Source organism: Curtobacterium luteum (assembly GCF_001475545.1).
GTDB classification, from domain to species: domain Bacteria; phylum Actinomycetota; class Actinomycetes; order Actinomycetales; family Microbacteriaceae; genus Curtobacterium; species Curtobacterium luteum_A.
Genome location: NZ_LDQC01000082.1, coordinates 1 through 57,307, shown reverse-complemented (window position 1 = coordinate 57,307; position 57,307 = coordinate 1). Strand labels below are relative to the sequence as shown.

The window sequence follows — 57,307 nt, the reverse complement described above, 5'->3', positions numbered from 1 at the left end:
GGCAGCGCCTTGGCCTTCTTGTCCTTGTACGCCTTGCCGATCGTGGACCGGAGGGCGTCGCCCTCGACGTCGAACAGGTCGGCGTACTCGCTCTTCGTGTCCTTCGCGAGGATGTCCGCGTACGCCGTGGCGACCTGGTCCGGCTCGATCGTCAGGAGCTTCGTGTTCGGCGCGAGCAGTGCTGCACCCACCGAGGTCGGAGCGAGCGTGGGGATCTGCGCGTCGGCCTCGAGCGAGACGTCGTACGCGACCTTGTAGGGGTCGCGGGCGGTCTCCTGCGTCAGGGTGAGCGCCTGAGGTGCTGCCGTCTTCGCCGAGCAGTCCGCCGCGGTGATCGCGAAGACCGTGCGCGGCCAGGTGTCCGTCTGCTGCGGGAGTGCGACGCAGACCTCGTCCGCGGAGATCTTCGGCGGGGCGTCCACGTCGGAGTCCTTCGCGCGGATCGTGTAGTTGGCCTCGCGGAGTTCCAGCGCGGCGCCGGTGAAGCGCTCGGCCGCGAGCTTCGCGTCGCGAGCGGTGTCGGCCTTCCGTGCGGTCGTGGCCACACGCTCGACGATGCGCTTGATCTGCTGCTTCGTCGCGGCGACCGGCTCGGACTGGTCGGCCGTGCCGGTGGCGGTGGGCGTCGGGGTGGGGGTCGCGCCCCCGCCCTGGGGCCAGTACTCGGCGGAGCACCCGGCGAGCGTCAGGGCACCCACGAGCACGAGCGGTACCGCGACGAACGCCCGACGACCACGACGGCCGCGGGTCGGCACCTGTGCGCCCGCGGCGGCGGCTCGGCGGGAGGCACGGACGCGCGGAGGACGTGTGCCACCGCTGCGACGACGCGGACCACGGCCGCGGCGCTGGTGCATGATCGCCCAGACCAGGAGGACGATCCCGCCGAGCAGGAAGACCCCGCCGACGACGAGCAGCGGTCCGACCGAGGGCGTGGCGGTGTCCCGCGGCCAGGTGACGGAGACGTCGCCCGGGGCGGCGTCCTTCCCGTCGCCGACGATGACGACCGAGACGTCCTCCGGGAGTCGGACGGTGAACTGCCCCGCGCCGTCGTACTCCTGGTACCAGAGGTCGCTGCCCGCCGGGTCCGGCACGCTCGTGCCGGAGCCCGTCGTCCGCCCCCTCAGCGTGCCGTCCTCGGCGTCGAAGCGCAGCGTGGTGTGCGCGGCGTCACCGACCCACGCGAGCACGTCGGAGGTCTTGCCGTAGGCGGCGAACACGTCGCCGGAGCCCTTGACGTTGATCTCCTGGTAGCCCGGGTTCGCGTTGAGCGTCGTCCCCGGGATGACGGTCACCGGGGCGGACGACTTCGCGGTGGACTCCGCGACGAGCGAGGACGGGGGTGCGAAGACGGTGCGCTGACCGACCGCGAGGCCGACCAGCAGCAGGCCGACCACGAAACTGACGATCGCCAGGACGAAGCGCACGGAACTCTCTCCCTACCGCGCCGGGGTGGGGAATCGGCGCCGGATCAGCGGTCCACGATACCGAGCATCCCTGTGGAGTGCATCCCGCGGGCTCCTCCCCGCCTCAGACTCCCAGGTCACGGCCACGCTACGATCGACCCGCGGGCCGCAGGGGTCCGCCGGCGAGCACCAGGAGCGACACACGTGGCGAACGACGAGGCAGAGTTCGGTTCGGAACTGCGGGGGTACCGCCGCGACGAGGTGGACCGTGCGCTCGGCGACCTCCGGCGCGAGCTCATCAAGTCGAACAAGGACCGCGCCGACGCCGCCAAGGAGATCCGTCTCCTGCAGTCCCGCGTCTCGGAGCTCCAGGGCGAACTCGACGAAGCGGGCACGCCCACGTACAGCGGACTCGGTACCCGACTCGAGTCGACCCTCCGCGTCGCCGAGGAGCAGTCGACGCGCCTCATCAGCCAGGCCGACATCGACGCCCAGCGCCTGCGTGCGTCGAGCCGGGCCGAGGCCGACCGCCTGCTGCGCGAGGCCCAGGACGAAGCACGCGACACCCTCGAGGACGCCCGCACGCGCGCCACCAACGAGCTCACTCGCGCCCGTGCCGAGGCCGCGGACACCGTCGAGCGTGCCCGCGCCGAGGCCGGGCTGCTCCTGCAGGACGCCCGGAACGAGGGTGCCGCGGTCCGCGGGGCCGCCGTCACCGAGGCCGCCGAGGTCCGTTCCGTCGCCATCCGCGAGACCAACGCGCTGCGGGCCCGGGTCGAGCACGAGGTCGCCGAGCTCCGCGAGACCGCGCACCGCGAGTCCGCCGACGCCCGCGCCGCGGCGGCCGACCTCGACCGCGAGACCGCGCACCGCCGCGCCGAGTTCGAGGCGGACCACGCCCGCCGCACGGAGGACCTCGACCGGACCGAGACCGAGCGACGTGCCGCGCTCGAGCGCGAGGTCACCGAGGGTCGGGCCGCCTGGCACCACGAGCGGGACGAGCAGCAGCGGGCCCACACGCTCGAGCTCGAGACCGGTCGCGCGGACCTCGCCGCGGAGGTCGACCGCCGCCGCGCCGAACTGGACGCCGAGCTGGCGGACCGCCGTCGCGAGACCGCCGAGGAACTCGCCGCCGCCCGCGCCGAGTGGGACCGCGAGCTCGCCTCCGCCCGTACCGCCCTCGCGCAGGAGATCGAAGCCGCCCGCGCGCAGCTCCGCGTCGACGAGGAGCAGACCCGCGCCGAGAACGAGCGCCGCACGCAGGAGACCGCGGACCGCATCGCTCGGGAGCTCGAGGAGCACCGGACGAGGATCGACCGCGAGCGCGCCGAGGCGGACGCCGCCAACGAGCGGGCGGTCCGCGACCACGAGGCCGAGCTCGCCGCCCGACGCGACCGCGAGCACGGCGAACTCGACACGGAGATCGCCGACCGCCGCGCAGCTGACATCGGCGCGTTGGAAGCAGAGCGCACCGCACTCCGCCAGGAGATCGACACGGCCCGAGCCGCGCTCGCGCGAGAGCGCGACGAGGCCGCGGCCGACATCGCCCGGATGCGCGACGACGCCCGGACCGCACTCGAGTCGGAGCTCGCGGCCCGCCGGGACGACGCCGAGCAGGAGTACCTGCAGAAGCACCACGAGACCGTGACGGAGACGCAGAAGTACCTCGACGAGGCGAACCTGCAGCTCGCCGAGGCGACGCGTCGTGCGAGCGAGGCGCGGGAGCGCGCCGAGCGGCTCCAGCAGGAGGCCGACGACCTCGAGCGGACGAGCACCGCCGAGGCGCAGGAGCACGCACGCACCATCGTCGCGGACGCGCAGGAGCGGGTGCACCGCATGGTCGAGGACGCCGAGAGCCGCTCCGCCGCCATCGTCGCGGACGCCGAGGACCGGCTCGCCGCGATCCGCACCGAGCGGGACGCCGTCGCCGGCTACCTGGAGAACCTGCGGGGCGTGCTGACGCACGCGACGGGCCTCTTGGGGACCCAGGACGGCGCTCCGGACCAGGGCGCGGCAGACGACGACGCGAGCGCGACCCACGGTGTCGACGCGACCGAGGACGCGACCGCACGCTGACACCGGACGGGAGGCCCGTGGCGACTCCGCCACGGGCCTCCCGTCCGTCCCGCGCGGTCGTGACGGTGCGGTCAGGCGGGCCAGTGCGTCGGCAGCGGTGCACTGCCCGGCACGACGAGGTCGGCGATCCGGTCGAGGACGATCCGCACGTACCGCTCCCCCACCCAGAGGTGCTTCGCGCCCTCGACCGGCTCGACGCGGATGCCAGGTGCGACGGCGAAGCGCGCGCGGGCGGCGTCAGGCTGGAGGAAGTCGTCGTGCTCCGGGACCAGAGCGACGACCGGCACGCCGGCGTCGGCCCAGGCGGCGAGTTCCTCGTCGGTCGTGCGGTGGAGCGGCGGCGACAGCAGGACCACACCCGCGACCCGGCCCGCTCGCACGTGTTCGAGACCGTGCTTGAGGATCACCTCGGTGCCGAACGACCACCCGACGAGCCAGGGCGTCGGGAGACCGCGCTCCGTGACGTCGGTGACCGCGGCGCGGAGGTCGAAGCCCTCGGAGACGCCGTCCCCGAACACCCCCTCGGACGTGCCGCGCGGCGAGGACACCGAGCGGAAGTTGAAGCGCTGCACCGCGATGTCGGCGAGGGCGGGCAAGCGGGCGGCGGCCTTCTTGAGGACGTGCGAGTCCATGAACCCCTGCGCGGTGGGGAGCGGGTGCAGGGTCACGATCGTGCCGCGGGCGGGGCCCTCCGGGGGTTCGGCGAGTTCCCCGACGAGGGTCAGGTGGTCGTCCGTGACGAGCTCGATGTCGGTCCGGCGCGCGGGCAGCTCGGTGGCCGACCGGATCTCGACGGGCTCGGCCTGCTCGGTCATGCGATGCTCCAGCAGTGGTTGTGCCAGTGACGGCGTGACGCGAGGTCGGCTTCGTCGCCGAGTACCCCGTCCGCCCGCCACACGACGACGTGTGCGGTGCCGGGCAGCACCGTTCCGCCGCAACCCGGGCAGACGTACTCCTTCTGCGCCGAGGCCGCGGAAACCGGCTGGACCGTGTACTCACGGCCGCGACGGACCTCGGTCCGCTTCCACCCGCTCATGAGGCGGTCGAGGCCGGTCTCGTCCTCGACTTCGGGGCCGCGGCCTCGAGGCCGCCGCGGCCGGTTGCTCCGCGGCACCCCGGCTGCCGATCAGTACCAGTTGTTGGCGACGCTGTGGCCCCAGGCACCGCAGGGGGTGCCGTAGACGCCGGCGATGTAGTTCAGGCCCCAGGTGATCTGGGTCGCCGGGTTCGTCTGCCAATCGGCGCCCGCGGTCGCCATCTTGCTGCCGGGGAGCGCCTGCGGGATGCCGTAGGCGCCGCTCGGGTTGTAGGCGTTGACCCGCCAGCCGGACTCCTTGTTCCAGAGCGAGACGAGGCAGCTGTACTCACCGGAACCCCACCCGCGGGCTGCCACCATCTGCTGGGCGATGGCCTGCGCGCTGCCCGGATCGGGCGTCGCGGCCGGCGCGGCGAGCGTGTTCGTGGCGGAGACCTGCGTCGTCGAGCTGTCGTCCGTGTCGTTCGCGTCGGCGGTGGACTCGGCCGTCGGAGCCTTGGTGACCTTGGGCTTCGGCACACTGACGTCGTAGCCGTCGCGGTCGGCGTCGAACGCGGCGTAGGTGCCGTGCGGCGAGTACTGCTGCGGCGCCGCGGCCGGAGCCTTCGTGAGGACCGCGGTCTGCACGGCCGCCTGCGCGACGTCAGGCTGCATCGGGTTGAAGAGCGAACCGCCCACGAACCCGAAGACGGCGAAGAACGACAGCGCGGGGATGGTCGCACGCTTGCGCATGAACGAGTTGACGCCACGCATCGGCCGCTCGTGCACGGTCTTCGACTGCAGCGCCGCGTTCGTCACACGCGCGCGGCGCTGCTTGACGATGCGGGGGTCGGCGGGGGTGCTCGGCACCGTGTGCGCGACCGCTGCGTCGGAGACCCGGTTGGCCGCGACCGACTTCGGTGCGACGAGCACCGGCGCGGTGACCTCGGGGACCGTCTGGGGAGCGGTCGCCCGCGAGGACGGGTCCGCGGTGAGGACCGAGGTGCCCGTGGTGCGGGTTCGGTTCAGTGCCGCGCGGCGCTCACCCGAGACCGTGCGGTCGAGGTGCTCGCGGGGATCGCGGTCGGAGCTGGAGTCTGCCGTGTGCCTGCCCATGAGTCCGACCAGGATAACGGAAGCATCACGGAAAGCGAAGCACTTCCGGCCCGCGCGTCGTCAGCGGACCGCGAGCATGACCTCGACGACCGCATCGAGGACCGCGTCGACCTGGGCTTCGCGGTAGCCGCCGTGCTTCGGTCGGAACACGACCGAACGGACCTCGGTGAGGCTGAGGGGCTTGCCGTCCTGGAAGTACCCGGCGAGCCGCGCAGCGAAGGCGTCGACGTCCTTCGGGTGGTACCCGGTGCCGAGGACGCTGACACGCGAGAACCGCTGACCGTCCGGCCGTTCCAGCCGGGCAACGACGTCGGAGGCCTTCGCTCGGGCTTCGGCGTACCAGGCCTTCTTGCCGCCGACGGCCATCTCGCGCTCCCGCTCGCGTGCCGCGAAGGCGTCCTCGAGCCGTTCGAGCGCTGCGTCGACGTGCGCGGTCGAGTACCCGCCCTTGCGCATCGAGAAGGCCGTCGCGCGGATCTTCGCCGCCTCGAGTCCGGGCTCGGTGTCGTTCGCCGTGTAGGCACGACGAGCGTCCTCGAGGAAGCGCTCGACCTCGTCGACGTCGTACCCGAGGGTCTTGCGTGCTGCGTTCGGGAAGGTGGTGGCCACGGCGACATTCTGCCAGCACCGTTCCCTGGTGCGACCTGGACGCGCGGGGACACCGCTCAGGGAGCCGGGACCGCTCGACTCAGTGGGTGACGATGAGGAACACGACGTAGGCGACGGCGGCCGACGGCAGGATGCTGTCGATCCGGTCGAGCAGTCCCCCGTGCCCGGGCAGGAACGACGAGATGTCCTTGATCCCGAGGTCGCGCTTGATCATCGACTCGGTGAGGTCGCCGAGGGTCGCCGAACCGGAGATGAGCACCCCGAGGACGACACCCGTCCACCAGGGCAGCCCGAGGAGCAGCATGCTCACGATGATGCCGACGACGATGCTCGCCGCCACCGATCCCGCGAAGCCCTCCCACGTCTTCTTCGGGCTGATCCGCGGCGCCATCGGGTGCTTGCCGAGGTTCAGCCCGGTCGCGTAGGCACCGGTGTCGACCGCGACGACGACGAGGATGAACGCGATGACCCAGAGCTGACCCCGGTCCTCACGGGAGAGCAGCACGACGCACGCCCCGAGCAGGCTGATGTACGCCTGGACGAACAGCCCGTTCGTGAGGTCCCGGACGACGTTGCCCGCCGGGGGCTTCGTCCGTGCCGCCGCGACCTCGACCAGACGCCAGACGCTGATGAGCACGATGCCGCCGAGCAGCGTGAACAGCGCCGGGACCTGTCCACCGACGAAGGCCGCCGGGACGATCGCGATCGCCACCGCCACGCTCGGGATCCGCGGGACGTCCCGCCCCGCGAACCGCATCGCGCTCGTCAGCTCGTAGACACCGACCCCGAGCAGGAACGCCGCGACCACCATGAAGGCCGGCTTCCAGATGAGGAGCGCCGCGAGCATGACGACCGCGAACGCGAGCGCGATGCCGATCGCTGCCGGCAGGTTGCGCCCGGTCCGGGCCGTCAGTGCTTCGTTGCGGGCGTCGAAGTCCGCCCGGCGCCGCTGGATCGAGGCTTCGAAGTCCGCACGCGCCGCACGGGCCCGGGCGTCGAAGTCCTGTCTGAGTCCCCGCCTGGCGGGGTCCTGGGTCGTGGGGCGGTCACCGCCCTGGTCGTGACGACGCATCAGACCTCGAGGAGTTCGGCTTCCTTCTTCTTCAGCGCGTCGTCGATCTGGTCGACGTGCTTCTTCGTGATGACGTCGAGCTCCTTGTCGCCGCGGGCGATCTCGTCGTCCGAGATCTCGCCCTTGAGTGCGTCGAGGTCGTCCTTCGCCTTGCGGCGGATGTTGCGGACGACGACCTTGTGGTCCTCGCCCTTGCCGCGGACGAGCTTGACGAACTCCTTGCGGCGGTCCTGCGTGAGCTCCGGGATCGTCACGCGGACGACCTCGCCGTCGTTCGACGGGCTGGCGCCGAGGTTGGGGAACGTCGCGATGGCACGCTCGATCTCCTTGAGCGCCGACTTGTCGTACGGCGTCACGACGAGCGTGCGCGCCTCCGGGGTCTGCAGGCCGGCGAGCTGCGCGAGCGGCGTCGGCGTCCCGTAGTAGTCGACCGGGATCTTCTGGAAGAGGGCGGCGTTGATGCGTCCGGTACGGACGGTCGCGAAGTCGTCCTTGGCGACGTCGACGGCCTTCGCCATCTTCTCGGTGGCTTCGGTCAGGACATCACTGATCACGGTGGTTCTCCTTCGGTACTGCGTCGAGTCTAGTCAGCGGTCGGGGTCAGTTGCTGACGACCGTGCCGATCCGCTCACCTCGGATGGCCGCCGCGACGTTGCCTTCGCCTTCCATGCCGAACACGTGCATCGGCATGCCGTTGTCCATGCAGAGCGAGAACGCGGTGGCGTCGACGACCTTGAGTCCCTTGAGGAGCGCGTCCTGGTACGTCACGTGGTGGAGCTTCTCGGCGGTGGCGTCCTTCTTCGGGTCCGCCGTGTAGACGCCGTCGACGCCGTTCTTGGCGACGAGGACCTCGTGTGCGTCGATCTCGAGCGCCCGCTGCGCCGCGACCGTGTCGGTGGAGAAGTACGGCAGGCCGGCGCCCGCACCGAAGATGACGATCCGGCCCTTCTCGAGGTGCCGCTCGGCGCGCCGCGGGATGTACGGCTCGGCGACCTGGGTCATGCTGATCGCGGACTGCACCCGCGTGGCGGCCCCTGCCTGCTCGAGGAAGTCCTGCAGCGCGAGGGCGTTCATCACCGTGCCGAGCATGCCCATGTAGTCCGCTCGGCCGCGGTCCATGCCACGCTGCGAGAGCTCGGCGCCACGGAAGAAGTTGCCGCCGCCGACGACGATCGCCACCTCGACCTCCTGCGCCGCCGCCGCGATCTCCTTCGCGATGGTGCTGATGACGTCGGGGTTCACCCCGAGGGACCCGGCACCGAACGCCTCCCCCGACAGCTTCAGCAGGACGCGGCGTCGCCCGGTCTTCTCGTTCGTCATGTGGTCGGACCCTTCGTCGAATGTCTCGTGGGAATCTACTCGCGCACCCTACGGCGCGCGAAAAACGGGGCCCGGAACCAGATGCTGGTTCCGAGCCCCGTCACGGGTTCGTTACGCGCCGACCTTGACGCGGGCGAAGCCCTGGATCGTGATGCCGGCGTTCTCGGCAGCCTTCGCGACGAAGATCTTGTTGTCCTTCGCGTAGTCCTGCTCGAGGAGCGCGACCTGCTTGCGGTACGCGTTCAGGCGACCCTCGACGATCTTCGGGAGGGCAGCTTCCGGCTTGCCCTCCTCGCGCGTGATCGCCTCGACGGTCGCGCGCTCCTTCTCGATGTCCTCGGCCGGGATCTCGTCGCGGGTGAGGTACGTCGGGTTCGCGAAGGCGATGTGCTGCGCGATCGAGCGGGCCTCGGCGGCGTTGTCACCCTCGTAGGCGACGACGACGGCGATCTGCGGCGGGAGGTCCTGCGAGGTCTTGTGCAGGTAGATCTCGAAGGCCGAACCCTCGACACGGCGGACCGTGCGGATCTCGATCTTCTCGCCGAGCTGCGCGGCGGCCTCGTTCACGACGTCGAGGACGGTCTTGCCGTCGGCCTCGGCGGCGTTCGCGGACGCGACGTCGGTCGCACCGGCGGCGGCGACGGCCGCGAGGACCTTGTCGCCGAGGGCGACGAAGCGCTCGTTCTTCGCGACGAAGTCGGTCTCGCTGGCGAGCTCGACGACGGTCGCGGCACCGTTCTCGGCCGAGGCCACGACGATGCCCTCGGAGGTGGCGCGGTCGTCGCGCTTGGCGACGGCCTTCGCACCCTTGATGCGGAGGAGCTCGACGGCCTTGTCGTAGTCGCCGTCGGCCTCGACCAGGGCGTTCTTGGCGTCCATCATGCCGGCGCCGAGGTCGTCACGGAGCTTCTTCACGTCAGCAGCGGTGAAGTTTGCCATTGACTGGAGTCCTTTCTGGACTTGCGTGTGTGGGACGTGGAGCGGGGCGTCGGACCATCACGGTCCGACGCCCCACGAGGTCACTCGGCGGAGGTGGCGTCCGCGTTCTTGGAGGCCTCGGCGATCGGCTCGCCGATCTCCTTCTCGGCGACCTGCGCGTCGGCGTCGTTCTCCTCGACCGGCGCCTCTGCGGCGGGCGCCTCGGCGGCGGGCGCCTCAGCAGCAGCCGGAGCGGCCTGCTCGCCACCGAGGAGCTCCTGCTCCCACTCGGCCAGCGGCTCGGCCTCTTCCTCGTCGCCACCGTTGTGGCGGGTCTTGAGGCCCTCGGCGGCGGCGTCGGCGACGATGCGCGTCAGGAGACCGACGGAGCGGATCGCGTCGTCGTTGCCCGGGATCGGGTAGGTGATCTCGTCCGGGTCGCAGTTGGTGTCGAGGATGCCGATGATCGGGATGCCGAGCTTCTGCGCCTCGTCGACCGCGAGGTGCTCCTTCTTGGTGTCGACGATCCAGAGCGCGCTCGGGGTCCGCGTGAGGTTGCGGATACCACCGAGGGTCTTGTGGAGCTTGTCCAGCTCGCGCTTCTTGATGAGGAGCTCCTTCTTGGTGAAGCCCTTCGTCGTGTCGTCGAAGTCGATCTCCTCGAGCTCCTTCATGCGCGCGAGGCGCTTGGAGACCGTCTGGAAGTTCGTGAGCAGACCGCCGAGCCAACGCTGGTTGACGTACGGCTGGCCGACGCGGGTCGCCTGCTCGGCGATGGAGCCCTGCGCCTGCTTCTTGGTGCCCACGAAGAGGATCGTGCCGCCGTGCGCGACCGTCTCCTTGACGAAGTCGTACGCACGGTCGATGAAGGCCAGCGACTGCTGCAGGTCGATGATGTGGATGCCCGAGCGCTCGGCGAGGATGAATCGCTTCACCTTCGGGTTCCACCGACGGGTCTGGTGTCCGAAGTGGACGCCGCTGTCGAGCAGCTGGCGGATGGTGACGACGGCCATGCCGTCCCTCCTAGTTCTCGGCGCGCGGCTGTTCGAGCCGCGTGCACGGTTGCGGTTGTGTCGGTCACGACCGGTGGTCGTGGCCCCTGGTGCCCCACCCCGGACGGCCGCCCGCTCGCGAGAGCGGGACCGGTGGCCGTGGGATGCGTGTGGACACGCGAAGTCAGCGCGCTCAGCGCGCTGCTGGATAGATGCTAACAGACGTCAGGCGCGGTGCGGGACGGACCCGCACCGCGCCTCCAGGACGTGGATCGTGACGATCTCAGGACTTGGCGTCCACCGTCTCGCCCTCGGCCGTGATGCCCATCTCCTCGAGCGAGCGACCCTTCGTCTCCGGGATCTTCTTGATGACGAAGAACAGGGACAGGAGCGCGAAGAGCGCGTAGATGCCGTAGGTCACGGTGAGGTTGAAGCCGGAGAGCACCGGGAACGAGATCGTGACCACGAAGTTCGCGATCCAGTTCGCCGCGGATCCCACGCCGAGCGCCGTCGCGCGGATCCGGTTCGGGAACATCTCACCGAGCAGCACCCACATGAGGGGCCCCCACGTGGCGCCGAACGACACCACGAAGAGGTTGGCGAAGATGAGCGCGATGAGGCCCCAGGCACCGGGCAGCTGCGGTGCGCCGTCGACGATCGTGGCCTGCGAGAACGCGATGGCGACCATCGCGAGCGACACGAACATGCCCGTCGAACCGGCCACGAGGAGCGGCTTCCGTCCGAGCTTGTCGACCGTGAAGATCGCGATGAAGGTGACCGCGACGTTCACCACCGAGGTGATGGTCGAGATGAGGAACGACTGGTCCTCCTTGAACCCGACGGCCTGCCAGAGCGTCGTCGAGTAGTAGAAGATCACGTTGATGCCGACGAACTGCTGCAGGACGGCGAGGATGATGCCGACCCAGACGATCGGCTGGAGGCCGAAGCGGTTGCCCCGGATGGAGCCCTTCTTCTCGTTGGCCTCCTTCTCGATGCCGTCCTGGATCTCCTCCAGGCTGGTGTTCACGGTGTCGCGGGGGACGATCTTCTCCATGACCCCGCGCGCGTCGTCCTTCCGGCCCTTCGCGAGGAGGAAGCGCGGCGACTCCGGCAGCGTGATCGCGAGCACGCCGTAGACCACCGACGGCACCACGCCGACGAGGAACATCCAGCGCCAGGCGGCCAGACCGAGCACCTGCTCCGAGGCGCCGCCGGCGGTCACCGCGAAGATCTGGTCGGAGAGGAGCGCGGCGAAGATACCGAGCGTGATCGCGAGCTGCTGGAACGAGGCCAGGCGTCCGCGGATGGCCTTCGGCGAGACCTCGGAGATGTACGCCGGCGCGATGACCGACGCGGTACCGATGCCGAGGCCGCCGATGAGGCGCCAGATCACGAGGTCCCAGGTCGCGAACGCGAACGCGCTCCCGATCGAGCTCACGAAGAAGAGCACCGCTGCCCAGAACATCACGCGCGTGCGGCCCCAGCGGTCGGCGAGCCGGCCGGCGAAGTAGGCGCCGAAGGCGCAGCCGATCAGGGCGGAGGCGACGGCGAAGCCGCTGGCGGCCTCGGACAGGCCGAACTCGCCCTTGATCGCGTCGACGGCTCCGTTGATGACGGAGGAGTCGAATCCGAAGAGGAACCCACCGACCGCCGCCGCGATGGCGAACAGGGTGACCTTCCCCTTGAACGCACGGTCCTCACCGTGCTGGGTGGACGTGTTCGACACGGTGCTCCTGGTTCTTGCCGCCGTGCTGGGTGGCGCACGGTGCTCCGGCGGTCGGCTGGTTCGCCGTCCGAGCGGCGTTGCGTGTTCCGGAGCGGCCCCGACTGTACTCCTCGGGCACCGTGTGGTCATAACCGGTTCCGTTCCGGTGTGGTCGGGAGGGGTGGTCGGGTCGGGTGGTCGGCGCCGGTGGTCGCCTCGGGTGGTCGGGTCGGGTGGTCGGGTGGTCGATCCCACGAGGTGCGCGCGGTTCGACGCGGCACGCGTCGAACGACCGGTGGGAGGTCGGAACGCGCGCGCTCCGGGGTCTCCCGCGGCTCCTGCACCGGCCGGGAGGCGCGGCCCACCGTCCACGGATCGGCTGCGGTCGTGCCGGTGGCCAGGCTGTGGACGGGACGATCGGGCGCATGGATGTATCGATGAGGACCACGGTCGGGCTCGCTGCGGGCATGGGCGTGGCGGTGGCTGCGATGGCCGGCCCGACGGGCACGGTGTCCTGGTCGGCGGCGGTCCGCGCAACGGCGCCGGAGTTCAGGCACGGCGGGGTTGGGCACGCCGTGGCCGGGTACGCGGATCTCGAGCACGCCGTGGCCGGGTACGCGGAACTCGGGCACGCCGTGGCCGGGCCGGCGGTCGGCAACGTCGGGGCCGTGCTCGCGGCGGACGACGCCGACGCTGTCGGTGCGGGTGCGGCACCGTGGGTGTGGCCGACGGGTTCGCGTGTCGTCGTCCGGCCGTGGGAGGCGCCCGCCGACGACTACTCGGCCGGGCACCGGGGCGTCGACGTCCCGGCGCCGATCGGTACCCCGGTCGTCGCGGTGGCGGACGGCACGGTCTCGTTCGCAGGTGCGGTCGCCGGCAGGTCGGTGGTGTCGGTCGACCACGGCGGCGGGCTGGTGAGCACGCTGGACTCGGTCAGCCCCGCGGTGAGGACCGGTGACGCCGTCTCGCAGGGCGGCGTCGTCGGGCGGGTCGCGGTCGGGCACTGTCCCGCGACCGACCCGTGCGTGCACCTCGGCGCCCGACTGGACGACCGGTACGTCGATCCGACGCCCTACCTGCCCGCAGCCGCGTGGCCAGTGCTGCTCCCGGAATCCGACTGGCCCGGGTGAACGGCCGGTGCCCGGTGGACGGGCGTCCGGTGCGCAGGCGCCGGGTGCGCGGGCACCCGGTGCACAGGCGCGCGGTGCACGGGCGCCCGGTGTCAGGCGCGGGGGTGTGCTGTGCGGTAGACCTCACGGAGTCGGGCCGATGACACGTGGGTGTAGATCTGCGTCGTCCCGAGGCTCGCGTGTCCGAGCAGTTCCTGCACCGCTCGGAGGTCGGCTCCCCCGTCCAGGAGGTGCGTGGCCGCGGTGTGCCGGAAGGTGTGCGGACCGCTCGGCCCCTCCCCCGGCAGGTCCTGCAGCAGGCGGGCGACGATGCGGTAGGCACTCCGCGTCCCCAGTCGGCCGCCGCGGTCGCCGAGGAACAGTGCCCGCTCGGCACCGTCGGTGGCGCTCGTCGGCCGTACGGTGCCGCTCGCTCCGCCCGCCGCCGTACGCCGCGCAGCGAGGGCCGGGCGCCCTCGTTCGAGCCATGCTTCGAGCGCGTCCCTCGCCGGCAGCCCGAACGGCACCACCCGTTCCTTGCCGCCCTTCCCGAGCACCCGGACGGTCAGCCGACTCCGGTCCACGTCGCCCACGTCGATGCCGACGAGCTCACTCACACGGATGGCCGCCGCGTACAGCACCTCGACGACGGCGAGGTCGCGCAGTGCCGCGGGGTCCTCGGTCCCCGCACGAGCCGCGAGCCCGTCGAGCAACGTCCGGACCTGCTCCGTCGAGACCACGCGGGGCAGGTGGGACGCTCCCTTGGGCGCTCGGAGTCGGACGCCCGGGTCGGACTCGAGGACCCCGGTCTCGCTCGCCCACCGGGTGAAGGCCCGGACGGACGACGACCGCCTGGCGATCGTGGCCCTCGCCAGCGACCGCTGGTCGGCCTCCCACAGCCAGTCGCGGAGCATCTCGAGGGAGACTCCGTCGACGCCCGCCACGCCCCGGGCGGCCGCGAACTCGACGAACTGCTCGAGGTCGCTCGCGTACGCCCGGACGGTCTGTTCGCTGAGGCCGCGCGCGTGGCGGGAGTGACCGAGGAAGGCGTCGACCACCCGGTCGAGGTCTCGCTCGCCTCCCGCACCGTCCACGTTCCCAGGCTACGGCTCACCGCTGCGTCACCCTCGACCACCCGCCGACGTCGTGCTGGACGAGTCCCTGCACCTGCGCGAGTGCCAGGGCGTCGGTCGCGTCGGCGACCGACAGACCGCTGCGTCGTGCGACCTCGTCGATGGAGAGTGCCCGACGGCCGAGGGCGTCGAGCGCGCGCAGCACGTCGGGGTCGTCGTGCACGCGCAACGGCGTACCCGACGATCGTGCGCCCGACGGCTGCGAGCCCGACGACCGTGAGCCCGATGCCAGCGGAACGACCCCGCCCCGATGCTCGATCGCCGCGACGGCTGCCTCGTCCGGGTGCACCATCAGCTGCGCCCGCCCCTGCGCCACGAGCCGGTGGCACCCCACGGACGCGGCAGAGGAGAACGCTCCCGGCACCGCGAACACCGTCCGACCGAGCTGCCCCGCGTGGTGGGCGGTGTTCAACGCCCCCGAACGCGCTCCCGCCTCGACGACCACGGTGACGTCGGCCAGCGCGGCGATGAGCCGGTTCCGGGCGAGGAACCGCCACCGCGATGGACGGGTGCCCGGCGGCGACTCCGCGATCACGGCTCCGCGCTGTGACACGTTGCGGAGCAGCTCGACGTTCCCGGTCGGGTAGAGCTGGTCGACCCCGCCGGCGAGCACCGCGACCGTGATCGCCCCGGCGGCGATCGCCACCCGGTGCGCTGTGGCGTCGATGCCGTACGCGCCCCCGCTGACGACGACGCACCCGGCGTCGACGGCTCGCGAGGTGATGTCCGCTGCGGCCTCCGAGCCTGCGATCGTGTTCGCCCGGGAGCCGACGATGGCGACTGTTGGCGGAGCGAAGACCGCCGGGGCGTGCCCGACCGCCGAACGGCTCCAGAGCACGAGGGGGGCATGGTGTCCGAGGTCGTCGATCCGCTCCGGCCAGCCGGGACTCCCCGGGACGAGCAGGCTGGCCCCCACCGACTCGGCGGCGGCCAGGACCCCGGCGACGTCCGCGGTCGCCAGACGTGGACGCCATCGTTCGACGGCCTTCGTCAGCGCGCGGGCGTAGGCGGCGGGATCATCGGTGCCGGCGACACCACGCTGCACGCAGACCCCGAGGAGCCCGTCGATCCCGTCGTCCACGGCGGCGAGGACCGACTCGAAGGCCGGTGCCGCGCCGAGGGCGTCCACGAGTCCGCCGGCGATCGCATCGCCGGGTTCGGCGACGACGGACCATGCGACCCGGGTGGCGACCTCGACCGCGTCGAGACCGTCGAGACCGTCGGGACCGCGGAGGCCGCCGCCGGGACCGCCCGCACCGCCCGGGCCGCCGACGCCGCCTGCACAGCTGAGACCAGCCGCGCGGGCCACCGCGTCGAGGAGTTCCGGCCGTCCGTGCCGGGTCACAGCGCGCTCCGGAGGGCCAGCGCTCCCGCGACGTGGTCCGCGGCCGGCCGGTCGGCCTCGGCGAGGTCGGCGAGCGTCCACGCCAGGCGCATGACCCGGTCCCAGCCGCGCATGGTGATCGTGCCGCGGTCGAGCGCCTGGTCGATGACGGTGGTCGAGCCGGGATCGCCGCGCCCCTCACGTCGGAGCCACGTCCCCGCGACCTCGGCGTTCCGGTGCCACCCGGTCCCGGCCAGGCGGGCGCTCGCTCGGGCGCGTGCCGCCGCGACGATGGCCCGCGCCTCCGCCGTGGTCGGCGCCCGGTCGGCGGCGCCGCGCACCGCCGCCGAGGTGACCCGCGGCACCTGGACGCGGATGTCGATGCGGTCGAGGAGCGGCCCGGACAAGCGTGCGAGGTACCGGCGGACGGTGCTCGGCGAGCACTCGCACGGTGCTGCGTGCGCGACCCCCGCGTTGCCGCAGGGGCACGGGTTCGCCGCCAGGACGACCTGGCACTCCGCGGGGAACTCGACCGCACCAGCCGAACGGTGCACGCTGATCCGCCCGGACTCCAGTGGTTGCCGAAGCGCATCGAGCACGGCTCGCGGGAACTCGGGAGCTTCGTCGAGGAACAGCACGCCGTGCGTCGCGCGGGAGACGGCGCCCGGACGGATGGTGCCGGACCCGCCGCCGATCAGGGCCACGGCTGAGGCGGAGTGGTGCGGAGCTTCCCACGGCGGCCGCCGCGTCCAGGACCGCGCCCCGTGACCGGCGACCGAACGGACGGCCGCGACCTCCAGCGCTGCGGTGTCGTCGAGGTCCGGCAGGATCCCCGGGAGCCGCTCGGCCAGCATCGTCTTACCGGCGCCGGGCGGACCGAGCATGAGCACGTGGTGCCCTCCCGCGGCGGCCGCCAGGACCGCGCGCACGCCGATCTCGTTGCCGACGACCTCGCCGAGCTCCGGGACGGGACGGTCCGGGGCATCGGGCCCGGGCAGCGTCACCCCCACCACCGGATCGACCTCGACCGCCGGGAGGGCAGCGCCGGCGTCGATCGCGGCGGCGCGGAGCGAGTCGACGCCCGTGACGCTCAGGCCGCTGACGATCTCCGCCTCGTCCACGTTGCCGGCGGGGACCACTGCACGACGGATGCCGGCGTTCCGCGCGGCGAGCAGCATGGGGATGATCCCGACCACCGGGCGCAACCGACCGTCGAGACCGAGTTCGCCGAGGTGGACCGTGTCCGGCGACACGCGGGGTGCCGCACCGGCCCCGGCGAGCACGGCCATGGCTATCGCGAGGTCGAAGCCCGATCCACGCTTCGGGACCGCGGCTGGCGTGAGGTTCACGGTGATGCGTCGCGCAGGCAGCGGGCACCCCGCGTTCGCGGCGGCCGAGCGCACCCGCTCGCGGGCCTCACCGAGGGCAGTGTCCGGCAGCCCGATGATCCGGAACGCCGGCAACTGGCTGGTGAGGTGCGCTTCGACTTCCACCAGCCGCCCGGTGACCCCGAGCAGCGCCACCGCAGCCGCCCGCCCGATGCCTGTCACTGGATCCCCGCAACGTGCTCGACGACGCTCCGCGGTCCGTCGACGTGCACGGCCACGGCGTCGATCCGGATGCTCCGTGCACCGATGTCGGGGTGCTCCGCGAACCACGCGGGCACCAGTCGGCGCAGACGCGCGACCTTCGCGTCGGTGATCGCCTCGAACGGATGCCCGGTCGAACCGCCGGCGCGCGTCTTCACCTCGACGAAGACGAGCGTGTCACCGTCCCACGCGATCACGTCGATCTCGCCCCGGGCGCACCGCCAATTGCGTTCGAGCACCTCGTACCCGCGTTCCGTCAACCATTCCGCCGCGATGGATTCGCCGTACGTGCCGAGTGGTGCCGTCGTTCCGTTCGTCATGTTCCGCCTCCGACGCCAGGCTGCTGCAGCGACGGCGTTGCTCGAGACGGACGGCCGGGATTGTGGACGGCGAACGAGGACGCGAATGGTGTGCAGGAATGACGAACGGGCCCGAGCGATCACTCGCTCGGGCCCGTTCGACGGGGCTCAGTGTGCGGCTGCGTAGGCCTCTTGCACCTGGGTCGAGATGCGACCGCGGGACGAGACTTCGTACCCGTTGTCCTTCGCCCACTCGCGGATCTTCGCGAGTTCTTCCGAGTTGCCACGCTTGGGAGCAGGCTTCGACGCACTTCCGCCACCGCTGGAACGCCGACCACTGACCTTGCGCGCCGCGGCAACGTAGTCCGAGATCGCCTCGCGGAACTTGTCGACGTTGTCGTTCGAGAGGTCGATCTCGTACGTCGATCCGTCGAACGCGAACTCGACCGTGCGGCCTTCTCCGGCGGTGATCGGCGAATCGTCGAGGTCGTCGACGAGCTGGACGGTGACCTTCTGTGCCATTGCGACTCCTTGATCGGGGAAAGTCTTCTCCCGAACGTTATCGCAATCAATTGCTCCCGGTCACCACGCCCCGGTGATTCCCGGGGATCACTCGTCGAGCGCGAGTTCCTTCGGCAATTCCAGTTCGCGTGCAGTCAACTCTTCCACGTTCACGTCCTTGAACGTGAGCACTCGAACAGATTTCACGAACCGATCGGAACGGTAGACGTCCCACACCCACACGTCCTTCATCGACAATTCGAAGTAGAAATCGTGCTCGGTGTCACGCCGGACGAGTTCGACCTCGTTCGCCAGGTAGAAACGTCGCTCGGTCTCGACCACGTACCGGAACTGCGACACGACGTCGCGGTACTCGCGGTACAGGGCCAGTTCGACCTCGCGGTCGTAGTCGTCGAATTCGTCGTCATCCATCGCGCCCCACAGTCTACGGCGATGCCGAACGCACGTCCCACACCGACGGCACGACATGCTCGGGGCCGGCGCTCACCCGACGGCGTCGAGCTCCGCGAACCCGTCGAGCGTCACGCTGGATGCCTGGTGCAGCCACGACTTCCGGTGCAGCGCGTGTGCGCCGACGCTCCGGATGCCGTCGTAGTGCGCGGTCGACCCGTACCCCTTGTTCGACGCCCAGGCGTAGTGCGGCGCCTCGTCGTGCGCGGCCACCATCAGCGCGTCGCGTGCGACCTTCGCGACGACCGACGCCGCCGCCACCGACGCGCAGTCCCGGTCGGCCTTGACCCGGACGACGACGTCAAGCGGGTCGACCCCGGCGAGCAACGCCGCCGGGACCGCGCGCGAGAGCCAGTCGAAGGACCCGTCGAGGACGACCACCGCACCGTCGAGCGACACCCCGTCCGCCACGAGTCGTGCGAGCGCCGCAGCACCCGCCTGCCCGAGCGCCGGCACGATGCCCTGCCGGTCGACGACCTCGGCGGACGCCATGCCCACCGCCGTCGGCGCCCACCGCCGGACGACGGGCACGAGGGCATCCCGGCGCACGGCACTGAGGAGCTTGGAGTCGGCGAGCCCCTGCGGCACACGGCCGATGTCGAGCGTCACCGCGGCGACACCGACCGCCACGGGACCCGCGATGGCACCCCGCCCGACCTCGTCCATGCCGATCACGGTGACCCGCCCCTCCCCGAGCAGGCGCTTCTCGACGCGCAGGGAGGGTCGGACGGCGGTCACTCGTCCCGCTCCTGGACCCCCGCGAACACGTCGGGGTAGTCGTCGAGCCACGTCCAGCGACTGGTGGGCCAGGAGATCACGAAGGCGCGCCCGGTGACGTCGGACAGCGGCACGAAGCCCTTCGAGGGCGTGTCGCCGTTGTACCGCGAGTCCTTCGAGTCGTTGCGGTTGTCCCCCATCACCCAGATGGTGCCCTTCGGCACGGTGACGGAGAAGTTCGTCGCGGACGCCGGCGCCCCCGCCGGCAGCTTGAGGTACGGCTCCTTGATCGGTACGCCGTTGACGGACATCTGCCCGAGGTCGTTGCAGCACGACACCGTGTCACCGGGCAGCCCGATGACCCGCTTGATGAGGTGGTCGTCACTGTCGCCGGTTCCCAGACCGATCTGCGTGAGGACCCAGTCGGCAGCCTTGCCCACCGGCGTCGTCGGTGTCACGTTCGGCACGTCCGACCCGGTGAGCCAACCACCCGGGTCCTTGAAGACGACGACGTCACCGCGCTTGAGCGACACGACGTCCGGAACGAGTTCGTTGACGATCACCCGGTCGTTGATCTGCAGCGTGTTCTCCATCGATGCCGACGGGATGTAGAACGAGCGGATCAGGAACGTCTTGACGAGGAACGACACGAGGAGCGCCGCGACGAAGATGATGACGAGGTCGCGGATGAAGGTGAGGACGCCGTTCCGCTTCTTCCCCGAGCGTGGCCGCAGCGTCGGTTCCTTCGTCGTGTCGGTCATTTCCACTCTCGTTCGTGCACGGCTCCCCCGCGGACGACGGCCCCGCCCGACGAGATGCGTCCGGGAACGGGAAGAGCCCCCGTCCACGCACAACCGTACATGGACGAGGGCTCGTCAGCGGCGTCCGGCTCGCGGCCGCCCACTGTGAAGGCGATCAGGCGTCGCGCTTCTCCTTGATCTTGCGGCGGGCCGCCTTGCCGCGGAGCTCGCGCAGGTAGTAGAGCTTCGCACGACGGACGTCACCGCGGGTGACGACCTCGATGTGGTCGATGATCGGCGAGTGCACCGGGAACCAGCGCTCGACGCCGACCTGGAAGCTCACCTTGCGGACCTTGAAGGTCTCGCCGAGGCCGTGGCCCTGTCGCGCGATGACGACGCCCTGGAAGACCTGGATACGCGAGCGCGTGCCCTCGATGATGTTGACGTGCACCTTGATGGTGTCGCCGGGGCGGAAGTCGGGGACGTCGGTGCGCAGCGATGCTGCGTCGACGGAGTCGAGGAGCTGGCTCATGGTGGGTCTACTCTCTGCGGACGCGCACGGGTCGCCGCGGATCGGTATCGGAAAGTGTGTGGTTCGTGCCCGGTGTCGGCGACTCCCCCGTGGCAGAGTCCAGCCAGGGCACAGCGGACAATCTTGCCACACGACGCGCCGGAGACAAAACGGGAGCAGGACCCCGGGCAGAACGGGAGCAGGACCCCGGGCAGGATGGACCCATGATCGAACTCCGTACGCCTGCCGAACTCGACGGCCTCCGCGCCGCCGGGCGCTTCGTCGCCGACGTCCTCGACGAACTGCTCGAGACGGTCGACGTCGGGGTGAACCTGCTCGACCTCGACCGTGTGGCCGCGCGCATGATCGCCGACCGCGGTGCCGAGAGCTGCTACGTCGACTACCACCCGTCCTTCGGGAAGAGCCCGTTCGGCAAGAACCTCTGCACCTCGGTCAACGACGCAGCGCTGCACGGCCTGCCGTACGACCGCGTGCTCGTCGACGGTGACCTGGTGAGCCTCGACTTCGCCGCGAGCGTCGACGGTTGGGTGGCCGACTCGGCGGTCACGGTGCAGGTCGGGACGCCACGGGAGGACGACCAGCGGCTCGTCGACACGGTCGAGCGGGCGCTGGCCGCGGGCATCGCGCAGTTCCGCGTCGGCAACAAGCTGGGCGACGTCTCGTACGCGATCGGCCACGTCGCGCACGAGGCCGGGTACGACGTCAACACGCAGTTCGGCGGGCACGGGGTCGGTCGGACGATGCACGGCGAACCGCACGTGCCGAACGACGGTCGACCCGGTCGCGGGCTGAAGCTCCGCCCCGGCCTGGTGGTCGCGATCGAGCCGTGGCTCATGCAGGGCACGGACGAGCTGTTCCAGGACGACGACGGCTGGACGCTCAAGAGTGCCGACGGCTCGCGCGCCGCGCACGTGGAGCACACGGTCGCCGTCACCGAGGCCGGCCCCGAGGTCCTCACCCTGCGCCGCGCCCAGCGCGCTGACGCAACCGCCTGACGGTACGGAGGCGGCGACCCGTCCGACGCACCGGACACCTCGCCGCCCGGTCGCACGACATGCCGTGGGCGCGCCGCGTTGGTCGCAGGAACGGTCGCCTCGTCTGGCAGCCGACGACACTTCCTGCGACCAGCGCAGCCACCGGGCGCACCGCGGCAGCGCGACGACGAGCCGGACTGGAGCACGCCCCGCTCAGCGGCGACGCGAAGCGTTGCGCGGGGCGCGCCGACCGAGCCTGCGAGGGAGGAGTGCGGGTCCGCGCCGCGCTCCAGGCAGGGACGGCGGAGCCGGCTACTCCGTCTCGGGCAGCAGGTCCGGCCGCACGCGCCGCGTGCGCTCCACCTGCTGCTCGTGCCGCCACGCGGCGACGCGCGCGTGGTGTCCGCTGAGCAGGACGTCGGGTACGTCGAGACCGCGCCAGGACGAGGGTTTCGTGTACGAGGGGTACTCGAGCAGGCCGTCCTCGTGGGACTCCTCGACGAGCGACTCGGGGTTGCCGACGACGCCGGGGACGAGGCGCCCGACGGCTTCGATCATCGCCATCGCCGCGACCTCCCCGCCGTTCAGCACGTAGTCGCCCAACGAGAGCTCCACGACCGTCGCACGTGCAGCCGCCCACTCGAACACGCGGGCGTCGATGCCCTCGTACCGCCCGCAGGCGAACACGAGGTGGTCCGAGGCGGACGCGAGCGACCGAGCGATCGACTGGGTGAACCGGGTGCCCGCGGGGGTGGGCACCACGAGCGTCGACGATCCGTCCTCGCGGAACAGCGACTCGAGCGCCTGCGCCCACGGCTCGGGCTTCATCACCATGCCGGCGCCGCCGCCGTACGGGGTGTCGTCGACCGTGCGGTGCCGGTCCGTCGTCCACGCGCGGAGGTCGTGCACGTGCAGGTCGAGCAGCCCGTCGACGCGCGCCTTGCCGAGCAGCGAGACGTCGAGCACGGAGAAGAACTCGGGGAAGATCGTGACGATGTCGATGCGCACGGCGCTACCCCTGGTCGGACGGCGATACCGTCTCGGGCCGCGAGGTGTCCTCGGGGTCCTCGAAGAGCCCGGTCGGCGGGGTCACCGTGACGGTGCCGGCGGCGATGTCGACCGCGGGCACGATGGCCGAGACGAAGGGTACGAGCACCTCGCCGCGGTCCGGAGTGTCGATGGCGAGGAGGTCCTGCGCCGGGAGGTGGTCGACCCGTGCGACGGTGCCGACCTCGACGCCGTCGCGGAGCACGCGGAGCCCGACCAGCTGGTGGTCGTACCAGGCGTCGTCCTCGCCGGTCTCGGCATCGGTGTCCTGCTCGACCCAGAGGATCGCCCGCGCGAGCGTCTCAGCAGCGGTGCGGTCCGCGACGCCCTCGAAGAAGGCGACCGGGTGGCCGTTGTACCAGCGGAGTTCGTCCAGCGTGATGGTCTTGCCCGACCACGGGGAGTCCTCCGGGACCTGGAGCGTGAACGTCGCTCCGGACGTGAACCGACGATCCGGGTCGTCGGTGTAGAGCTCGAGCTTGATGCCGCCCTTGAGCCCGTGCGCCTTCGTGATGCGACCCACCCGGAGCTGGGTCGTCTCCCTAGGAATCGGTGTCGACCACGTCGACCCGCACCCGCTTGCCGTCGGCGAGAGCCGAGACGAGGGTGCGGAGCGCCTTTGCGGTCCGTCCGGCGCGACCGATCACGCGGCCGAGGTCCTCGGGGTGCACACGCACCTCGAGGACCTCGCCCCGCGCGGAGGTGGAACTGGCGACGCGCACGTCGTCCGGGTGATCGACGATCCCCTTGACGAGGTGCGTCAGCGCGGATTCGAGCAAGGAATTACGCCTCGGTCGTCTCGGCTGCGTCGTCGGCCGGAGTCTCCTCGGCAGCGGCCGGGGCCTCCGCCTTCTTCTCCGACTTCGGCTTCAGCACGGCCTTCTTGGCGGTGTCCGCGACGAAGGCCTGCTTCGGCTCGGCGACCTTCACCTTGGAGGCGGTGTCCTTCTCGCCCTTGAACTTGGCCCAGTCACCGGTGAGCTTGAGCAGCGCGGCGACCTGCTCGGTCGGCTGCGCGCCGACGGAGAGCCAGTACTGCGCGCGGTCCGAGTCGATCTCGATGACCGAGGGCTCCTCGGTGGGGTGGTACTTGCCGATCTCCTCGATCGAACGGCCGTCGCGCTTGGTGTGCGAGTCGGCGACGACGATGCGGTAGTACGGCGCCCGGATCTTACCGAGACGCTTGAGACGGATCTTGACAGCCACAAATGCTCCTGTTGCGTGTTGTTGTGGTTGAACCGGACCGCGGGCGTGGGGGCACACACGGTGGAAGCTCGATGAGAGTCGTGCACAGCTGGATAGAGGGTCGAGCAGGCACGATTCGACCGTTCATTGTTGCAGATTCCGCGTCAGGGCGCGAGTCGACGCACCGCTTCGAGCGCCTCGCTCGTGGCGCGGACGGCGTCGACGCTCCGGGCGTCGCGCGCTCCGCCGACGACCTCGCACGGGATGCCCGCGGAGCGCAGGCCCGCGACGAGCTCGTCCGCGTCACGGCGCTCCTGTCCGGCGCAGACCACGACGGTGTCCGCCGGGACCGATCGGTCGGCACCGTCCTCGTCGCGGATCCAGAGCACGCCGGGCTCGATGCGGAGGTACTCCTGCACGCCGCCCACCATGCGGACGCCGGCGTCCCGGAGCCGCCCGATCGCCACCCAGCGGGACGTGATGCCGATGCCGGCACCGAACTTGCCGCTGCGCCGGAGCACCGTGACCTCGGACCCCGGGCGCAGCACCCGCGCCGCCGCAGGGAGGCGCTGCGGGACGTCGCCGACGATCTCATCGCTGACCTCGACGTCCCACCGCTGCCCGAACTCCGTCGCGCGTGCCGCTTCGTCCGGCGACTCGACCAGGAACGCCGCCGTGTCGACGCCGATCCCGCCGCCGCCGATGACCGCGACGGTTCCGGCGGGCACGCCGTCCCGGAGCGCCTGCTCGTACGACAGGACGTGGGGCAGCGTCGCACCGGGGACGTCGACCTCGCGGGGCACGACGCCGACCGCGACCACGACGGCGTCGCTCCCAGCGAGGTCCTCTGCGGTCGCGGCACGACCGAGGTGCACGGTCGCCCCACGCTCGGCGAGTTCGGCCCTGGCGGCGCGGACGGTCGCGGCGTAGTCCTCCTTGCCGGGCACGAGCGATGCCAGCTCGAACTGCCCGCCGAGTCGGTCGGAGGCCTCCCACACCGTCACCGCGTGTCCACGGCGGGCGGCGTCGACGGCTGCCGCGAGCCCGGCCGGTCCGCCGCCGACGACGTCGACGCGCTTCGCGACGTCGGTGGGACGGAGCGGGAACGTGACCTCGCGCCCTGCCCGGGGGTTCACGAGGCAGGACACCGGCGCACCGACGATCGACCGGTCGAGGCACGCCTGGTTGCAGCCGATGCACGTGTTCACGAGGTCGTACGCGCCGGCGAGCGACCGTTGCACGAGGGCCGGGTCGGCGAGGAACGGCCGTGCGAGGGCGACGGCGTCCACCAGGCCGTCGGCGAGCACGGCCTCCCCGTCACGGAGGTCCGTCATCCGGTTCGACGCGATCACCCGCACGTCCGGGTACCCCGCTCGACGGACCACGCCGGCGATCCGGTTCGCGTACGACAGCCAGGCGCCGTGCGGCACCGCTGCCTGCACGGTCGGGGTGCGGGACTCGTGCCACCCGATGCCGACCGAGATCCCGTCGAGCCCGAGGGGCAGCAGCTCGTGCACGAGCGCGTCGACCTCGTCATCGGTGGTCGAGCCGGGCATGAGGTCGGCACCGGACAGCCGGATCGTCACCGCGAGGTCCGGAACGGCAGCTCGGACAGCGCGCACGACGGCCACCGCGAAGCGTCGCCGACGCTCCGGCGAGCCGCCCCACTCGTCGTCGCGCAGGTTCGTCAGCGGCGACTGGAACTGGTTGATGAGGTACCCCTCGGACGCCATGATCTCGACGCCGTCGAAGCCGATGTCCCGCGCCGACCGGGCCGCTGCGGCGAAGTCCTCGATCGTACGCTCGACCTCGGGGCCGGTCAGTTCCTCCGGGACCACGCCCCGAGCGGCCGCCCACGGCAGCGCCGACGGGGCGACGGCGCGCTGGGGCCGGCCGTGCCGGTCGACCATGCCGCCCACGAGCGCGTACCGACCGGCGTGGAAGAGCTGGGCGAGCACCGCGCCGCCGGCGTCGTGCACGGCGTCGACCGCGGCGCGGAAGCGCTCGTCGGCACCGCCCTCGCCGAACACCGCGAAGTCGGGGCCGCCCCGGGCCTCGTCGCTCACGGCGATGCCACCCGTGACGATGAGCGCCGCCCCACCGGCCGCACGCTCACGGTAGAAGGCCGCCATGCCCGCCCCGCCGTCGTCGAGCACCTCGAGCCCGGTGTGCATCGACCCCATCACCACCCGGTTCCGGAGGGTCAGCGGGCCGAGGCTCCACGGCGAGGAGACGACGGCGAGGTCGGGCATGGCGACGGTGCTCATGCCCCTACTCTGCCGTGCCGGCGGCCGGGTCCGCAGCACCCGCCGCCGGCAGGACGGCATCCCGGAGCGGCGACGTCGTGTCGGCCCAGTAGGGCGGGGCGATCACGGTCAGCCCTCCGTCGACCGACAACGTCTGCCCCGTGATGTACGACGCCCTGTCGGACAGCAGGAAGTCGACCGCGTCCGCCATGTCGTCCGCGGTGCCCGGCCGCTGCAACGGGAGCTTCTCGATGACGGAGGACATCGGTGCCATGCCCGGAACGGAGTTGTAGAAGTAGTCGAGCGAGTCGGTGTCGATCAGACCGCCGTTGACCGCGTTCACCGTGATCTGCCGCGGCCCGAACTCGACCGCCATGTACTTCGTGTACGCCTCGGTCATCGCCTTCGCGGCGCCGAGGGCCGCGTAGGTCGGGAACGCCCGGAGTGAACCGTAGGAGGTCACGACGACGATGCGCCCACCCCGGTCCATGAGCTCGGCGGCCCGCTGCGCACCGAGCACGAACGAGCGGGCGTTGGTCGCGTAGCTGCGGTCGAGGTGGTGCAGCTTCAGGTCGGCGACGGGCTTGAACGCGCTCGCCGCGGCGTTCGCGACGAACATGTCGAGCCGGCCGTAGGTGTCGCGGACGAGGTCGAACAGCGCGTCGATCGACTCCGGCTGCTCGATGTCGACCTGCGCGGTGATGCCGTCGCCGCCGGCCGCGCGGACGTCGGCCAGTGACTGCTCGGCGAGGTCGGCGTTGCCCTTGTACGTCACCACGACGGTGACGCCGCGCTGGCCGAGCTTCTGCGCGAGGAGGCGGCCGATGCCACGGGAGGCACCCGTGATGAGGGCGATGGGAGCGGTCGTGCTGTCGGTCACTGCGGTCCTTGTCGTTGCGTTGCGGACGTGGGGTCGGACTGGAGGCCCGTGGCGGGGCCGCCACAGGCCTCCAGTCCGCTGGTGGGTCGCGTCAGAACCCGGCCTGGCCGGTGACGACGGCGCGGCCGACGACCAGCTTCTGGATCTCGTTGGTGCCCTCCTCGAAGCGCTGCGCGCGCGCGTCGCGGTAGACGCGCTCGATCGCGTTGCGCTTCCAGTAGCCCTGGCCGCCGTGCACCTGCAGTGCCTTGTCCGTGACCCGGGCGAGCATGTCGACCGCGACCATCTTCGAGGCGCTGGAGAGCGTGCCGGCGTCGGGGCGGCCCTCCTCGTAGGCGCGGGCTGCCTCGAGCACGAGGGCGCGGGCGGCGGCGATGTCGGCGTAGTTCTCGGCCAGGTAGAACTGGATCGCCTGTCGGCTCGAGAGCTTCTTGCCGAAGGTCTCACGCTCGTTCGCGTACGCGACCGCGAGTTCGTTCGCACGCTCGGCGAGGCCGACGGCGCTCATCGCGACGGAGACACGGCTCGGCAGGAGGAACCCGCCGAGCGCGACCTCGAGGCCCTGCCCTTCCTCGCCGAGGCGTGCAGAGGCCGGGACCGGGGTCTCGGTGAAGCGGAGGATCGCGTGGTCGGTGCCACGGATGCCCATGGTGTCCGAGTCGTCGATCACCTCGGCGCCCGGCAGGCCCGAGTTCGGCATGAGGAACGCGACCGTGCCGTCCTGCCCGGTGCTGCCCTCGAGACGCGCGGCGATGAGCCAGTGGTCGCACCGCACCCCGAAGGTGATGAGGTGCTTCTCGCCGTTCATCACGTACGTGTCGCCCTCGCGGCGGACGGTCGTGCGGATGTCCGCGCCCGTCCCGGCGGTGGCCTCGGTGAGCGTGAAGGCGACGAGCTTCTCGCCCGCCACGCTCGGCTTGACGACCTCCTCGATCTGCTCCGGGGTCGCGTACGGCGCCATCGCCCGCCAGGTGCCGTTGATGACGTGCACGAGCATGCGGATCGAGGCGTGCGAGCGCGAGATGATCTCCATCACCTCGAGGTACCTCGAGAACGGGATCCCTGCGCCACCGAGCTCCGGCGGCGCGGCGAGGCTGAGCCAGCCGCGGTCCTTGAGCTCCTGGAACAGCTCGGGGGCGACCCGGCCGGTGCGCTCGATCTCCTCCGCCCACTCCTCGCCGCGACCGCGGACCCACTCGGTCACCTCGGCCTTGAGCTGCTCGAAGGCCGCTGCGTCGAAGGCCTCGGTCGTCTGCTCGACGATCGTCATCGTGTCTCGTTCTCCTTCGTGGTGGTGGGGGCGTCCGCGACGAGTTCCGCAGCTCGGTCGCGCAGCACGTTCTTCTGCACCTTGCCGACAGCGTTGCGGGGCAGCTCGTCGATGTACTCGAGCCGCTCCGGCCAGTAGTACTTGCTCACACCCGCGTTGTCGAGGTACCGCTGCATCCCCCGGTGGTCGAGCCGCTCCCCAGCCGCCGGCACCACGAAGGCACAGGCACGCTCGCCGAGGCGCTCGTCGGGCATCGCCACGATGGCGACGTCGGTGACGAGCGGGTGCTGGTAGAGCAGGTTCTCGATCTCCACGACCGGGATCTTCTCGCCACCGCGGTTGATGACGTCCTTGACGCGCCCCGTGATGGAGAGGAAGCCCTTCTCGTCCACGGTCGCGAGGTCGCCCGTGCGGTACCAGCCGTCCTCGGTGAAGACGTCGTCGGTGAGGTCCGGGCGGTCGAGGTAACCGTCGAACATCGTCGGCGAGTGCAGCTCGAAGTTGCCCTCGGTGCCGGCGGGGAGCTCGTGTCCCTCGTCGTCGACGATGCGGATCCGGATCCCCGGCAGCGCCCGGCCGTCGTGCCCGTACGCGTCGGCCGGGTCGTCGGACGGACTGGACAGTGCCCCGAGGCAGGTCTCGCTCGTGCCGAACGCCCCGAGGATCGCGCTCCCGAGCACCGTGCTCGCCCGCTGCGCCAGGGCCCGCGGTACCGCGGCGCCCGTCGGGACGAAGACGCGCAGGCTCTCCGGCGCGGGTGCCCCGTCCTCGACGAGGTCGACCAGGTCGGTCAGGAACGGTGTCGCGCACTGCACGAACGACGCCTTCGCGACGCCGAACGCCTGCTCGAGCGCGACGCGGCCGTCCCACACCGGCTGGATCACCTGCGGCGCGCCGAGCCGGAAGGCGAGCAGCATGCCGTACAGGAACCCGGTCTGGTGCGCGAGCGGCGACGGGATGTAGATCCGGTCGTCGGCGGTGAGCCCGGACTGCGCGACGTGCATCGCGGTCGCGAGGCCGAGCGTCCGGTGAGGGTGCTGGACGCCCTTCGGCTCGCCCGTGGTGCCGGAGGTGAAGAGGAGCTGGCAGACGTCGTCGGGCCCTGGCGCGTTCGCACGGATCTGGTCGACGTCCACCGGCACCGAGCCGAGCGCGGTGTCGAACCAACGCCAGTTCCAGGCGCTCGCCGCGACCCGCTCGGCCGCGTCGGCGGGCAGCGGCGGCTGGTCGTTCGGGACGTCGCCCTGGCCTCGTGCCTCGGCACGGAGCACGACCACGTGCTCGAGCGACAGCCGACGCCGCTGTGCCCGCGCTTCGTCGACCACGTCGAGGAGCTCGAGGGCCGGGCGGCGCTTGCGGAACACGTTCGGCAGGAACACCACGCGGGCCTTCGAGCGGGCGAGGGTCATGGTCGTCTCACGGGGACCGAAGACCGGCATGATCGGGGTCGCGACGGCACCGATCTGGATCGCACCGAGCGTGATGGACACGAACTCGCGCCAGTTCGGCAGCTGCATCGCGACGGACTCGCCCCGCCGGACACCGAGTTCGAGCAGGAGCGCCGAGACCCGATCGGCCTCGTCCTGCAGTTGCTTCCAGGTGGTCTCGACGGGGACCGCGCCGCCGACCTCGACGACCGCGAGGCCGTTCGGGTCCTGTTCGGACAGCGCTCGGACCTTCTCGCTGAGGACGAGCGGTCCGGCGTCCAGCTCCGGGAGCTCGGAGGACGTCGCGGCCTCCGCGTCCGACGGCGTCTGCGCAGCGGCCGACGTCGCGGTGTCCTCGCCGAGGTCGGTCGGCTCGGAGACGGCGGCGCCCATCCGGTCGTCCTGGTCGGCGCGGGCCGGCAGCGCGTCGCCGACCTCCATGTCGAGACCGACGCCGTTCATCGCCTCGAGGAAGGTCGGGTACGAGATGCGGTAGGCGCGCGGGTACGTCAGGGAGCTCGAGCCCTCAGCCTTCGACGCGGCGACGGCGAGGGACATGAGCACGCGGTGGTCGTTGAACGAGGACATCGGCGAGCCGTGCAGCTCGCCGGGCCGGACGCCGGTCACGCGGAGCTCGTCGGCTCCCTGCTCCGCACGCCCTCCCAGGCGGTTGAGCTGGAGCATCGCGGCGACCCGGTCGGACTCCTTCAAGCGGATGTGCGCCACGTTCCAGAGCCGGGTCGTGCCCTCGGCGAAGGTCGCCATCGTCGACAGGACCGGCAGGAGGTCCGGGATCGGCCGGCAGTCGATGTCGAGCGCGCGGAGCGGCGACCCGTCGTGCTGGATCCGGACGAACCCGGTCGCCTCGTCGATCGCCATCGGGACGCCCATGGCGGTGGCGAGGTCGAGGAACTCGCTCTCCGGGTGGTCGGTCTCCGCCGTGGTGGTCGCCCGCATGCCGCGGAGCAGCAGGTCCGACTCACGGATGCCCGCGGCGGCGATCCCGAACGCCGCGGAACCGATGTCCGGCGGGATGACGTAGTCGTGCGGGGTCGCGTGCTGTCCCGCCGGGATCCGGTACTCGAGCCAGTCGTCGGAGACCTCGACGGTCAGTCCGAACTCCCGCATCATGCGGACGGTCAGCTCGACGTACGGCTGCTCGTTGAGCCGTCCACCGGTGACGTGGATGCGGGTCTCCTGTTCGGCGAAGGGCGCGACGAGGAGCAGCCCGGAGATCCACTGTGACAGCGTGCCGGCGATCGCGACGTCACCGCCGCGGGGTCGCCTCGGCTGGACCGTGACCGGCGGGCAGTCGTTGATCGCCTCGAGGTCGATGCCCATCTGCGTGAGGGAGGTCAGCAGCGCCCCGATCGGTCGGCGCTGGAAGTACTTCATGCCGACGAGCGTCATCGGGCGGTCCGCCAGCGAGGCGAGTCCGGTCATGAAGTAGAGCGTCGTACCGGAGGACCCCATGTTGAGGATCCCGTCCGCGCCGCGGGACCCGTGGTCGACGACGTCCGTCGCCGCGTAGCGCCCCCCGAGGCCGGTGACGTGGTAGTCGTCCCCTCGGCGCTTGACGTCGACGCCGAGGGCCCGGAGCGTTCCGACGGTCCATTCGACCTGCCGGGTGGAACTGATGCCGGAGACGATGCTCGTCCCCTTCGCGAGTGATGCCAGCACCAGCGCTCGGTGCGCGTGGTACTTGGAGACCGGGACGTCGATCTCCCCGACGAGTGGTGCGGACGAACCGCGCACGACCAACTGCATGCGGACCTCTTCCCTGTGAGCGATTCCACGGTAGTACCGTGATGGAACAACTTGGTGGAGCGAGGTGCACGACCGGCGACGGCGTTCCTTGTGCATGTCCGACAACCGACCGGCAGGATGGCCGCATGGACATCCGCTTCACAGAGTCCCACCCGTCGACCATCGGTGTCGAGTGGGAACTCCCGCTGGTCGACCGGGACACCGGCGACCTCACCCCACGCGCTCCGGCGGTGATCAGGGCGGTGCAGGAGCGGCTCGGTGACCCGGACAAGGTCACCGAGGAGCTCCTCACGAACACCGTCGAGGTGGTCACGGGCGTGCACACGACCGTCGAGGAAGCCACGTCGGAACTCTCCGGGATCATCGGCGAGGTGATCGACGCCGCCGAGCCGCTCGACGCCCAGGTCATGTGCTCCGGCACGCATCCGTTCGCGCAGTGGGACCAGCAGGAGATCACGGCGGACAGCGAGCACTACAACACGCTCATCGACCGCACGCGCTGGTGGGGCCGGCAGATGCTCATCTGGGGTGTGCACGTGCACGTCGGCATCGACGACCGCGACAAGGCCGTGCCGATCATGAACGCGATGCTCGCGTACGTCCCGCACCTGCAGGCGTTCACCGCGTCGAGCCCGTTCTGGGGCGGCACGGACACGGGCTACGCCTCGAACCGAGCGCTCATGTTCCAGCAGCTCCCGACCGGCGGGCTGCCGCCGGGCATCGGCGACTGGAGCGGCTTCGAGACGGTCGTCGACGACCTCACCAAGACCGGCGTGATCGACGGGTTCAAGGACCTCCGCTGGGACATCCGCCCCTCACCGGGCTGGGGCACGCTCGAGAACCGGGTGTCCGACGGCATCTCGACCCTGCACGAGGTCGGCGCGGTCACCGCGTTCGTCCAGTGCCTCGTCACCGCGCTGTCCGACCGACTCGACCGCGGCGAGGTCCTGCCGTCCATGCAGCAGTGGTTCATCCGTGAGAACAAGTGGCGCGCGGCCCGCTACGGCATGGAGGCGGAGATCATCACCAACGCCGCCGGCGACGAACGACTCGTCACCGATGAGGTGCACGACCTCGTCCAGCGACTCGACCCGATCGCGGAACGGCTCGGCTGCCAGGCGGAGCTGCACCACCTCGACACGATGATCGAGCAGGGGGCGTCGTACCAGCGGCAGCTCACGGTGGCGCAGGAGAACGGCGGGGACCTCCGCACGGTCGTCCGCCACCTGGTCACCGAGCTGCGCGACTCGCTCTAGCCGTCCGCCCCGGGCGGTTTCGGGCGTACCAGGTCGTTCCGGGCGTACCAGATCGAACCGTTCGGCCAGGTACGCCCGATCCCGCCTTCCATCGCGGCCGTCATGGGAAGGAACTTGCGCAACGCGACCCTGCAGACAGACTGGAGGCCCGTGGCGAAGTCGCCACGGGCCTCCAGTCTGTCTGCTGGTCGCGTCAGCGACCGAGGAACTTCTGCAGCGACTGCATCTCTTCCTCGGTGGGCGCCTTCGGGTTCTTCGCGTTGGCACCGCCGAACCCGAAGCCGGACCCCTGCGGCGCCTGCTGCTGCTGCTGCGCCGCCGCACCCGAGGCGAGCGCCGCGCGCTTCGCGGGGTTGCCGACCTTCTTCTTCTTCGCGCCGCCCTGCTGCTGCTTCTTCTTGCCGCCGTGCATGCCCGGGATCGGGCCCATGCCCGGCATCTGCGGGACGCCACCGCGAGCGACGGTCTTCATCATCTTCGCCGCCTGCTCGAAGCGGTTGACGAGCGCGTTGACCTCGGTCACCGTCGTGCCCGAACCCTTCGCGATGCGGAGACGACGCGAGCCGTTGAGGAGCTTCGGGAGCTGACGCTCCTGCTTCGTCATCGACTGGATGATCGCCTCGGTCCGGACGATCTCGCCCTCGTCGAAGTTGTCGAGCGCCTCGCGCATGCCCTTCGCGCCGGGGAGCATGCCGAGCATGCCCTTGATCGATCCGGCCTTGCGGAGCTGCTGCATCTGGCCGAGGAAGTCGTCGAGCGTGAACGAGTCGCTCGCGATCTTCTCGGCGACGGCGCGCGCCTCTTCTTCGTCGAACGCCTGCTGGGCCTGCTCGATGAGGGAGAGGATGTCGCCGAGGTCGAGGATGCGGCTCGCCATGCGGTCCGGGTGGAACGGCTCGAAGTCGTCGAGCCCTTCACCCGTCGACGCGAACATGATCGGTCGGCCGGTGATGCTCGCGACCGACAGGGCCGCACCACCGCGGGCGTCACCGTCGAGCTTGGACAGGACGACGCCGGTGAAGTCGACGCCCTCCTGGAAGGCGCGGGCCGTGGCCACGGCGTCCTGACCGATCATCGCGTCGATGACGAACAGGACCTCGTCGGGGTCGACGGCCTTGCGGATGTTCGCGGCCTGCTTCATCAGCTCGGCGTCCACACCGAGACGTCCGGCCGTGTCGACGATGACCGTGTCGTACTGCTGGTCGACCGCGGCCTTGATCGCGTTCTTCGCGACCTTCACGGGGTCGCCGACACCGTTGCCGGGCTCGGGAGCGAAGACGTGCACGCCCGCCTGCTCGCCCACGACCTGGAGCTGCTGCACGGCGTTCGGACGCTGCAGGTCGGCCGCGACGAGCATGGGCGTGTGGCCGTCCTTCTTGAGCCACTTGCCCAGCTTGCCCGCGAGCGTCGTCTTGCCGGCACCCTGGAGGCCGGCGAGCATGATCACCGTCGGCGGACGCTTCGCGAACTCGAGGCGACGCTGCTGCCCGCCGAGGATGCCGACCAGTTCCTCGTTGACGATCTGGACGACCTGCTGCGCCGGGTTGAGCGCCTTGTTCACCTCGTCCGAGAGTGCACGCTCGCGGACGGAGGCGGTGAAGGACTTGACGACCTCGAGCGCGACGTCGGCGTCGAGGAGCGCCCGCCGGATCTCGCGGACGGTGCCGTCGACGTCGGACGGGGACAGGCGACCCTTGCTCCGCAGGTTGCGGAAGGTCTCTGTCAGCCGGTCGGAGAGTGAACCGAATTGCGCCATGATCCGTCGATTCTACAAGGCGACCACCGACCGTCCCGACCGGACCGGAGCGCGGTTGTTGTACGCCGTCCAGAAACCGGCGTACGCTGACGCCCATGCCGGAACTCGAGATCGTCCGGGTGCCGGGGCTGCTCGACTACACCCAGGGCCTCGCACTGCAACGACGGTTGCGCGCCGACGTCGTCACCGGCCGCTCCCCGGGCGCACTCGTCCTCTGTGAGCACCCGTCCGTGTACACCGCGGGGCGTCGGACCGAACCGAGCGACCTGCCGACCGACGGCTCCCCCGTGGTCGAGGTCGACCGCGGTGGTCGCATCACCTGGCACGGACCCGGGCAGCTCGTCGCCTACCCGATCGTCCGGTTGGCGCAGCCGCTCGACGTCGTGGCGTGGGTCCGTGACCTCGAACAGGTGCTCATCGACGCGGCCGCCGCCGTGGGTGTCACGGCCGAACGGGTCGACGGCCGCAGCGGAGCCTGGGTCCCCCGCGCCGACGGCTCGAACCACGACAAGGTGGGAGCGATCGGTCTGCACGTCGCCGAGGGGGTCACGAGCCACGGCATCGCGATCAACTGCGACAACGGCCTCGGCGCCTACGCAGCGATCGTGCCGTGCGGCATCGCCGACGCCGGGGTCACGACCCTGAGCCGCGCGGCCGGACGTGCCGTCACCGTGGACGCAGTCGCCGATCGCGTCGCACCACTCGTGCAGGCGGCTCTCGACGGGATGCACGCAGGCCGACGGATCGCAACAGCCGGCCACCCCGCCGACCCGGACCGGCCCGCGAGGGGCGAGCCGCGCCTCCCGTCCGTCCCCGACCGCACCACCCACCCGCAGGAGGTCCCCGCATGACCATCGCCCCGGAAGGCCGGCGCATGCTGCGCGTCGAAGCGCGCAACGCCGAGACGCCCATCGAGACGAAGCCCGCGTGGATCAAGACCCGCGCGACGCAGGGGCCGGAGTTCCGCGACCTGTCCGCGCTGGTCCGGGACAAGCAGCTGCACACCGTCTGCCAGGAGGCCGGCTGCCCGAACATCTTCGAGTGCTGGGAGGACCGCGAGGCGACGTTCCTCATCGGCGGCTCGCAGTGCACCCGGCGCTGCGACTTCTGCCAGATCGACACCGGCAAGCCGAGCCCGCTCGACCGCGGGGAGCCCCGGCGCGTGGCGGACTCGGTCGTGTCGATGGGCCTCAAGTACGCGACCGTGACCGGGGTCGCGCGGGACGACCTCGACGACGGCGGGGCCTGGCTCTACGCCGAGACGATCCGGCAGATCCACGAGCACTCCCCCGGCACCGGCGTCGAGATCCTCGTGCCGGACTTCAACGGCCGCCCGGACCAGCTCGGCCAGGTGTTCGATGCGCGGCCCGAGGTCTTCGCGCACAACGTCGAGACCGTCCCGCGGATCTTCAAGCGGATCCGTCCGGCGTTCCGCTTCGAGCGCTCGCTCGACGTCATCACGCAGGGTCGGGATGCGGGGCTCGTGACGAAGTCCAACCTCATCCTCGGCATGGGCGAGGAGCGGCACGAGGTCATCGACGCACTCGAGCAGCTGTACGAGGCCGGCACGGACATCATCACGCTGACGCAGTACCTCCGGCCGTCGCCGCGGCACCTGCCGGTCGCGCGCTGGGTGAAGCCGGAGGAGTTCGTCGACCTCCGCGAGATCGCCGAGGACATCGGGTTCTCGGGCGTGCTCGCCGGGCCGCTCGTGCGGTCGTCCTACCGGGCGGGCCGGCTCTGGGCGCGGGCGACGGTGGCGCGCGGCGGCTCGGTCCCGGAGCACCTCTCACACCTGCTGGAGGCGCCGGCCGGCCGGCAGGCCGTCTGAGGCGCGCCGACGCACGGGGCCAGGTCGAGTGCCGAGACTCGGCCCTGCGGACAGTTTCGCGACGGGCCGACCACGAAGCTGTCCGCCCAGCCGAGTCTCGGGTCCGCACCACACGACGGACGGGAGGCGCGGTGCCAGCTGGCACCGCGCCTCCCGTCCGTCAGTGGGTCGCGTCGCGTCAGGCGCGACCGCGGATGCTCCGGAGCAGCCACCCGATGATGGCGAGGATCACGATCACGAGCCCCACCCAGAGCAGGAACTTGAGGGCACCGACGAAGATGCCGCTGAAGAGCAGGACGAGGCCGACGATGATCGCGATGATCAGCAGTGCGGGCATGGGGGTCTCCAATCCCTGGAACGAGACCGAGCGGATGCCCGGGCCGACCGAGACGCTACTCGTCGCGGGGTGACCGCGTTCCCGGACAGGTGTCGAGCAACCCCCGGAGATGCTCGGGCGCGGAGCCGTCTCAGCCGACGAGGTTCTGCACGAACACGTGCGGGGTGAAGCCCGTGAGGTCGTTGATGCCCTCGCCCTGCCCGATGAGCTTGATCGGGATGCCGGTCTTCTCCTGCACGCTCAGCACGAACCCGGCCTTCGCGGACCCGTCGAGCTTCGTGATGACGAGTCCGGTGACGCCCGCGCCCTCGATGAACGCCTGCGCCTGCGCGAGCCCGTTCTGCCCCGTGGTGGCGTCGAGCACGAGGAGCACCTCGGCGATCTCGGTCTGCTTCTCCACCACGCGCTTGATCTTCGACAGCTCGTCCATCAACCCGGCCTTGGTGTGCAGCCGACCCGCGGTGTCGATGACGACGATCTCCGTACCCTCGCGCATCGCCTTCTCGACCGTCTGGTAGGCCACCGACGCCGGGTCCTGTCCGGGTTGCGCGGGTCGCACCACGTCGACGCCGGCGCGCTCGGCCCACGTCGCGACCTGCTCGACCGCTGCCGCGCGGAACGTGTCCGCGGCACCGACGACGACGGTGCGGTCGTACGTCTTGAGGAACTTCGCGAACTTGCCGATCGTGGTGGTCTTGCCGACGCCGTTCACGCCGACGACGAGCACGACGGCCGGCCGGTTGCTGAGCTTCAGCGTGGTGTCGAGCTTGGACAGCCGTTCCTCGAGGACCTCGCGGAGCATGCGCTGCAGGTCGGCGGGGTCCGTCGTGCCGTACCGGTCGACGCGCTCGTGGAGGTCCTCGATGATCGCCTCGGAGATGTCCGGCCCGAAGTCGGCGCCGATGAGCGCCGTCTCGAGGTCGTCCCAGGTGGTCTCGTCGATCGTCTTGCGCTGGAACAGCCCGCGCAGCCGGGAGGACAGTGACCAGGAACTCGCCATGTTCCCAGCTTAGGGCGCGGCGGGTGTGCGCCGTGCCCGGTATCCTCGACTCCTGAAGGGGAGTATTCCTCCTCGGTGACCTCGTCAGTACGGCCCGGATCGATCCGGACCCGGGGCGCCGGCCCACGGACCGTCACACGGACCGTCGGGCGGAAGAGACCTTCAGGCCTCGGCGTACCCGATCCCGGTTGCGCCCTCGACCTGAAGGAAACCCGTGGACGTCCCACTCTTCGTCTGGCTCCTCACCATCGCAGGCATCCTCGCGCTGCTGGTGTTCGACTTCTACTCGCACGTGCGCACGCCGCACGTCCCGCACATCAAGGAATCGGCGTTCTGGTCCGCGTTCTACGTCGGGCTCGCCATCCTGTTCGGCGTCGGCATCCTCGTCTTCGGCGGTGGTCAGGCCGGTGGCGAGTACTTCGCCGGCTGGCTGACCGAGAAGGCACTGTCGGTCGACAACCTGTTCGTCTTCCTCATCATCATGACGAGCTTCGCGGTGCCGAAGGAGTACCAGCAGAAGGTCCTGCTGGTGGGCGTCGCGATCGCCCTCGTCGCCCGTGGTGTGTTCATCGCCCTCGGTGTGACGATCATCGAGAACTTCTCGTGGGTGTTCTACCTGTTCGGCGCGCTGCTGTTCTGGCTCGCGTGGTCGCAGGCGAAGGGCGGCGGTCACGACGACTCCGAGGGTGACTCGAAGCTCATCCGGACGCTGCGCAAGGTGATCCCGACGACCGACGACTACCACGGCGACAAGCTCACCGCGAAGATCGACGGCAAGCGCCTCTTCACCCCGATGCTCCTCGTCATGGTCGCGATCGGCCTGACCGACGTGCTGTTCGCCCTCGACTCGATCCCGGCGATCTTCGGTCTGACGCAGGACGCGTTCATCGTGTTCACCGCGAACGCGTTCTCGCTCCTCGGCCTCCGCCAGCTCTACTTCCTGATCGCGGGACTGCTCGAGCGCCTCATCTACCTCGGCCAGGGCCTCGCGGTCATCCTCGCCTTCATCGGTGTGAAGCTCGTGTTCCACGCGATGCACGTCAACGAGCTGCCGTTCATCAACGGCGGTGAGCACATCGAGTGGGCGCCCGAGATCCCGATCTGGTTCTCGCTGAGCTTCATCGCGCTGACGATCGCAGTGGCGACGGTCGCCTCGCTGGTGGTCTCGAAGAAGCGGCAGGAGCGCGGGCTGACCCCGACCGGCCAGCCGAAGGAGGCCGTGGAGGCCGACGCGAAGTAGTCGCCACCACGTGCGGACGGGAGGCGCGGGGCCAGCTGGCACCGCGCCTCCCGTCCGTCCGTCTGGCGCGGGGCCGGGTGCCGGTGCGCGCTGGCGCGGGGCCGAGACTCGGCTAGGCGGACGGTTTCGCGGTCGTGAAGCCACGAAACTGTCCGCGGAGCCGAGTCTCGGCCCGGCACCCGGCCGCGGCCTGCGGCACCCGGCCGCGGCCCGGCCGCTACGCGACCGCGCCGGCCGGCTCCGCCGACCGGGACTGCACCCGCTGCCCGACCACGGCGGACACGCCGTCCTGCCGCATCGACACCCCGTACAGCGCGTCCGCGATCTCCATCGTCCGCTTCTGGTGCGTGATCACGATGAGCTGCGACGACTCGCGCAACCGCTCGAACACGGTCAGGAGCCGCCCGAGGTTCGCGTCGTCGAGCGCCGCCTCGACCTCGTCCATGATGTAGAAGGGCGACGGACGCGCGGTGAAGATCGCGACCAGGAGCGCCACCGCTGCCAGGGACCGCTCGCCGCCCGACAGCAGGGTCAGGCGGTCGATCTTCTTCCCCGCGGGCTTCACCTGCACGTCGATGCCGGTCGCGAGCAGGTCGTCCGGGTTCGTCAGCGTGATCGACCCGGAGCCACCCGGGAAGAGGATCGGGAAGATGACGTCGAAGGCCTCGCGGGTGTCGTGGAACGCGGCCTCGAAGATGGTCTGCATCTTCCGGTCGAGCTCCTCGATGATCGTCATGAGGTCCGTACGGGTCTTCTGCAGGTCCTCGAGCTGCTCGGCGAGGAACGCGTGCCGCTGCTCGAGCGCCTGGAACTCCTCGAGCGCGAGCGGGTTCACCTTCCCGAGCTGACCGAGATCGCGCTCGGCCGCCTTGAGCCGGCGCTCCTGCTCGGCCCGGACGTACGGGACCGTCTCGACCGCGTCCGGGTCGACGTCGTCCGTGGCGTCGAACTCGGGCAGTGCCGGACCACCGGGGAGGGTGGACTCGGCGTCGACCAGGACCTCGTCCGGGTCGACCTCGTCGGTCGCGGGCAGGTCGACGTCCTCGGCCGCGGTCGCGCCGGCGTCGTCCGTGGCGGTCGCGCCCTCCGCCGCTGCCGCTGCCCGCGCGCGCTCGGCCTCCCGGTGCTTCCGAGCGAGCACCCGCGGATCCACGAGCACGTCCACGGGGACCGGCACGTGTGGACCGTACTCGGCCACGAGGACCGCCTCGACCAGTCCGAGCTCGCTCTGCGCCCGGTCGAGGATGCCCGACACGTGCAGCTTCTTCTCGTAGATCTCCATCTCGAGCGAGTGCACGCCGTCGGTCAGCGTCTGCAGGCGGTCGCGGAGCTCGCGCTCCTCATCGCGGATCGTCTGCAGCTCGGTGTTGCGCTTGGACCGCTCGGACTCCTCGTTCGCCAGGCGCACGCGGGCCTCGGCGAGCGACCGGTCGACCGCTCCGAGCAACCCCGGCAGGTCGGCGAGGACCCCCTCGGCGACGGCGATCTGCCCCCGGCGGACGACCGCACGACGCGCGGCTTCCTCAGCCGCGGCCCGCTCGGCCCGGAGCTGCCGCTCGAGCCCGGCGGCGCGGCCCCGCTCGGCGCGCACCCGCTCGCGCACGGTCTCGACCTGGATGCGCTGCTCGATCTCGGCCGCGCGGGCAGCCTCGAGGGCCTCCTGCAGCGCCGGACGCCCGGACGCGTCGACCGTCGGGCGGGGCTGGTCGGTGAACGCCGCGAGGGCCCCCTCGGCCTCGGCGAGGACGGCTTCGGCGGACTCGACCGCGCCGCCCGTCTCGGCCAGGGACGCTCGGAGCCGCTCGACCTCGGCCGCCGCGTTCTCGGCGCGCGCCCGTGCGGACGCGCTGCTGCGGTCGTACTCCGCGGTCGCCTTCGCGTGCGCGCGCGACGCCTGGTCGGCCTCCTCCGCGCGGCGTCTCGCCTCGTCGACGGCGGCACGAGCGGCCTGGAGGCGCGTGGCGGCGTCCTCGACGTCGCCCGCGACCGCCTCCCGCCGCGTCACGGCGTCGTCGCGCTCCGCGACGAGCTCGATGCGACTGGTCATCCGCTCGCCGCCGCCCGTGACGCGGACAGCCCGGACGACGTCACCGGACCGTGTGACGACCGTGGCCTGCGGGGCGGCGGTGAGCACGGCCTCCAGGTCGACGTCCTCGTCCACGGCGATCAGCGTGGCCCGCAGGATCGCGGCGATCGCCGGGGGGCCCTGCACCAGGTCGACGGCGCGACGGACCCCGGCGGGGAGCCGATCGGGCAGCGCTCCGGCGGAGGCGGCCGGGTCCGGGTCGGCGACCACGACGTCGACACGACCGATGTCCGCGGTCCGGGCGTGCGCGACCGCGTCGAGCGCGACCGCCCGGTCCGCCGCGAGCACGGCGTCGGCGAGCCCGTCGAGCGCGACCGCGACCGCGCCCTCGTAGCCGGGCTCGACCGTGAGGCTGTCCGCCAGCCGGCCGGCGATCCCAGCACGGCCGGCCTCGATGAGGGCCTGCGACCCGTCCCGTACGTCGATGGACATCGCCAGGGCCGTGACCCGGGCATCGAGCGCGTCCCGCTCGCGTTCGAGGGCGTGGAGTCGGTCGCGGAGCTCGTCGCGGGTCGTCTGCGCTGCCTGCTGCTGCTCGCGGGTGGACGCGACCGCCTCGGTGAGCACCGCCTCGTCGACGCCCTCGGACGGGTCGGTCCCGATGTCGGCGAGGGCCGCTGCTGCTCGGTCGGCGCGGTCGGTCGCCTCGGCGAGTGCGCGCTCCCGGCGCTCCCGGTCGGCCACGGCGGAGCCCCGCTTCGACCGGGCGACGTCGACCGCGGACGCCAGCCGCTGGGCCTCGAGGTCGTGCTGCGACACCAGGGCGGCCTGCGCGGCGATCTGCTCGTCGAGTGCGTCGAGCGCCGCCCGCGCTTCCTGCACCCGGGCCGCGGCGCTGCCGGAGTCGGCGGCCATCTCCTCGGCGCGCGCCTCGAGCCGGTCGGCTTCGTCCCGCACGGACTGCACCCGCTCGGGCGTCACCGTCGGACCCTGCTGCGGCGCGTCGGCCTGCTGTGCGAGGAACATCAGACGCTGGTTCGCGAGGCTCGACAGGCCGCGGAGTCGCTCCTGCACGCTCTCGAGCCGGTGCACGACCGTCCGGGCGCGGTCGACGTCGTCGCCGACCATGCTCTGCTCGACCTGCTGCTGCCGAGCACGCGTCCGCTCGAGCCGTTCCTGCAGCAGGATGCGCTCGGACTTCCGGCCGGTCTCGACCTCGAGGTGCTCGTGGAGCTCCCGCCGGAGCCGGACCACGTCGTCGGCGAGGATGCGCGCCTTGGCGTCCCGGGCGACGGCCGCGACCGACTGGGCCTTGCGGGCGACCTCGGCCTGCCGACCGAGCGGCTTCAGCTGGCGGCGGATCTCCCCCGCGAGGTCGGACAGCCGCGTGAGGTTGGTCTGCATCGCCTCGAGCTTGCGGAGCGTCTTCTCCTTGCGGCGGCGGTGCTTGAGGATGCCGGCGGCCTCCTCGATGAAGCCGCGGCGGTCCTCCGGAGTGGCGTGCAGCACCTTGTCGAGCTGGCCCTGGCCGACGATCACGTGCATCTCGCGGCCGAGTCCGGTGTCGCTGAGGAGTTCCTGCACGTCGAGCAGGCGGCAGTTCTCGCCGTTGATGGCGTACTCGCTGCCGCCGTTCCGGAAGAGCGTGCGGGAGATCGTCACCTCGGAGTACTCGATCGGCAGCAGACCGTCGGTGTTGTCGATCGTCAGGAGCACCTGCGCCCGGCCGAGCGGGCCACGGGTCGAGGTGCCGGCGAAGATGACGTCCTCCATCTTGCCGCCGCGGAGGGTCTTCGCCCCCTGCTCCCCCATCACCCAGGCGAGGGCGTCGACCACGTTCGACTTGCCGGAGCCGTTCGGCCCGACGATGCAGGTGACCCCGGGCTCGAACGCGAACGTCGTCGGCTGCGCGAAGGACTTGAACCCCTTGATGGTCAGGCTCTTCAAGTACATGCGGTCTCCGGGCGGTCTGCTGCGCTGCTGCTGGCGGGCTGTGCTGCTGGCTGTGCTGCTGCGGGCAGGCTAACGCCTGCGGGCGCGGGGGCGCGGTTGGCACACGGGGCAGATGTGGCTCGACCGGTTCATGAAGGCCTCGCGGACGATCGTCGTCCCGCAGCGTGGGCACGGCTTCCCCTGCTGCCCGTAGACGTTCAGGCGTTGGGAGAAGTACCCGGACTGGCCGTTCACGTTGACGTACTGCGCGTCGAAGCTCGTGCCGCCGTCCTCGAGTGCCCGCCCGAGGACGCTCCGGACCTCGCTCAGGAGCGTCCGCAGGTCCGCGCGGGTCAGGCGCTCCGCGGGTCGGTCGTAGTGCAGCTCCGCGGCCCACAGGGACTCGTCGGCGTAGATGTTGCCGATGCCGCTCACCACACCCTGGTCGAGGAGCACCCGCTTGATGCCGCTCGCGCGCTTCCGTGCCGCGGCGACGAACCGGTCGTCGTCGAAGGCCGGGTCGAGCGGGTCGCGCGCGATGTGCGACACCTGGTGCGGGATGCTCCGACGCCACGGCGCGTCCGGGTCTGCCTCGTCGACCTGCCCGGCGAAGCCGGCGGGAGCGCCGTCGACCGTCGGCACCATCGGGTCGAGCGCCATCGACCCGAACGTGCGCTGATCGACGAACTCGAGCTGGACGGGCGTCTCGGGCGCCCCGTCGCGGTCCGAGCCCGCGGGCTGGACGTCGATGAGGATGCGCCGGTGCTTCGCGGCAGGACGGTCCCTTCCGAGGAGCACCTGGCCGGACATACCGAGGTGCGTCACGAGCGCCTCCGGACGATCGCTGTCGTGCTCGGGACGCAGCGGGAACCAGAGGAACTTGCCGCGCCGGACGGCTGCCGCGATGGTCCGGCCGGTCAGACGGTCCGCGAAGTCCTCCGCGGGGCCGTCGTGCCGGGTGAGCGCGCGGTCGTCGACGACGTCCACGTGGAGCACGCGGGCGCCGCTGACGGCGGGTTCGAGACCGGCGCGGACGACCTCGACCTCGGGGAGCTCGGGCACCGGTCACGCGGTCCGGGCGGCGCTGTCGGCGCCGTCGGCCGTCGCGTTGGCTTCGCTGTCAGCGGTGGCGCTGACGTTCGCCGTCGCCCTGCTGGTGCTGTCAGCCTCGACGCGCGGCGAGCCGTCGCGGCCGGAGAGCTTCGTCCAGGCCTGGAGCGCTGCGGCCATCTCGGCGGCCTTCTTGCTCGATCCGGCGCCGGAGGAGACGTCCTCACCCTGCAGCACCACGGTCGCGTGGAAGGTCTTGTCGTGGTCAGGGCCCTCTTCCGTGACCCGGTACGCGGGGTTGCCGAGCGCCAGCGTCGCGGCGAGCTCCTGCAGGCTCGTCTTCGGGTCCATGGCCGCGCCGAAGCGGTCCGGGTCGACCATGAGCGGCTCGACGAGGCGGAGCACGAGCTCGGTCGCCGGGTCGGGGCCGGCGGAGAGGTACGTCGCACCGATCACGGCCTCGACGGTGTCGGCGAGGATCGACGACTTGTCACGGCCGCCGGTCTGCTCCTCGCCCTTGCCGAGGCGGAGGTACTGGCCGAGCCCGATCATGCGGGCGATCTCGGCGAGGGCGACCGTCGAGACGAGGGTCGCACGGCGCTTGGCCAGTTCACCCTCGTCGAGGTCGGGGAACGACCGGAAGAGCTTCACGGTCACTGCCTGGCCGAGGATCGAGTCCCCGAGGAACTCGAGTCGCTCGTTGTGCCCGATGCCACCGTGCTCGTACGCGTACGAGCGGTGGGTCAGTGCGAGCTGGAGCAGTTCGAGGTCGATGTCGACCGCGAGCTGCTCACGCAGACGAACGACGTCCGGCCCCACGGGGCGGGACCCCGTGGCGCCGGACGTCGTGGTCATGCGTTCGGTCCGATCAGACGTCGGCGACCTTGCGGCCCTTGTACTCCATGTACAGCGGCGTGCCGGCCGAGTCCTCGACGACCTTCGCGCGGTGCGGGAGGCTGTAGGTGACCTTGCCGTTCTCGATCGTCTTCACGAGCTGGACCGGCGCGGCCTTCCACTGCGAACGACGGGCGTGCGTGTTGGCACGGGACTGCTTGCGCTTGGGAACGGCCATGGTGGTTCTCTTTCGGTTGGTCGGTGGTCAGTGGCGAGGGCGGTTCAGGCCGACGTGCGGCCGTCGCCCTCGGGGCTCTGGTCAGGGGTGCTGCTGTCGTCGGTCGGCTGGAACCCGCTCAGGGCGGCCCAGCGCGGGTCCAGGACCTCACGAGGGGTGTGGTCCTCGAGGTCAGCCAGACGTTCACCCGTCTCCGGGTCGAGGCCTGGGCAGTCCGGTCGGCAGACCGGCTGGAACGGCAGCGACAGCACCACCGCATCTCGAACGACCGGTTCGCAGTCCACGTGGTCATCGCGAACGAAGAAGTCGAAATCCTCCGAGACATCGTACGCGAAGAGCTCCGCGAAATCGACCTCGACGGGTTCGCTGATCTCGATCAGGCACCGGGAGCACTCCCCGAACGCCTCGGCCGACGCGTGTCCGGACACGAGGACACCCTCGTGCAGCCCTTCGAGTCGGACCTCGAGGTGCATCGGCGCGCCCTGACGGACGGAGATGACCCCGGCCCCCATCGCGTCCGGCACCTCGACGTCGAGCGAGTGCTCGCGCATCTCGCCCGGACGGTGCGCGAGGTCGCGCACGCGCAGGGCGTAGGGGCTGTTCACGGGGGAAGACACGATCGACAAGCCTAGCGGCATCCGGACGGTACGTCGAGGCGGGCCGCCCGCGTGTCCCCGCCCGACGCCCGGGTCAGCGGGCCGTCTGCTCCGACAGGGCGTGCGCCACCACCCCGGGGACGTACGGCGTGACGTCGCCCCCGAGGGTCGCGACCTGCCGGATGAGCGAGCTCGACACGTGGGCACGTGACGCCTCGGGCAGCAGGAACACCGTCTCGACGTCGGCGAGGTGCCGGTTCATGATGGCCATCGGGGTCTCGTACGCGACGTCCTCACCCGAGCGGACGCCCTTCACGAGGACGGTCGCACCGACTTGTCGGCAGTAGTCGACCAGGAGCCCGGCGGTCCACTCCCCGACCCGCACGTTGTCCCGCACGCCGGTCTCGGCGAGGGACTCCTCGATGAGCCGGACCCGCTCGGCGGCCTCGAACATCGCGGGCTTCTTGTCCGGGTTGTGCACGACGAGGACGTGGACCTCGTCGAACAGTCCCGCCGCACGCCCGATCACGTCGAGGTGCCCGAGGGTCACGGGGTCGAAGGAGCCGGGGACGACCGCGATCTGCGCCATGGCAGCGACCCTACCGGGCGCCCGGCGGACGGCTCAGTTCTTGCCGAGGAAGGCTGCGTCGGACTCGTCCAGGCGGCGGGCGAGGGCATCGCGGAGCGCCGGGTGCCCGGCGAGCTCCGGGTCCGGCTCGAGGACCCGCTCGGCTTCCTCGCGCGCGTCGACGATGAGGTCGGCGTGCTCGACGACGCGCAGCAGGTTCAGCGACGAACGACCGCCGGACTGTCGCTCGCCCAGCACGTCGCCCTCGCGCCGGAGCTCGAGGTCGACCCGCGCGAGCTCGAACCCGTCGTCGGACGCGGCGACGGCGTCGACGCGCTCCCGCGACGGGGACTCCAACTCCGCCGTGGTCACGAGCAGGCACACGCCGGCGTACTGACCACGGCCGATGCGCCCACGGAGCTGGTGGAGCTGCGACACCCCGAACCGGTCGGCGTCGAGCACCGCCATCATCGAGGCGTTCGGCACGTCGACCCCGACCTCGATGACGGTCGTCGCGACGAGGACGTCGATGCCGCCGGCGGCGAAGGTCGTCACGACGCGGTCCTTCTCGTCGGCGGTCATCCGCCCGTGCAGCACCTCGATCCGACGACCGTCGAGCACGGGCATCTGCCGCATCCGCTCGGCCGTCGCGAGGACCGTCGCCGGGGCGCGCTTCGGCGTGTCGTCGTCGGCCGGGGCCTCGGGGACGGGTTCGCCGTCGTCCTCGGCGTGGACGTCGTCGATCGCCGGGCACACCACGAACGCCTGACGTCCGGCGGCGAGTTCCTCGGCCATGCGCGACCAGATGCGGGACTCCCAACCGGGGTGCTCGGCGAGCCCGACGGTGAACGTCTCGACGCCGGCCCGGCCCGAGGGCACCCCGGCGATGGTCGAGACGTCGAGGTCGCCGAACACCGTCATCGCGACCGTGCGCGGGATCGGCGTCGCGGTGAGGACCAGGACGTGCGGCGGGGTCTGGCCCTTGGTGCGCAGGGCCTCGCGCTGTTCGACGCCGAAGCGGTGCTGTTCGTCGACCACCACGAGTCCGAGTTCGGCGAAGTCGACCCGGTCGCCGAGGAGCGCGTGCGTCCCGACCACGAGCCGTGAGCTGCCGGACGCCGCAGCGAGCAGGGCACGTCGACGCTCGTCGGTGGACTGTGACCCGGTCAGGATCACCGGACGCAGCTCGGCCGCGAGGTCCGGTCCGAGGAACTTCACGATCGACCGCAGGTGCTGCGCGGCGAGGACCTCGGTCGGGGCGATGAGGGCCGATTGCCCGCCGGACTCCGCCACCGTGAGCATCGCCCGGATCGCCACGAGGGTCTTGCCGGAGCCCACCTCGCCCTGGACGAGCCGGTGCATCGGCCAGGTACCGGCGAGGTCCGACGCGATCTCGGCGCCGACGGAGCGCTGGTCGTCGGTGAGCGTGAACGGCAGCGACGCGTCGAACCGTTCGAGGATCCCGCCGGGTGCGGCCGACCGCGGCGTCGAGGCCACCGCGCGCGCCGCGATCCGCCGCTGCACGAGGGCGGTCTGCAGGACGAAGGCCTCGCGGTAGCGGAGGGCGTCCTGCGCGCGCTTGAAGTCGGCGACCTTCTCGGGGCGGTGCAGCAGCTCGAGCGCACGCCGGTACGGGACGAGGTCGAGCCGGGCACGGACGGACGCCGGGACGGGGTCGTCGAGGTCGGGCAGGGTGTCGAGCACCACGCCGATCGCCTTGGCGATCTGCCACGACGACAGCGACGCGGTGGCCGGGTAGATCGGGATCGGTTGCCGCGACCAACGGATGGCCTCGTCCGAGCCGGGGTCGGCCAGGGACCGGGGGTCGTCGCGGTCGAACAGCTCGTAGTCGGGGTGGGCGAGCTGCCGCGCGCCGCGGTAGTCCCCCACCTTGCCGGCGAAGACCCCGCGGGCACCGGGCACGAGGTCCTTCGTCCGCCACCCCTGGTTGAAGAACGTGAGCGTGAGGAGCCCCTTGCCGTCACCGATCTTCGCTTCGAGGATCGACCCCCGACGGGCACGCATCGTGCGTTCGCGGACGTCGACGACCTCGGCGACGATCGTCACCGACTCGCCGATCGCGAGCGAGTCGAGCGCGGTCAGTGCGCCACGCTCGGCGTACCGGCGCGGCGCGTGCTCGAGCAGCTCCCCGACCGTGCGGTAGCCGAAGGCCTTCTCGATCGCGCTCGCTGTCCGGCCGCCGAGCACGCCCGACAGCCGGGTGTCGAGCCCGCCGTCGGCAGACGGGACGGGCGCGGCCGGGGCAGCGTTCGGACCGGTGGTGACCACAGGACAACGCTACCCGGCACGACCGACGCGCACCGTGCCTCCAGGCCGGCCTGTGGAGAACGCGGGAGCGTCGTCCCGGGCCGATACGGTGACTGCATGACCCGCATCATCGCCGGCGCTGCCGGCTCCACGACGCTCCGGGTGCCGAAGTCCGGCACCCGTCCGACGAGCGACCGCGTGCGCGAGGCGCTGTTCTCGTCGCTCGAGTCGCGGGGTCTCGTCGACGACACAGCGGTGGCGGACCTCTACGCGGGCACGGGTGCGCTCGGACTCGAGGCGGCGTCGCGTGGCGCGGTCGAGGTCGTCCTCGTCGACCGCGCGTCCGGCGCCGCGGCGGCCTGCAAGGAGAACGCACGCGCCGTCCAGAGGCGGGTGCCCGGCGTACGGATCGACGTGCACGCGCAGCCCGCGCTCGGGTTCCTGCGGCAGACGGTGCGGACGTTCGACCTGGTGTTCATCGACCCGCCGTACGAGGTCGCCGAACACGAGATCGGCGAGGTGCTCGAAGCGCTCGTGCCGCGGCTGACGCGCGACGCGGTCGTGGTCGTGGAGCGCAGCAAGCGGTCGCCGGAGCCGACGTGGCCGGCGGGGCTCGTGCCGTTCAGCAAGCGCAGCTACGGGGAGACCGTCGCGTGGGAGGCCGTGGTCGCCACCGCTTGAGCGTCGCGCAGGCCGCACGGTCGGCCGGGAGGCACGGGTCGGCCCCGCCGGCTCCGCTCGCCTCCGACGACAGGGCGGGTCGGGACGGCTCGCGGGGCGCGACGCGCACGGCTCGGCGCCGTGGGTCCGCTGCGGTGCGGGGCGGTCGGCTGCGGTGCGGTCCGCTGCGGTGCGGTGCGGTGCTCTCGGTCCGCCGTGCTGCTGGCGCAGTTCAGCCCGTCGCGCCGTCCCAGTCCGCGTAGGGGTCCCAGCCGGTCGTCGGGACCGCCTCGCCGCCCCGGAGCACGTCGTGCTCGACGCGTTCCCGCACCTCCCCGACGCGGCGGAACCCACCGGGCAGCACGGCGCCGGCCGGGAAGGTCGCGAGCAGTCCGTGGTCCTCACCGCCGTGCAGGGCGAACTCGTCCGGCACCGCCCGCGGATCGAGGTCGAGCGTCACCCGACTCGCCCGCGCCAGCCGTCCGCCGTCGATCGCGAGCCCGTCCGACAGGTCGAGCATCGCGGTCGCACCGCACTCCGCCGCGAGCACGCCGTCACCGATCGGCGGGACCGGACGTCGCTGCCGCTCGACGTCCGGGTCGGAGTCGGCGCCGCTCGCGACCGTCGCGGCGCGCGAGGGCTCCCCGGACCCGTCCACCCCGTCGCGGAAGAGCCTCGCGAGGCCTCTGCCTGCTCGGCCGAGCTCTCCGGACACCGCGACGACGTCACCGGCGCGCGCACCCGACCGGAGCACCGGAGCGTGCCCGGCGAGGTCGCCGAACGCGGTGACCGCGACCGTGAACGTCGACGAGGTCGAGAGGTCGCCGCCGACGACACCGCAGCCGGGCGCGAGGACCTCGACCGCGAGCCGCACCCCGTCGGCGAAGCGTTCGAGCACGGTCACCGGTGTGTCCTGCGGGGCCGCGAGCGCGATGACGAGCCCGGTCGGCCGGGCACCCATCGCGGCGACGTCGGACAGGTTCGTGGCAGCGGCCTTCCAGCCGATGTCCTCCGGCGAGGACCACGCCCACCGGAAGTCCGGGCCGTGCACCATCATGTCCGTGGTGACGACGTACCGGCCGTCGGGAGCGGCGAGGACCGCGCAGTCGTCGCCGGGGCCGACGACCGGGTCGCCGACCGGGAGGCGTCGGACGATGCGGTCGAGGACGTCGAGCTCGCCGACCTCCCCGACGGTCGGTGCGGGCTGGTCCCGGTGCTGCGCGTCCACACGAGAACGGTAGCCTGGACGTCGATGGACACCGCGCGCCGCACCACCCGCACCACCGCGATCGTCGGTGTGGTGATCGCCCTCGCCGCGGGGCTCACCGGGTGCACGAACGCCGTCTCGATGACCGCCGCGCCCTCCGCGAACGCCGCCGCCTGCGCCGACGCCCAGGTGCGTCTGCCGAGCGTGGTGGGACAGGACGCGGCGCTGCGGAACACCGATGCGCAGTCGACCGCCGCGTGGGGCGACCCGGCCGTGGCGATCTACCACTGCGGCGTCGCGGTGCCGACCGTGTCCGACCTGCCGTGCTTCTCGAAGGGCTCCGTGGACTGGATCCGGGACGACCGTGGCGCACAGGTCGTGTACACGACGTTCGGGCGGTCGCCGGCGGTGCAGGTCGTGATCGAGTCCTCGAAGGCGACCGACCAGGTCCTGCAGGACATCGGCACCGCGGTCTCGACGCTGCCGAAGGACGGTCACCGCTGCCTCGACCCCTCCGAGGTCAACGGCTGACGTTTCCGCGCGCGGCCGGACACGAACGCCGAGACTCGGCCCACTGGACAGTTTCGCGGCTCGGCCACCGCGAAGGTGTCCGCCAGGCCGAGACTCGGCTGAGCGCGAGCGAGCAGGGCACGGCTGCGCAGAGGCCGTCGCGACCGCTCAGCGAACGGCCGTGCGGCCCAGCTCGATGAGTTCGGTGACGAGCTCGCCGTACGAGACACCCGTGGCCGCCCAGCAGCGCGGGTACATCGACAGCGGCGTGAACCCCGGCATGGTGTTCACCTCGTTGACCACGAAGCCGTCGTCGGTGAGGAAGCAGTCGACCCGGGCGAGTCCGGCTCCCCCGATCGCCTCGAACGCGCGTGCGCCGATCGACCGGATCTCGTCGGTCTGCGACTCGCTCAACGGCGCCGGGCAGAGCAGTGACTCGTCGCCGCCGAGGTACTTCGACTCGAAGTCGTAGAACCCGTCCTCCGCCACGACGATCTCGCCGGGGAGGCTCGTGCGCGGCGCACCGTCGCGGCCCTCGAGCACGGCGACCTCGACCTCGCGGCCGATCACCCGCGGTTCGACGATCACCTTCGAGTCGTGCTCGAACGCCAGGTCCATCGCGGCACCGAGCTGCGACGGCTCGTCCACGCGTGAGACGCCCATGCTCGACCCGGCCCGGGCCGGCTTCACGAACACCGGGAACCCGTGCGCGGCCACCGACTCGGCGACGTCCACCGGGTCCGATGCCCACTGCCGACGGAGCACGGTCGTCCAGGGCGCGACCCGCAGGCCGGCGTGCTCGAGGACGGCCTTCGCGACGTGCTTGTCCATCGCCAGGGCACTCGCGAGGACCCCGTCGCCCACGTACGGCAGGCCGGCGATCTCGAGCAGCCCCTGGATGGTGCCGTCCTCGCCGAACGGGCCGTGCAGGATCGGGAACACCACGTCGACGTCCGGCACGGTCGTGACGGTGCCGTCGGCGTGCGAGACGACGAGGTCCCGCGACGCCGGGGAGGTCGGGAAGGCCACACGGGTGCCGTTGTCGAGGACCTCCGGCAGGTGACGGTCGTGGATCGCCCAGCGCGCCGGGTCGTCGACCTGCAGGGTGAACGCGCCGTCCTTCGTGATGCCGATCGGCACGATGTCGTAGGCGTCCCGGTCGACGACGTCCATGATCCCGCCGGCGGTCACGCAGCTGATCGCGTGCTCGCTGGAACGGCCGCCGAAGAGCACGGCGACGGTCGTCTTGGCCATGGAGGACCCCCTGGGTGGTCGCGGACCCGTCACTCGCCCTGGGGCTCGTCGGTCTCGGTGAGGTGCGGCGCGATGTTGCGCGGGTCGAGCCTACCGGCGAGGACCTCGCCCACCTGGCTGACGATGGGCATGTCGACGCCGTTCCCGGCCGCGAGTTCGAGGATCGGCGCGACGGACGCGAGCCCCTCGGCGGTCTGGTTCATCTGCCGCACGACCTCGTCGAAGCGGTAGCCCTGCCCGAGCAGGCGGCCCGCGGTGTTGTTGCGGGACAGCGGCGACTGACAGGTGGCGATGAGGTCCCCGAGGCCGGCCAGGCCGGACAGGGTCGAGGGCTGGGCGCCGAGCGACACCGCGAACTCGGTCATCTCGGCGAGGCCGCGGGTGATGATCGACGCCTTGGTGTTCTCGCCGTAGCCGACGCCGTCCACGATGCCGATGGCGACCGCGATGAGGTTCTTCAGCACGCCGCCGAACTCGGTGCCGATCACGTCGGTGTTGATGAACGACCGGAAGTACGGGTTGGTGGCGACCGCGGCGACGGCGGTGGCGGTGTCGAGCGACGTCGAGGACACGACGGCCGCGGTGGGCTGGCGTCTGGCGATCTCCAGCGCGAGGTTCGGACCGCTCGCGACGGCGATGCGGTCATGGTCGATGCCGAGCCCCTCGTGCAGGACCTCGCTCATCCGCAAGCCGGTGGCCTTCTCGACGCCCTTCATGAGGCTGACGACGGGGACGCCCTCGGGCAGGAGCGGCGCGATCGCGGCGAGGTTCGAGCGGAGCGACTGCGACGGCACCGAGACGTACACCTGCTGCGCGCCGTCGAGGACCGCGGACAGCGACGTCGACGCGGTGAGCGTCCGTGGCAGGTTGATCCCCGGCAGGTACTCCGAGTTCCGCTTCGTCTCCGTGATCTCGCGGGCCACCTCGGGGCGCCGTGCCCACACGACGGTGTCGGCGCCGCCCTCGGCGAGCACCTTGGCGAAGGTGGTCCCCCAGCTCCCGGCTCCGATCACGGCGACGCGCGGCTTGTCGGTCGTCTGCATCACCACCCGGATGGCGGCGGTGTCGACGGCGCCCGGCGCGGCGACGACGGGGTCCGGGTGGTCCTCGTGCGGGCGGAGGCCCGGTCCCTGGTCACTCAAACCTGCCGGTCTCCTTCTGGTTGTTGGCTGCCGGGTCCCAGCGGGTCGCGGGGGCCGTCTCGCCGCGCAGCTCCTCCAACAGTTCGGTGATGCGCTGCATGACGATCGCGGTGGCCTCGACGAGCATCTGCTGGTCGATGGGCCGGCCGCGGTAGGCAGAGAGGTCGACCTCGTCGCCGACGATCACGTCGACGCGCGTCGGCGGGAACAGCTTCAGCTTCTTGCCGTAGCGCGCCATGATCCCCTGCGTGCCCCAGTGGGCCATCGGGATGAGCGGCACGTCGTTCTCGAGCGCGATCCGCACCGCACCGGTCTTGCCGCGCATCGGCCACAGGTCCGGGTCGCGGGTGAGCGTGCCCTCGGGGTAGACGATGATCGCCCCGCCCTGCTCGATGACGGACTTGCCGCCCCCGAGCGGGTCGCTCAGCCGGGTCCGACCGGAGCGCTCGACCGGGATCTGCCCCATGCCCGCCATGAGCTTGCCGAAGACGGGCACGTTGAAGAGGGACGCCTTCGCGAGGAACCGCGGAGCACGGCGGGACAGCCACACGGCCGTGCCCACCACGAGCGGGTCGATGTTCGTGAAGTGGTTCGGGGCGAGGACGAACGCCCCGCCCTCCGGCAGACGCTTCGGACCGTGCCAGTGGTAGCGCGCGGAGAACCGGAACACCGGGATCACGACCGAGGCGGTGATGCGGAACGCGGTGTTCAGCTCACCGCGTCGCCACCGGCGCCCAGGGGTGGGCAGGCCTGTGGTGACCTGCGAGGCGGAGCCGCGCCGCGCCTCCAGGCCGTCACCTGAAGCAGCCACGACGCTCAGCCGGCGAAGTCGAAGTCGGCGCCGAGCTTGCGGAGCTTCGGGATGAAGTGCTCGTAGCCGCGGCTGATGATGCCGACGTTCGAGATCCGCGACTCACCCTCGGCGGTCAGCGCCGCGATGAGGTGGCTGAAGCCACCGCGCAGGTCGGGCACGCGGACGTCTGCGGCGTGCAACGTGGTCGGCCCGGTGATGACCGCGGCCTGCTCGAACGGCCGACGCGCGACGCGGCGGTCGTGACCGGGCAACCCCTCCTTGTGCACGACGATGTCGGCGCCCATCTCGTTGAGGGCGTCGGTGAAGCCGAAGCGGTTCTCGTACACGGTCTCGTGGACGATGCTCTGGCCGTCCGCCTGGGTCAGCGCGACGATGAGCGGCTGCTGCCAGTCGGTCATGAACCCGGGGTGCACGTCCGTCTCGACGACCACGGGACGCAGGGTCTCGCGCTCGCGGTAGAAGCGGATGCCGTCCTCCTGGATGTCGAACCCGCCGCCGACCTTGCGGAAGACGTTGAGGAACGTCATGAGCTCCTGCTGCTTCGCGCCCTCGACGAAGATGTCGCCGTTGGTCGCGAGGGCGGCGGAGGCCCAGCTCGCGGCCTCGTTGCGGTCGTTGATCGCACGGTGCGTGTAGCCGCGGAGCGACTCGACGCCCTCGATGAAGATCGTGCGGTTCGGCTCGACCGTGACGATCGCGCCCATCTTCTGCAGGATCGCGATGAGGTCCATGATCTCGGGCTCGATCGCGGCGTTGCGGAGCTCGGTGACGCCCGTGGCGAGGACGGACGACAGCAGCACCTGCTCGGTCGCTCCGACGCTCGGGTAGGGCAGCTCGATCTCCGCGCCGCGCAGGCCGTCCGGTGCCGTGAGGTGGATGCCGTTGACCTGCTTGTCGACGACGGCGCCCATCGCACGGAGGGCGTCGAGGTGGAAGTCGATCGGGCGGTCACCGATGCGGCAGCCGCCGAGGTCGGGGATGAACGCCTCGCCGAGCTTGTGCAGCAGCGGGCCGCAGAACAGGATCGGGATGCGGCTCGATCCGGCGTGTGCGTCGATCTCGGCGAAGTGCGCCGACTCGACGTTCGACGGGTCGAGGATGAGCTCGCCTCGTGCAGGATCCGTGATGCGCACGCCGTGGACCTCGAGCAGGCCGCGGACGACCTTGACGTCGGAGATGTCCGGGACGTCCTTGAGGATCGAGGGGGTGTCGCCCAGCAGCGCAGCGACCATCGCCTTGGTCGCGAGGTTCTTGGCTCCGCGGACCTCGATGCGTCCCACGAGCGGCTTGCCGCCCCGGATGACGATCTCGTCCGACTTGAGACCAACGCGAGCCCCTGCGGCCGCTGCGTCCTGTACGAGAGAGTTCACTACTTCACCGGCAATGTCTTCGGCCGCCAACTGGAGCGGCGGGATTCGAACTCCGTGATCGAGGACTCGTCACGGAGGGTGAGCCCGATGTCGTCGAGCCCTTCCATCAACCGCCAACGAGTGTAAGCGTCGATCTCGAAGGGCACGTCCACATCGCCCAGCGACACGCGCTGCGCCACGAGGTCGACCGTGGCCGACGCCCCCGGGTTCCGCTCGATCTCGGCCCAGAGCGCCTCGACTTCCGATTCGGTCACGATCGCCGTGACGAGTCCTTGCTTGCCCGCGTTCCCCTTGAAGATGTCCGCGAACCGAGAAGACACGACGACCCGGAAGCCGAAGTCGCGGAGCGCCCAGACGGCGTGCTCGCGTGACGAGCCGGTGCCGAAGTCCGGACCGGCGACCAGCACCGCGGCCCCCTGGTACTCGGGCTGGTTCAGCACGAACTCCGGGTCCTGGCGCCACCCGGCGAACAGGGCGTCCTCGAAGCCGGTCTTGGTGACGCGCTTGAGGTAGACCGCGGGGATGATCTGGTCGGTGTCGACGTTGGACCGCTTGAGGGGCGCGGCGATCCCGGTGACGGTGGTGGTCTTGTCCATCAGTTCGCTCCTTCAGCGCTCGGGGTGCTCGCGGCGGCCTCGTCGGTGACGGACGCCAGCGCGTCGTCGGTCTCGAGGTCCCACGGGCTCGACAGCGTCCCCCGGACGGCAGTGGCCGCGGCGACGAGCGGCGACACCAGGTGGGTGCGCCCGCCCTTGCCCTGCCGGCCCTCGAAGTTGCGGTTCGAGGTCGAGGCACAGCGCTCCCCCGGCGCGAGCTGGTCGGGGTTCATGCCGAGGCACATCGAGCAGCCGGCGAAGCGCCACTCCGCGCCGAAGTCGGTGAACACCTTGTCCAGTCCCTCGGCCTCGGCCTCGAGCCGGACGCGCGCGGAGCCCGGCACGACCATCACGCGGACACCGGGTGCCTTCGACCGGCCCCTGATGATCGACGCGAAGGCCCGGAGGTCCTCGATGCGGGAGTTCGTGCACGACCCCATGAACACCGCGTCGACGGCGATGTCCTTCATCGGCGTGCCGGCGGCGAGGTCCATGTACTCCAGGGCACGCTGCGCCGCGGCCTGGTCGTTCGGGTCGTCGTAGTCCGACGGGTTCGGGACGTCGTCGGACAGCGAGACACCCTGGCCCGGGTTCGTGCCCCAGGTGACGAAGGGCTCGAGCTCGTCGGCGTCGATGAACACCTCGGCGTCGAACACCGCGTCGTCGTCGGTCGCGAGCGTGTCCCAGTACGCGACAGCGTCGACCCAGTCCTGACCGGTCGGCGCGTGGTCTCGGCCCTGGACGTAGTCGTAGGTGGTCTGGTCGGGGGCGACCATGCCCGCGCGGGCGCCGGCCTCGATCGACATGTTGCAGATCGTCATGCGACCCTCCATCGAGAGCGCGCGGATCGCGGAGCCGCGGTACTCGAGCACGTAGCCCTGCCCGCCGCCGGTGCCGATCTTCGCGATCACGGCGAGGATGATGTCCTTCGCCGTGACGCCGGGACGGAGCGTGCCCTCGACCGTGATCGCCATGGTCTTGAAGGGCTTGAGCGGCAGGGTCTGCGTCGCGAGGACGTGCTCGACCTCGGAGGTGCCGATGCCGAACGCCATCGCGCCGAACGCGCCGTGCGTGCTCGTGTGGGAGTCGCCGCAGACGACCGTGATGCCCGGCATCGTCAGGCCGAGCTGCGGTCCGACGACGTGCACGATCCCCTGCTCCTTGTCGCCGAGGGAGTGCAGGCGGACGCCGAACTCCTCGCAGTTGCGCCGGAGCGTCTCGATCTGGGTGCGGCTCGTCGGGTCGGCGATGGGCCGGTCGATCGCGAGGGTCGGAGTGTTGTGGTCCTCGGTCGCGATCGTGAGGTCGAGGCGTCGCACCGGGCGGCCGGCCTGGCGCAGGCCGTCGAACGCCTGCGGGCTCGTGACCTCGTGCACGAGGTGGAG

General features: G+C 71.4%; 54 protein-coding genes (1 of these 54 cut by a window edge). 9 read left to right on the top strand and 45 right to left on the bottom strand.

Features of this window, described 5'->3' with window-relative positions; all coding sequences use genetic code 11:
* Positions 1-1,424: the 5' portion of a hypothetical protein gene (locus NS184_RS13815; protein ID WP_058726685.1), read on the bottom strand. Its footprint begins 313 nt before the window's first position; the window shows 1,424 of its 1,737 coding nt (coding positions 1-1,424); its start codon is at positions 1,422-1,424; the stop codon falls past the left edge of the window.
* A gap of 183 nt (positions 1,425-1,607) precedes the next feature.
* On the opposite strand from NS184_RS13815, the gene NS184_RS13810 reads away from it, so the two are divergent.
* Complete coding sequence (locus NS184_RS13810; protein WP_058726684.1) at positions 1,608-3,479, top strand: DivIVA domain-containing protein; 1,872 nt, start codon at positions 1,608-1,610, stop codon at positions 3,477-3,479.
* Between the two features lie 71 nt (positions 3,480-3,550).
* Here NS184_RS13810 and NS184_RS13805 read toward each other — a convergent pair whose 3' ends face one another.
* From NS184_RS13805 to NS184_RS13760, 10 genes are all read right to left on the bottom strand, one after another.
* Complete coding sequence (locus NS184_RS13805; RefSeq protein WP_058726683.1) at positions 3,551-4,294, bottom strand: alpha/beta hydrolase; 744 nt, start codon at positions 4,292-4,294, stop codon at positions 3,551-3,553.
* Entirely contained in the window at positions 4,291-4,593 is a 303-nt protein-coding gene (locus NS184_RS13800; protein ID WP_058726682.1) for a hypothetical protein, read from the bottom strand. Before NS184_RS13800 ends, NS184_RS13805 begins: the two co-directional genes overlap by 4 nt.
* A 12-nt stretch (positions 4,594-4,605) precedes the next feature.
* Positions 4,606-5,610, bottom strand: coding sequence for a transglycosylase SLT domain-containing protein (locus NS184_RS17505; protein ID WP_242863065.1), 1,005 nt, complete (start codon positions 5,608-5,610; stop codon positions 4,606-4,608).
* A gap of 60 nt (positions 5,611-5,670) precedes the next feature.
* Positions 5,671-6,219: a DivIVA domain-containing protein gene (locus tag NS184_RS13790; RefSeq protein WP_058726681.1), complete on the bottom strand. Its 549-nt coding sequence runs from the start codon at positions 6,217-6,219 to the stop codon at positions 5,671-5,673.
* Positions 6,220-6,298: 79 nt separating this feature from the next.
* On the bottom strand, positions 6,299-7,291 hold the full coding sequence (locus NS184_RS13785; protein ID WP_083513709.1) for a phosphatidate cytidylyltransferase: 993 nt from the start codon (positions 7,289-7,291) through the stop codon (positions 6,299-6,301).
* Positions 7,291-7,845 (bottom strand): ribosome recycling factor, encoded by a 555-nt coding sequence (frr, locus tag NS184_RS13780; protein ID WP_058726680.1) that lies wholly within the window; start codon positions 7,843-7,845, stop codon positions 7,291-7,293. The genes NS184_RS13785 and frr overlap by 1 nt, the downstream gene beginning before the upstream one ends.
* A gap of 46 nt (positions 7,846-7,891) precedes the next feature.
* Complete coding sequence (gene pyrH / locus NS184_RS13775; RefSeq protein WP_058726679.1) at positions 7,892-8,611, bottom strand: UMP kinase; 720 nt, start codon at positions 8,609-8,611, stop codon at positions 7,892-7,894.
* A gap of 111 nt (positions 8,612-8,722) precedes the next feature.
* Positions 8,723-9,550, bottom strand: a complete 828-nt coding sequence (gene tsf, locus NS184_RS13770; protein ID WP_058726678.1) for a translation elongation factor Ts — start codon at positions 9,548-9,550, stop codon at positions 8,723-8,725.
* Between the two features lie 80 nt (positions 9,551-9,630).
* On the bottom strand, positions 9,631-10,542 hold the full coding sequence (rpsB, locus tag NS184_RS13765) for a 30S ribosomal protein S2 (RefSeq protein ID WP_058726677.1): 912 nt from the start codon (positions 10,540-10,542) through the stop codon (positions 9,631-9,633).
* Positions 10,543-10,804: 262 nt separating this feature from the next.
* The gene (locus NS184_RS13760) at positions 10,805-12,247 is read right to left on the bottom strand and encodes a sugar porter family MFS transporter (protein ID WP_058726676.1); all 1,443 of its coding nucleotides are present in this window, start codon (positions 12,245-12,247) and stop codon (positions 10,805-10,807) included.
* A 416-nt stretch (positions 12,248-12,663) separates the two neighbouring features.
* Between NS184_RS13760 and NS184_RS13755 the strand changes: the two genes are divergently transcribed.
* Entirely contained in the window at positions 12,664-13,356 is a 693-nt protein-coding gene (locus tag NS184_RS13755; RefSeq protein WP_152998224.1) for a M23 family metallopeptidase, read from the top strand.
* A gap of 92 nt (positions 13,357-13,448) precedes the next feature.
* Here NS184_RS13755 and NS184_RS13750 read toward each other — a convergent pair whose 3' ends face one another.
* The 9 genes from NS184_RS13750 to rplS form a co-directional block, all read right to left on the bottom strand.
* Positions 13,449-14,429, bottom strand: coding sequence for a tyrosine recombinase XerC (locus NS184_RS13750; RefSeq protein ID WP_058726674.1), 981 nt, complete (start codon positions 14,427-14,429; stop codon positions 13,449-13,451).
* 16 nt (positions 14,430-14,445) lie between these two features.
* Positions 14,446-15,813 carry a DNA-processing protein DprA gene (gene dprA / locus NS184_RS13745; protein WP_242863064.1) on the bottom strand — a complete coding sequence of 456 codons (1,368 nt, stop codon included), beginning with the start codon at positions 15,811-15,813 and terminating at the stop codon, positions 14,446-14,448.
* Positions 15,810-17,342 carry a YifB family Mg chelatase-like AAA ATPase gene (locus NS184_RS13740; protein WP_083513707.1) on the bottom strand — a complete coding sequence of 511 codons (1,533 nt, stop codon included), beginning with the start codon at positions 17,340-17,342 and terminating at the stop codon, positions 15,810-15,812. The genes dprA and NS184_RS13740 overlap by 4 nt, the downstream gene beginning before the upstream one ends.
* Positions 17,339-17,701: a YraN family protein gene (locus tag NS184_RS13735; RefSeq protein WP_058726673.1), complete on the bottom strand. Its 363-nt coding sequence runs from the start codon at positions 17,699-17,701 to the stop codon at positions 17,339-17,341. The genes NS184_RS13740 and NS184_RS13735 overlap by 4 nt, the downstream gene beginning before the upstream one ends.
* Positions 17,702-17,848: 147 nt before the next feature.
* On the bottom strand, positions 17,849-18,202 hold the full coding sequence (locus tag NS184_RS13730) for a histone-like nucleoid-structuring protein Lsr2 (RefSeq protein WP_058726672.1): 354 nt from the start codon (positions 18,200-18,202) through the stop codon (positions 17,849-17,851).
* Positions 18,203-18,289: 87 nt separating this feature from the next.
* Positions 18,290-18,613: a DUF2469 family protein gene (locus NS184_RS13725; protein WP_058726671.1), complete on the bottom strand. Its 324-nt coding sequence runs from the start codon at positions 18,611-18,613 to the stop codon at positions 18,290-18,292.
* Between the two features lie 72 nt (positions 18,614-18,685).
* Positions 18,686-19,390, bottom strand: coding sequence for a ribonuclease HII (locus NS184_RS13720; protein ID WP_058726670.1), 705 nt, complete (start codon positions 19,388-19,390; stop codon positions 18,686-18,688).
* Positions 19,387-20,130 (bottom strand): signal peptidase I, encoded by a 744-nt coding sequence (gene lepB / locus NS184_RS13715; RefSeq protein WP_058726669.1) that lies wholly within the window; start codon positions 20,128-20,130, stop codon positions 19,387-19,389. The genes NS184_RS13720 and lepB overlap by 4 nt, the downstream gene beginning before the upstream one ends.
* A gap of 154 nt (positions 20,131-20,284) precedes the next feature.
* Positions 20,285-20,641, bottom strand: coding sequence for a 50S ribosomal protein L19 (gene rplS / locus NS184_RS13710; protein WP_058726668.1), 357 nt, complete (start codon positions 20,639-20,641; stop codon positions 20,285-20,287).
* 203 nt (positions 20,642-20,844) lie between these two features.
* Between rplS and map the strand changes: the two genes are divergently transcribed.
* Positions 20,845-21,636 carry a type I methionyl aminopeptidase gene (map, locus tag NS184_RS13705; RefSeq protein WP_058726667.1) on the top strand — a complete coding sequence of 264 codons (792 nt, stop codon included), beginning with the start codon at positions 20,845-20,847 and terminating at the stop codon, positions 21,634-21,636.
* 291 nt (positions 21,637-21,927) lie between these two features.
* Here map and trmD read toward each other — a convergent pair whose 3' ends face one another.
* The 8 genes from trmD to aroA form a co-directional block, all read right to left on the bottom strand.
* Positions 21,928-22,623, bottom strand: a complete 696-nt coding sequence (trmD, locus tag NS184_RS13700; protein ID WP_058726666.1) for a tRNA (guanosine(37)-N1)-methyltransferase TrmD — start codon at positions 22,621-22,623, stop codon at positions 21,928-21,930.
* Between the two features lie 4 nt (positions 22,624-22,627).
* Positions 22,628-23,185: a ribosome maturation factor RimM gene (gene rimM / locus NS184_RS13695; protein WP_193750481.1), complete on the bottom strand. Its 558-nt coding sequence runs from the start codon at positions 23,183-23,185 to the stop codon at positions 22,628-22,630.
* Between the two features lie 19 nt (positions 23,186-23,204).
* A complete protein-coding gene (locus tag NS184_RS13690) occupies positions 23,205-23,441 on the bottom strand; it encodes an RNA-binding protein (RefSeq protein WP_022902329.1) in 237 nt (78 codons plus the stop codon).
* Between the two features lie 4 nt (positions 23,442-23,445).
* Positions 23,446-23,868 (bottom strand): 30S ribosomal protein S16, encoded by a 423-nt coding sequence (gene rpsP / locus NS184_RS13685; RefSeq protein WP_058726664.1) that lies wholly within the window; start codon positions 23,866-23,868, stop codon positions 23,446-23,448.
* 143 nt (positions 23,869-24,011) lie between these two features.
* A complete protein-coding gene (locus NS184_RS13680; protein WP_058726663.1) occupies positions 24,012-26,114 on the bottom strand; it encodes an FAD-dependent oxidoreductase in 2,103 nt (700 codons plus the stop codon).
* 4 nt (positions 26,115-26,118) lie between these two features.
* Positions 26,119-26,973: an SDR family oxidoreductase gene (locus NS184_RS13675; protein WP_058726662.1), complete on the bottom strand. Its 855-nt coding sequence runs from the start codon at positions 26,971-26,973 to the stop codon at positions 26,119-26,121.
* A gap of 91 nt (positions 26,974-27,064) precedes the next feature.
* Positions 27,065-28,243 (bottom strand): acyl-CoA dehydrogenase family protein, encoded by a 1,179-nt coding sequence (locus NS184_RS13670; protein ID WP_058726661.1) that lies wholly within the window; start codon positions 28,241-28,243, stop codon positions 27,065-27,067.
* The gene (gene aroA, locus NS184_RS13665; RefSeq protein WP_058726660.1) at positions 28,240-31,437 is read right to left on the bottom strand and encodes a 3-phosphoshikimate 1-carboxyvinyltransferase; all 3,198 of its coding nucleotides are present in this window, start codon (positions 31,435-31,437) and stop codon (positions 28,240-28,242) included. Before aroA ends, NS184_RS13670 begins: the two co-directional genes overlap by 4 nt.
* 125 nt (positions 31,438-31,562) lie before the next feature.
* On the opposite strand from aroA, the gene NS184_RS13660 reads away from it, so the two are divergent.
* Positions 31,563-32,693 (top strand): glutamate--cysteine ligase, encoded by a 1,131-nt coding sequence (locus tag NS184_RS13660; RefSeq protein ID WP_058726659.1) that lies wholly within the window; start codon positions 31,563-31,565, stop codon positions 32,691-32,693.
* A 193-nt stretch (positions 32,694-32,886) separates the two neighbouring features.
* Here NS184_RS13660 and ffh read toward each other — a convergent pair whose 3' ends face one another.
* A complete protein-coding gene (gene ffh / locus NS184_RS13655) occupies positions 32,887-34,449 on the bottom strand; it encodes a signal recognition particle protein (RefSeq protein ID WP_058726658.1) in 1,563 nt (520 codons plus the stop codon).
* 95 nt (positions 34,450-34,544) lie between these two features.
* Here ffh and lipB point away from each other — a divergent pair, with 95 nt between their 5' ends.
* Positions 34,545-35,300: a lipoyl(octanoyl) transferase LipB gene (lipB, locus tag NS184_RS13650; protein ID WP_083513706.1), complete on the top strand. Its 756-nt coding sequence runs from the start codon at positions 34,545-34,547 to the stop codon at positions 35,298-35,300.
* Positions 35,297-36,280 carry a lipoyl synthase gene (lipA, locus tag NS184_RS13645; RefSeq protein WP_058726657.1) on the top strand — a complete coding sequence of 328 codons (984 nt, stop codon included), beginning with the start codon at positions 35,297-35,299 and terminating at the stop codon, positions 36,278-36,280. Before lipB ends, lipA begins: the two co-directional genes overlap by 4 nt.
* A gap of 178 nt (positions 36,281-36,458) precedes the next feature.
* On the opposite strand, the gene NS184_RS18395 is transcribed toward lipA, so the two are convergent.
* Positions 36,459-36,617, bottom strand: a complete 159-nt coding sequence (locus NS184_RS18395; RefSeq protein WP_141399257.1) for a DUF4175 domain-containing protein — start codon at positions 36,615-36,617, stop codon at positions 36,459-36,461.
* 130 nt (positions 36,618-36,747) lie between these two features.
* On the bottom strand, positions 36,748-37,617 hold the full coding sequence (gene ftsY / locus NS184_RS13640; RefSeq protein WP_058726656.1) for a signal recognition particle-docking protein FtsY: 870 nt from the start codon (positions 37,615-37,617) through the stop codon (positions 36,748-36,750).
* 214 nt (positions 37,618-37,831) lie between these two features.
* Here ftsY and NS184_RS13635 point away from each other — a divergent pair, with 214 nt between their 5' ends.
* Positions 37,832-38,857: a TerC family protein gene (locus NS184_RS13635; protein ID WP_058726655.1), complete on the top strand. Its 1,026-nt coding sequence runs from the start codon at positions 37,832-37,834 to the stop codon at positions 38,855-38,857.
* 217 nt (positions 38,858-39,074) lie between these two features.
* Here the strand turns inward: NS184_RS13635 and NS184_RS13630 are convergent, their stop codons facing one another.
* From NS184_RS13630 to NS184_RS13600, 7 genes are all read right to left on the bottom strand, one after another.
* Complete coding sequence (locus NS184_RS13630) at positions 39,075-42,836, bottom strand: AAA family ATPase (protein ID WP_058726654.1); 3,762 nt, start codon at positions 42,834-42,836, stop codon at positions 39,075-39,077.
* 69 nt (positions 42,837-42,905) lie between these two features.
* Complete coding sequence (gene mutM / locus NS184_RS13625) at positions 42,906-43,877, bottom strand: bifunctional DNA-formamidopyrimidine glycosylase/DNA-(apurinic or apyrimidinic site) lyase (protein ID WP_058726653.1); 972 nt, start codon at positions 43,875-43,877, stop codon at positions 42,906-42,908.
* A 3-nt stretch (positions 43,878-43,880) separates the two neighbouring features.
* The gene (gene rnc / locus NS184_RS13620; protein ID WP_083513705.1) at positions 43,881-44,720 is read right to left on the bottom strand and encodes a ribonuclease III; all 840 of its coding nucleotides are present in this window, start codon (positions 44,718-44,720) and stop codon (positions 43,881-43,883) included.
* Positions 44,721-44,733: 13 nt separating this feature from the next.
* Positions 44,734-44,937 (bottom strand): 50S ribosomal protein L32, encoded by a 204-nt coding sequence (gene rpmF, locus NS184_RS13615; protein WP_022905230.1) that lies wholly within the window; start codon positions 44,935-44,937, stop codon positions 44,734-44,736.
* 44 nt (positions 44,938-44,981) lie between these two features.
* Positions 44,982-45,554, bottom strand: coding sequence for a YceD family protein (locus NS184_RS13610; protein WP_345969015.1), 573 nt, complete (start codon positions 45,552-45,554; stop codon positions 44,982-44,984).
* 73 nt (positions 45,555-45,627) lie between these two features.
* Complete coding sequence (gene coaD, locus NS184_RS13605; RefSeq protein WP_058726651.1) at positions 45,628-46,122, bottom strand: pantetheine-phosphate adenylyltransferase; 495 nt, start codon at positions 46,120-46,122, stop codon at positions 45,628-45,630.
* Between the two features lie 33 nt (positions 46,123-46,155).
* Positions 46,156-48,390 carry an ATP-dependent DNA helicase RecG gene (locus NS184_RS13600; RefSeq protein ID WP_083513703.1) on the bottom strand — a complete coding sequence of 745 codons (2,235 nt, stop codon included), beginning with the start codon at positions 48,388-48,390 and terminating at the stop codon, positions 46,156-46,158.
* Between the two features lie 96 nt (positions 48,391-48,486).
* Between NS184_RS13600 and NS184_RS13595 the strand changes: the two genes are divergently transcribed.
* A complete protein-coding gene (locus NS184_RS13595; RefSeq protein ID WP_058726650.1) occupies positions 48,487-49,050 on the top strand; it encodes an RsmD family RNA methyltransferase in 564 nt (187 codons plus the stop codon).
* 211 nt (positions 49,051-49,261) lie between these two features.
* Here the strand turns inward: NS184_RS13595 and thiL are convergent, their stop codons facing one another.
* Positions 49,262-50,257 (bottom strand): thiamine-phosphate kinase, encoded by a 996-nt coding sequence (thiL, locus tag NS184_RS13590; protein WP_058726649.1) that lies wholly within the window; start codon positions 50,255-50,257, stop codon positions 49,262-49,264.
* A 24-nt stretch (positions 50,258-50,281) separates the two neighbouring features.
* Here thiL and NS184_RS13585 point away from each other — a divergent pair, with 24 nt between their 5' ends.
* Positions 50,282-50,767, top strand: coding sequence for a DUF3515 family protein (locus NS184_RS13585; protein ID WP_058726648.1), 486 nt, complete (start codon positions 50,282-50,284; stop codon positions 50,765-50,767).
* Positions 50,768-50,914: 147 nt separating this feature from the next.
* On the opposite strand, the gene NS184_RS13580 is transcribed toward NS184_RS13585, so the two are convergent.
* The 6 genes from NS184_RS13580 to leuC form a co-directional block, all read right to left on the bottom strand.
* The gene (locus NS184_RS13580) at positions 50,915-52,000 is read right to left on the bottom strand and encodes a D-alanine--D-alanine ligase family protein (protein ID WP_058726647.1); all 1,086 of its coding nucleotides are present in this window, start codon (positions 51,998-52,000) and stop codon (positions 50,915-50,917) included.
* A 29-nt stretch (positions 52,001-52,029) separates the two neighbouring features.
* Positions 52,030-53,142 (bottom strand): NAD(P)H-dependent glycerol-3-phosphate dehydrogenase, encoded by a 1,113-nt coding sequence (locus tag NS184_RS13575; protein WP_242863062.1) that lies wholly within the window; start codon positions 53,140-53,142, stop codon positions 52,030-52,032.
* Positions 53,135-53,953 (bottom strand): lysophospholipid acyltransferase family protein, encoded by an 819-nt coding sequence (locus NS184_RS13570; protein ID WP_242863061.1) that lies wholly within the window; start codon positions 53,951-53,953, stop codon positions 53,135-53,137. The genes NS184_RS13575 and NS184_RS13570 overlap by 8 nt, the downstream gene beginning before the upstream one ends.
* Before the next feature lie 5 nt (positions 53,954-53,958).
* On the bottom strand, positions 53,959-55,326 hold the full coding sequence (murA, locus tag NS184_RS13565) for a UDP-N-acetylglucosamine 1-carboxyvinyltransferase (RefSeq protein ID WP_058726646.1): 1,368 nt from the start codon (positions 55,324-55,326) through the stop codon (positions 53,959-53,961).
* On the bottom strand, positions 55,326-55,922 hold the full coding sequence (leuD, locus tag NS184_RS13560; RefSeq protein WP_058726645.1) for a 3-isopropylmalate dehydratase small subunit: 597 nt from the start codon (positions 55,920-55,922) through the stop codon (positions 55,326-55,328). Before leuD ends, murA begins: the two co-directional genes overlap by 1 nt.
* On the bottom strand, positions 55,922-57,307 hold a 1,386-nt coding region (gene leuC, locus NS184_RS13555), incomplete at its 5' end, for a 3-isopropylmalate dehydratase large subunit (RefSeq protein ID WP_058726644.1). The genes leuC and leuD, both read right to left, overlap by 1 nt.

Coding starts and splice junctions, on each gene's coding strand:
- NS184_RS13805 (WP_058726683.1), bottom strand. CDS start 4,294: ATGACCGAGCAGGCCGAGCCCGTCGAGATCCGGTCGGCCACCGAGCTG.
- NS184_RS17505 (WP_242863065.1), bottom strand. CDS start 5,610: ATGGGCAGGCACACGGCAGACTCCAGCTCCGACCGCGATCCCCGCGAG.
- NS184_RS13785 (WP_083513709.1), bottom strand. CDS start 7,291: ATGCGTCGTCACGACCAGGGCGGTGACCGCCCCACGACCCAGGACCCC.
- pyrH (WP_058726679.1), bottom strand. CDS start 8,611: ATGACGAACGAGAAGACCGGGCGACGCCGCGTCCTGCTGAAGCTGTCG.
- tsf (WP_058726678.1), bottom strand. CDS start 9,550: ATGGCAAACTTCACCGCTGCTGACGTGAAGAAGCTCCGTGACGACCTC.
- rpsB (WP_058726677.1), bottom strand. CDS start 10,542: ATGGCCGTCGTCACCATCCGCCAGCTGCTCGACAGCGGCGTCCACTTC.
- NS184_RS13755 (WP_152998224.1), top strand. CDS start 12,664: ATGAGGACCACGGTCGGGCTCGCTGCGGGCATGGGCGTGGCGGTGGCT.
- NS184_RS13735 (WP_058726673.1), bottom strand. CDS start 17,701: ATGACGAACGGAACGACGGCACCACTCGGCACGTACGGCGAATCCATC.
- NS184_RS13730 (WP_058726672.1), bottom strand. CDS start 18,202: ATGGCACAGAAGGTCACCGTCCAGCTCGTCGACGACCTCGACGATTCG.
- NS184_RS13725 (WP_058726671.1), bottom strand. CDS start 18,613: ATGGATGACGACGAATTCGACGACTACGACCGCGAGGTCGAACTGGCC.
- lepB (WP_058726669.1), bottom strand. CDS start 20,130: ATGACCGACACGACGAAGGAACCGACGCTGCGGCCACGCTCGGGGAAG.
- rplS (WP_058726668.1), bottom strand. CDS start 20,641: ATGAGCCAGCTCCTCGACTCCGTCGACGCAGCATCGCTGCGCACCGAC.
- map (WP_058726667.1), top strand. CDS start 20,845: ATGATCGAACTCCGTACGCCTGCCGAACTCGACGGCCTCCGCGCCGCC.
- NS184_RS13680 (WP_058726663.1), bottom strand. CDS start 26,114: ATGAGCACCGTCGCCATGCCCGACCTCGCCGTCGTCTCCTCGCCGTGG.
- NS184_RS13670 (WP_058726661.1), bottom strand. CDS start 28,243: ATGACGATCGTCGAGCAGACGACCGAGGCCTTCGACGCAGCGGCCTTC.
- aroA (WP_058726660.1), bottom strand. CDS start 31,437: ATGCAGTTGGTCGTGCGCGGTTCGTCCGCACCACTCGTCGGGGAGATC.
- NS184_RS13660 (WP_058726659.1), top strand. CDS start 31,563: ATGGACATCCGCTTCACAGAGTCCCACCCGTCGACCATCGGTGTCGAG.
- ffh (WP_058726658.1), bottom strand. CDS start 34,449: ATGGCGCAATTCGGTTCACTCTCCGACCGGCTGACAGAGACCTTCCGC.
- lipB (WP_083513706.1), top strand. CDS start 34,545: ATGCCGGAACTCGAGATCGTCCGGGTGCCGGGGCTGCTCGACTACACC.
- lipA (WP_058726657.1), top strand. CDS start 35,297: ATGACCATCGCCCCGGAAGGCCGGCGCATGCTGCGCGTCGAAGCGCGC.
- NS184_RS18395 (WP_141399257.1), bottom strand. CDS start 36,617: ATGCCCGCACTGCTGATCATCGCGATCATCGTCGGCCTCGTCCTGCTC.
- ftsY (WP_058726656.1), bottom strand. CDS start 37,617: ATGGCGAGTTCCTGGTCACTGTCCTCCCGGCTGCGCGGGCTGTTCCAG.
- NS184_RS13630 (WP_058726654.1), bottom strand. CDS start 42,836: ATGTACTTGAAGAGCCTGACCATCAAGGGGTTCAAGTCCTTCGCGCAG.
- rnc (WP_083513705.1), bottom strand. CDS start 44,720: ATGACCACGACGTCCGGCGCCACGGGGTCCCGCCCCGTGGGGCCGGAC.
- rpmF (WP_022905230.1), bottom strand. CDS start 44,937: ATGGCCGTTCCCAAGCGCAAGCAGTCCCGTGCCAACACGCACGCCCGT.
- coaD (WP_058726651.1), bottom strand. CDS start 46,122: ATGGCGCAGATCGCGGTCGTCCCCGGCTCCTTCGACCCCGTGACCCTC.
- NS184_RS13595 (WP_058726650.1), top strand. CDS start 48,487: ATGACCCGCATCATCGCCGGCGCTGCCGGCTCCACGACGCTCCGGGTG.
- NS184_RS13585 (WP_058726648.1), top strand. CDS start 50,282: ATGGACACCGCGCGCCGCACCACCCGCACCACCGCGATCGTCGGTGTG.
- NS184_RS13580 (WP_058726647.1), bottom strand. CDS start 52,000: ATGGCCAAGACGACCGTCGCCGTGCTCTTCGGCGGCCGTTCCAGCGAG.
- leuD (WP_058726645.1), bottom strand. CDS start 55,922: ATGGACAAGACCACCACCGTCACCGGGATCGCCGCGCCCCTCAAGCGG.